This window comes from Methylobacterium sp. Leaf100, assembly GCF_001422845.1.
Taxonomy (GTDB): Bacteria; Pseudomonadota; Alphaproteobacteria; order Rhizobiales; family Beijerinckiaceae; genus Methylobacterium.
Genome location: NZ_LMMW01000045.1, coordinates 167825 through 222957 on the forward strand (window position 1 = coordinate 167825; position 55133 = coordinate 222957).

54 protein-coding genes and 2 pseudogenes (2 of these 56 running past the window's edge) are annotated in these 55133 nt (G+C 69.3%); 20 read left to right on the plus strand and 36 right to left on the minus strand.

Annotated features, from left to right (window positions below):
• Positions 1-293 carry the 5' portion of an outer membrane beta-barrel protein gene (locus tag ASF25_RS16820; protein ID WP_056173301.1) on the minus strand. It extends 586 nt beyond the left edge of the window, so only the first 293 of its 879 coding nucleotides appear in the window; the start codon lies at positions 291-293; the stop codon falls past the left edge of the window.
• Positions 294-515: 222 nt separating this feature from the next.
• Here ASF25_RS16820 and ASF25_RS16825 point away from each other — a divergent pair, with 222 nt between their 5' ends.
• Positions 516-842, plus strand: a complete 327-nt coding sequence (locus ASF25_RS16825; protein ID WP_056173299.1) for an MmcQ/YjbR family DNA-binding protein — start codon at positions 516-518, stop codon at positions 840-842.
• Positions 843-848: 6 nt separating this feature from the next.
• Here ASF25_RS16825 and glmM read toward each other — a convergent pair whose 3' ends face one another.
• From glmM to ASF25_RS16855, 6 genes are all read right to left on the minus strand, one after another.
• Complete coding sequence (gene glmM / locus ASF25_RS16830) at positions 849-2192, minus strand: phosphoglucosamine mutase (protein WP_056173296.1); 1344 nt, start codon at positions 2190-2192, stop codon at positions 849-851.
• 142 nt (positions 2193-2334) lie between these two features.
• Complete coding sequence (ftsH, locus tag ASF25_RS16835) at positions 2335-4257, minus strand: ATP-dependent zinc metalloprotease FtsH (RefSeq protein ID WP_056173293.1); 1923 nt, start codon at positions 4255-4257, stop codon at positions 2335-2337.
• A gap of 50 nt (positions 4258-4307) precedes the next feature.
• The gene (gene tilS, locus ASF25_RS16840; RefSeq protein WP_244473069.1) at positions 4308-5423 is read right to left on the minus strand and encodes a tRNA lysidine(34) synthetase TilS; all 1116 of its coding nucleotides are present in this window, start codon (positions 5421-5423) and stop codon (positions 4308-4310) included.
• Positions 5420-6397 (minus strand): tol-pal system protein YbgF, encoded by a 978-nt coding sequence (gene ybgF / locus ASF25_RS16845; protein ID WP_056306137.1) that lies wholly within the window; start codon positions 6395-6397, stop codon positions 5420-5422. Before ybgF ends, tilS begins: the two co-directional genes overlap by 4 nt.
• Positions 6398-6522: 125 nt before the next feature.
• Complete coding sequence (gene pal / locus ASF25_RS16850; RefSeq protein WP_056306015.1) at positions 6523-7047, minus strand: peptidoglycan-associated lipoprotein Pal; 525 nt, start codon at positions 7045-7047, stop codon at positions 6523-6525.
• 318 nt (positions 7048-7365) lie between these two features.
• Positions 7366-7809: an Hpt domain-containing protein gene (locus tag ASF25_RS16855; protein WP_244473070.1), complete on the minus strand. Its 444-nt coding sequence runs from the start codon at positions 7807-7809 to the stop codon at positions 7366-7368.
• Positions 7810-7901: 92 nt separating this feature from the next.
• On the opposite strand from ASF25_RS16855, the gene ASF25_RS16860 reads away from it, so the two are divergent.
• Positions 7902-8288, plus strand: coding sequence for a response regulator (locus tag ASF25_RS16860; RefSeq protein ID WP_056306017.1), 387 nt, complete (start codon positions 7902-7904; stop codon positions 8286-8288).
• Between the two features lie 15 nt (positions 8289-8303).
• On the opposite strand, the gene ASF25_RS16865 is transcribed toward ASF25_RS16860, so the two are convergent.
• On the minus strand, positions 8304-9200 hold the full coding sequence (locus ASF25_RS16865) for a WcbI family polysaccharide biosynthesis putative acetyltransferase (RefSeq protein ID WP_056306020.1): 897 nt from the start codon (positions 9198-9200) through the stop codon (positions 8304-8306).
• 190 nt (positions 9201-9390) lie between these two features.
• On the opposite strand from ASF25_RS16865, the gene ASF25_RS16870 reads away from it, so the two are divergent.
• Entirely contained in the window at positions 9391-10440 is a 1050-nt protein-coding gene (locus ASF25_RS16870; RefSeq protein WP_056306023.1) for a GSCFA domain-containing protein, read from the plus strand.
• 13 nt (positions 10441-10453) lie between these two features.
• Here the strand turns inward: ASF25_RS16870 and hemC are convergent, their stop codons facing one another.
• Positions 10454-11389 carry a hydroxymethylbilane synthase gene (gene hemC / locus ASF25_RS16875; RefSeq protein ID WP_082502853.1) on the minus strand — a complete coding sequence of 312 codons (936 nt, stop codon included), beginning with the start codon at positions 11387-11389 and terminating at the stop codon, positions 10454-10456.
• Between the two features lie 249 nt (positions 11390-11638).
• On the opposite strand from hemC, the gene ASF25_RS16880 reads away from it, so the two are divergent.
• Both ASF25_RS16880 and ASF25_RS16885 read left to right on the plus strand, forming a co-directional pair.
• The gene (locus ASF25_RS16880; protein ID WP_156369047.1) at positions 11639-11965 is read left to right on the plus strand and encodes a hypothetical protein; all 327 of its coding nucleotides are present in this window, start codon (positions 11639-11641) and stop codon (positions 11963-11965) included.
• A gap of 147 nt (positions 11966-12112) precedes the next feature.
• Positions 12113-12481, plus strand: coding sequence for a hypothetical protein (locus ASF25_RS16885; RefSeq protein ID WP_156369048.1), 369 nt, complete (start codon positions 12113-12115; stop codon positions 12479-12481).
• Between the two features lie 23 nt (positions 12482-12504).
• On the opposite strand, the gene ASF25_RS16890 is transcribed toward ASF25_RS16885, so the two are convergent.
• A complete protein-coding gene (locus ASF25_RS16890; RefSeq protein ID WP_056173271.1) occupies positions 12505-12804 on the minus strand; it encodes an antibiotic biosynthesis monooxygenase family protein in 300 nt (99 codons plus the stop codon).
• A 25-nt stretch (positions 12805-12829) separates the two neighbouring features.
• Positions 12830-13696: a Kdo hydroxylase family protein gene (locus ASF25_RS16895; protein ID WP_056306029.1), complete on the minus strand. Its 867-nt coding sequence runs from the start codon at positions 13694-13696 to the stop codon at positions 12830-12832.
• A gap of 239 nt (positions 13697-13935) precedes the next feature.
• Here ASF25_RS16895 and ASF25_RS16900 point away from each other — a divergent pair, with 239 nt between their 5' ends.
• Together ASF25_RS16900 and ASF25_RS16905 are read left to right on the plus strand one after the other, a co-directional pair.
• A complete protein-coding gene (locus ASF25_RS16900) occupies positions 13936-14382 on the plus strand; it encodes a hypothetical protein (protein WP_056173263.1) in 447 nt (148 codons plus the stop codon).
• A gap of 90 nt (positions 14383-14472) precedes the next feature.
• Positions 14473-14772 (plus strand): hypothetical protein, encoded by a 300-nt coding sequence (locus ASF25_RS16905; RefSeq protein WP_056173260.1) that lies wholly within the window; start codon positions 14473-14475, stop codon positions 14770-14772.
• A 69-nt stretch (positions 14773-14841) separates the two neighbouring features.
• On the opposite strand, the gene ASF25_RS16910 is transcribed toward ASF25_RS16905, so the two are convergent.
• Entirely contained in the window at positions 14842-15315 is a 474-nt protein-coding gene (locus tag ASF25_RS16910) for an Hsp20 family protein (protein WP_056261015.1), read from the minus strand.
• A gap of 242 nt (positions 15316-15557) precedes the next feature.
• Between ASF25_RS16910 and ASF25_RS16915 the strand changes: the two genes are divergently transcribed.
• Positions 15558-16541, plus strand: coding sequence for an alpha/beta hydrolase (locus ASF25_RS16915; protein WP_056306030.1), 984 nt, complete (start codon positions 15558-15560; stop codon positions 16539-16541).
• Positions 16542-16649: 108 nt separating this feature from the next.
• Here ASF25_RS16915 and hisN read toward each other — a convergent pair whose 3' ends face one another.
• The 3 genes from hisN to ASF25_RS16930 all read right to left on the minus strand — a co-directional run bounded on the left by hisN (position 16650) and on the right by ASF25_RS16930 (position 20357).
• Entirely contained in the window at positions 16650-17435 is a 786-nt protein-coding gene (gene hisN, locus ASF25_RS16920; RefSeq protein WP_056261018.1) for a histidinol-phosphatase, read from the minus strand.
• A gap of 103 nt (positions 17436-17538) precedes the next feature.
• Complete coding sequence (locus tag ASF25_RS16925) at positions 17539-19482, minus strand: AI-2E family transporter (RefSeq protein ID WP_056306032.1); 1944 nt, start codon at positions 19480-19482, stop codon at positions 17539-17541.
• Between the two features lie 116 nt (positions 19483-19598).
• Positions 19599-20357, minus strand: a complete 759-nt coding sequence (locus ASF25_RS16930) for a 5-oxoprolinase subunit PxpA (protein WP_056306034.1) — start codon at positions 20355-20357, stop codon at positions 19599-19601.
• Positions 20358-20606: 249 nt separating this feature from the next.
• Here ASF25_RS16930 and ASF25_RS23925 point away from each other — a divergent pair, with 249 nt between their 5' ends.
• Positions 20607-21686, plus strand: coding sequence for a methyl-accepting chemotaxis protein (locus ASF25_RS23925; RefSeq protein WP_082502855.1), 1080 nt, complete (start codon positions 20607-20609; stop codon positions 21684-21686).
• A 7-nt stretch (positions 21687-21693) separates the two neighbouring features.
• On the opposite strand, the gene ASF25_RS16940 is transcribed toward ASF25_RS23925, so the two are convergent.
• Together ASF25_RS16940 and ASF25_RS16945 are read right to left on the minus strand one after the other, a co-directional pair.
• Complete coding sequence (locus ASF25_RS16940; RefSeq protein WP_056173236.1) at positions 21694-22986, minus strand: nicotinate phosphoribosyltransferase; 1293 nt, start codon at positions 22984-22986, stop codon at positions 21694-21696.
• Between the two features lie 158 nt (positions 22987-23144).
• Positions 23145-23648, minus strand: coding sequence for a pyridoxamine 5'-phosphate oxidase family protein (locus ASF25_RS16945; protein WP_056173233.1), 504 nt, complete (start codon positions 23646-23648; stop codon positions 23145-23147).
• 339 nt (positions 23649-23987) lie between these two features.
• Between ASF25_RS16945 and ASF25_RS16950 the strand changes: the two genes are divergently transcribed.
• On the plus strand, positions 23988-25163 hold the full coding sequence (locus tag ASF25_RS16950) for an Mrp/NBP35 family ATP-binding protein (RefSeq protein ID WP_056306036.1): 1176 nt from the start codon (positions 23988-23990) through the stop codon (positions 25161-25163).
• Positions 25160-25819 (plus strand): molybdenum cofactor guanylyltransferase MobA, encoded by a 660-nt coding sequence (gene mobA, locus ASF25_RS16955; protein ID WP_056306039.1) that lies wholly within the window; start codon positions 25160-25162, stop codon positions 25817-25819. The genes ASF25_RS16950 and mobA overlap by 4 nt, the downstream gene beginning before the upstream one ends.
• Here the strand turns inward: mobA and ASF25_RS16960 are convergent.
• The 5 genes from ASF25_RS16960 to coaD form a co-directional block, all read right to left on the minus strand.
• Positions 25816-26697 carry an EamA family transporter gene (locus tag ASF25_RS16960; RefSeq protein WP_056306040.1) on the minus strand — a complete coding sequence of 294 codons (882 nt, stop codon included), beginning with the start codon at positions 26695-26697 and terminating at the stop codon, positions 25816-25818. The two genes, mobA and ASF25_RS16960, sit on opposite strands and share 4 nt — an antisense overlap.
• A 113-nt stretch (positions 26698-26810) precedes the next feature.
• A complete protein-coding gene (locus tag ASF25_RS16965) occupies positions 26811-27269 on the minus strand; it encodes a peptidylprolyl isomerase (RefSeq protein WP_056173222.1) in 459 nt (152 codons plus the stop codon).
• A gap of 4 nt (positions 27270-27273) precedes the next feature.
• The gene (locus ASF25_RS23765; protein ID WP_244473071.1) at positions 27274-27798 is read right to left on the minus strand and encodes a hypothetical protein; all 525 of its coding nucleotides are present in this window, start codon (positions 27796-27798) and stop codon (positions 27274-27276) included.
• 17 nt (positions 27799-27815) lie between these two features.
• Complete coding sequence (locus ASF25_RS16975; RefSeq protein WP_056174096.1) at positions 27816-28361, minus strand: peptidylprolyl isomerase; 546 nt, start codon at positions 28359-28361, stop codon at positions 27816-27818.
• Positions 28362-28405: 44 nt separating this feature from the next.
• Positions 28406-28906, minus strand: a complete 501-nt coding sequence (coaD, locus tag ASF25_RS16980; protein WP_056306042.1) for a pantetheine-phosphate adenylyltransferase — start codon at positions 28904-28906, stop codon at positions 28406-28408.
• 445 nt (positions 28907-29351) lie between these two features.
• Here coaD and ASF25_RS16985 point away from each other — a divergent pair, with 445 nt between their 5' ends.
• Positions 29352-30491 (plus strand): GGDEF domain-containing protein, encoded by a 1140-nt coding sequence (locus ASF25_RS16985; protein WP_056306044.1) that lies wholly within the window; start codon positions 29352-29354, stop codon positions 30489-30491.
• A 108-nt stretch (positions 30492-30599) separates the two neighbouring features.
• Here the strand turns inward: ASF25_RS16985 and gyrA are convergent, their stop codons facing one another.
• On the minus strand, positions 30600-33350 hold the full coding sequence (gyrA, locus tag ASF25_RS16990) for a DNA gyrase subunit A (RefSeq protein ID WP_056306047.1): 2751 nt from the start codon (positions 33348-33350) through the stop codon (positions 30600-30602).
• Between the two features lie 477 nt (positions 33351-33827).
• Between gyrA and ASF25_RS16995 the strand changes: the two genes are divergently transcribed.
• Positions 33828-34802, plus strand: a complete 975-nt coding sequence (locus tag ASF25_RS16995; protein ID WP_056306049.1) for a phosphatase PAP2 family protein — start codon at positions 33828-33830, stop codon at positions 34800-34802.
• Between the two features lie 114 nt (positions 34803-34916).
• On the opposite strand, the gene ssb is transcribed toward ASF25_RS16995, so the two are convergent.
• A complete protein-coding gene (gene ssb / locus ASF25_RS17000) occupies positions 34917-35495 on the minus strand; it encodes a single-stranded DNA-binding protein (protein WP_056261039.1) in 579 nt (192 codons plus the stop codon).
• Between the two features lie 214 nt (positions 35496-35709).
• Positions 35710-36750, minus strand: coding sequence for an NADP-dependent oxidoreductase (locus ASF25_RS17005; protein WP_056306051.1), 1041 nt, complete (start codon positions 36748-36750; stop codon positions 35710-35712).
• Between the two features lie 125 nt (positions 36751-36875).
• Here ASF25_RS17005 and ASF25_RS17010 point away from each other — a divergent pair, with 125 nt between their 5' ends.
• A complete protein-coding gene (locus tag ASF25_RS17010; RefSeq protein WP_056306053.1) occupies positions 36876-37271 on the plus strand; it encodes a DUF4174 domain-containing protein in 396 nt (131 codons plus the stop codon).
• A 59-nt stretch (positions 37272-37330) separates the two neighbouring features.
• Here ASF25_RS17010 and ASF25_RS17015 read toward each other — a convergent pair whose 3' ends face one another.
• Complete coding sequence (locus ASF25_RS17015; RefSeq protein WP_056306054.1) at positions 37331-37837, minus strand: hypothetical protein; 507 nt, start codon at positions 37835-37837, stop codon at positions 37331-37333.
• 209 nt (positions 37838-38046) lie between these two features.
• Between ASF25_RS17015 and ASF25_RS17020 the strand changes: the two genes are divergently transcribed.
• Positions 38047-38841, plus strand: coding sequence for a phosphodiester glycosidase family protein (locus tag ASF25_RS17020; protein WP_082483478.1), 795 nt, complete (start codon positions 38047-38049; stop codon positions 38839-38841).
• A 22-nt stretch (positions 38842-38863) separates the two neighbouring features.
• Entirely contained in the window at positions 38864-39760 is an 897-nt protein-coding gene (locus tag ASF25_RS17025) for an alpha/beta hydrolase fold domain-containing protein (RefSeq protein WP_056306056.1), read from the plus strand.
• 23 nt (positions 39761-39783) lie between these two features.
• Here the strand turns inward: ASF25_RS17025 and ASF25_RS17030 are convergent, their stop codons facing one another.
• From ASF25_RS17030 to ASF25_RS17060, 7 genes are all read right to left on the minus strand, one after another.
• The gene (locus tag ASF25_RS17030) at positions 39784-40311 is read right to left on the minus strand and encodes a hypothetical protein (protein ID WP_056173190.1); all 528 of its coding nucleotides are present in this window, start codon (positions 40309-40311) and stop codon (positions 39784-39786) included.
• A gap of 8 nt (positions 40312-40319) precedes the next feature.
• Positions 40320-40799 carry a hypothetical protein gene (locus ASF25_RS17035; RefSeq protein ID WP_056306058.1) on the minus strand — a complete coding sequence of 160 codons (480 nt, stop codon included), beginning with the start codon at positions 40797-40799 and terminating at the stop codon, positions 40320-40322.
• Between the two features lie 76 nt (positions 40800-40875).
• Positions 40876-42411 (minus strand): chromosome partitioning protein ParA, encoded by a 1536-nt coding sequence (locus ASF25_RS17040; protein WP_348271337.1) that lies wholly within the window; start codon positions 42409-42411, stop codon positions 40876-40878.
• A gap of 701 nt (positions 42412-43112) precedes the next feature.
• Positions 43113-43469 carry a hypothetical protein gene (locus ASF25_RS17045; RefSeq protein WP_056173181.1) on the minus strand — a complete coding sequence of 119 codons (357 nt, stop codon included), beginning with the start codon at positions 43467-43469 and terminating at the stop codon, positions 43113-43115.
• 2 nt (positions 43470-43471) lie between these two features.
• A complete protein-coding gene (locus tag ASF25_RS17050; protein ID WP_056173179.1) occupies positions 43472-44590 on the minus strand; it encodes an NADH:flavin oxidoreductase/NADH oxidase in 1119 nt (372 codons plus the stop codon).
• A 102-nt stretch (positions 44591-44692) separates the two neighbouring features.
• On the minus strand, positions 44693-46642 hold the full coding sequence (locus ASF25_RS17055) for a propionyl-CoA synthetase (protein WP_056306062.1): 1950 nt from the start codon (positions 46640-46642) through the stop codon (positions 44693-44695).
• 147 nt (positions 46643-46789) lie between these two features.
• Positions 46790-46972: a DUF465 domain-containing protein gene (locus tag ASF25_RS17060; RefSeq protein ID WP_056261054.1), complete on the minus strand. Its 183-nt coding sequence runs from the start codon at positions 46970-46972 to the stop codon at positions 46790-46792.
• Positions 46973-47198: 226 nt separating this feature from the next.
• Between ASF25_RS17060 and ASF25_RS17065 the strand changes: the two genes are divergently transcribed.
• Positions 47199-47417 carry a DUF465 domain-containing protein gene (locus ASF25_RS17065; RefSeq protein ID WP_056173172.1) on the plus strand — a complete coding sequence of 73 codons (219 nt, stop codon included), beginning with the start codon at positions 47199-47201 and terminating at the stop codon, positions 47415-47417.
• 68 nt (positions 47418-47485) lie between these two features.
• Here the strand turns inward: ASF25_RS17065 and ASF25_RS23770 are convergent.
• Positions 47486-47860 (minus strand): transposase (locus tag ASF25_RS23770; RefSeq protein WP_244473072.1); only part of this gene is annotated, 375 nt, incomplete at its 5' end.
• A 100-nt stretch (positions 47861-47960) separates the two neighbouring features.
• Positions 47961-49235 (minus strand): annotated as a pseudogene (locus ASF25_RS23110) (ISL3 family transposase); the annotation flags it as partial.
• A 501-nt stretch (positions 49236-49736) separates the two neighbouring features.
• Here ASF25_RS23110 and ASF25_RS17080 point away from each other — a divergent pair.
• Positions 49737-50926, plus strand: a pseudogene (locus ASF25_RS17080) (IS3 family transposase).
• A gap of 266 nt (positions 50927-51192) precedes the next feature.
• Entirely contained in the window at positions 51193-51942 is a 750-nt protein-coding gene (lexA, locus tag ASF25_RS17085; protein WP_056306149.1) for a transcriptional repressor LexA, read from the plus strand.
• Here the strand turns inward: lexA and ASF25_RS17090 are convergent.
• Positions 51936-54203 carry a ComEC/Rec2 family competence protein gene (locus tag ASF25_RS17090; protein WP_056306066.1) on the minus strand — a complete coding sequence of 756 codons (2268 nt, stop codon included), beginning with the start codon at positions 54201-54203 and terminating at the stop codon, positions 51936-51938. The genes lexA and ASF25_RS17090 overlap by 7 nt on opposite strands.
• 161 nt (positions 54204-54364) lie before the next feature.
• Between ASF25_RS17090 and gltX the strand changes: the two genes are divergently transcribed.
• A protein-coding gene (gene gltX / locus ASF25_RS17095; protein WP_056173167.1) for a glutamate--tRNA ligase crosses the window boundary here: on the plus strand, positions 54365-55133 show its 5' portion. The gene runs 656 nt beyond the window's last position; only the first 769 of its 1425 coding nucleotides appear in the window; its start codon is at positions 54365-54367; its stop codon lies beyond the right edge, outside the window.

Consider the following 55133-nt stretch of genomic DNA (forward strand, 5'->3'; position numbering starts at 1 on the left):
TGGTAGCCGACGCCGCCGCCGCCGAAGAACTGGTCGCCCATGCTCTTCTGGTGGATCTCGTAGTTCGGCGGCAGTGCCTTGCCCGGCACGGTGGTCACCACCTTCTCGTAGCTCGCGGCACCCACGCCGATATCGCCGCGCAGGTACCAGCCGCCGCCGATCTCGACGGGCGGGGGCAGCGGCTCGGGCGGCAGGGGGGGAAGCAGGTCGGCGGCGTATCCGAGGCTGGGCGCTCCCACGCTCGCAAGGAGCGTGAACGAGCGCACCAAGGCAGACAGCTTGGAGCGGCGCATGGAATTCAGTCCTTCACTCGACCGTTTGCCGGGAGCGACGAGGCGCCGGCTCGGATGACGAAGGCATGATTGGCGCAACGGGGTTAAATCAGGCTTAACGTTAAATCTTATCCTTGCCGGACTATGACGAGACAAGTGGAGACTCCGGGTCAAGTCAGGCGGGCAGGCCGGCGTCGATCCGGACCGGTGCATCCGAACCTGCACCTGTGTAGACACGCGGCGATGCGCCCCGAGGATGTCCGTGCCCTTGCCCTGTTGCTCCCCGGCGTGGTCGAGGCCGCGCATCAGGGGCATCCCGATTTTCGCATCGGCGGCCGGATCTTCGCGACCCTGTGGGTCGAGGAGGAGCGGGTCGTCCTGAAGCTCACGCCCGGCGACCAGGAACACCTGCTGGCCGAGGCGCCGGACCTGTTCGCGCCCGTGCCGGGGGCATGGGGGCGGCGCGGCTGGACCAACCTCGACCTGTGGGACGCCGACGAGGCGGTGCTGCGCGACGCCCTGCTGGCGGCGTGGCGCAACGTGGCGCCGGCGGCCCTCGACGGGGATTGAGGGCGATCAGGCCGCGGCTTTGGCCACGGCGTCCACGACGGTGTCGACCACCTCCGATACCAGGGCGCGGTCGTCGCCCTCGGCCATCACGCGGATCACCGGCTCCGTGCCCGAGGCGCGGATGACGAGGCGACCGTCGTTGCCGAGGCGCTCGCGGGCCTGCGCGATGGCGGTCACGACCGAATCCGCCCGCAACGGCTCGCCTGCGCGGTAGCGGACGTTGCGCAGGATCTGCGGCAGTGGATCGAAGCAGTGGCAGACCTCGCTGACCGGCCGGTCGGAGCGCTTGACCACGCTGAGGAGCTGCAGGGCGGCCACCAGACCGTCGCCGGTGGTGGCATAGTCGGACATGATGATGTGTCCGGATTGCTCGCCGCCGAGGTTGTAGCCGTGCTCGCGCATGTGCTCGAGGACGTAGCGGTCGCCCACCGCCGTGCGCGCCAGGGACAGGCCGATGCCGCCGAGGTAGCGCTCGAGGCCGAGGTTCGACATGATCGTCGCGACCAGCCCCGGCTGGGTCAGGCGGTCGTCCTCCTTCCACGAGCGGGCGACGACGGCCATGAGCTGGTCCCCATCCACCGACTGGCCCTTCTCGTCGACGATGAGAACCCGGTCGGCGTCGCCGTCCAGGGCGATGCCGATGTCGGCGCGGAGTTCCCGGACCTTGGCGGCCAGCGCCGCCGGCGCCGTCGAGCCGACATCCTGGTTGATGTTGAATCCGTCCGGCTCGACCCCGATGGCGATGACCTCGGCGCCGAGCTCCCACAGGGTCTCGGGCGCGACGCGGTAGGCCGCGCCGTTGGCGCAATCGACCACGATCCGCAGACCGTCGAGGGTGACGTTGCGGGGCAGCGAGCGCTTGGCGAACTCGATGTAGCGGGCATGCACGCTCTCGATGCGCTTTGCCCGGCCGAGATCGCGCGAGCCCGACAGCCGCTTGTGCATCTCGCCGTCGATGAGCGCCTCGATGGCGCGCTCCACGTCGTCGTTGAGCTTGAACCCGTCCGGACCGAACAGCTTGATGCCGTTGTCCTCGAACGGGTTGTGGGAAGCGGAGATCATCACGCCGAGGTCGGCCCGCATGGAGCGCGTCAGCATGGCGACCGCGGGCGTCGGCATCGGACCGAGCTGGAGCACATCCATGCCGACCGAAGTGAAACCGGCGATCAGGGCCGTCTCGATCATGTAGCCCGACAGGCGGGTATCCTTGCCGATCACCACCCGGTGACGATGGTCGCCGCGCTGGAACAGGAGCCCGGCGGCCTGGCCGACCTTGAGGGCGAGTTCGGGCGTGATCACGCCGTTGGCGCGCCCACGGATGCCGTCGGTGCCGAAATACTTGCGCGACATGGGTTCGCGATCCGTCTGCTGTCTGCTGCGGTGGGCCCGGAATCCGCCTCCGAGGCTATCCCGGCACGGTTAACGCGGCCCGGACATGCGTGAGCCCGCCGGGGGGCGGGCTCACGGGCTTATCCCAGGGGATTCGAGGCGTTCAGGCCTGGGGCTGCGGCTCCAGGCCGCCATCGGTCTCGCGCGGCCGGCCGCGACCGGCGGAGGGAACCGACGAGCCCCGGACGGTGCTTGAGGGACCATCGCCGGAATCGCGCACCGGCGGCTTGCCGGCGATGAGATTCTTGATCTCGTCGCCCGACAGGGTCTCGTATTCCAGCAGTCCCTGAGCGAGGGCTTCGAGGTCGTCCTTGTGCTCGCCGAGGATGCGGCGGGCCTCCTCCAGACCGGTCTCGACGAGGCGGCGGACCTCCGCGTCGATCTTCTGGGCGGTGGCTTCCGAGACCGTCTGCTGACGGCCCATGGACATGCCGAGGAACACTTCGTCGTTGTTCTCGCCGTACGCGACGGTGCCGAGTTCGGGGCTGAAGCCCCAGCGGGTCACCATCATGCGGGCGAGACGCGTCGCCTGCTCGATGTCGGACTGGGCGCCCGAGGTCACCTTGTCGGCGCCGAAGGTCATCTCCTCGGCGATGCGGCCGCCCATCATGATAGCGAGACGCGAGGTCATCTGCTCGAAGCTCATGGACAGCTTGTCGCGCTCGGGCAGCTGCATGACCATGCCGAGGGCCCGGCCGCGCGGGATGATCGTCGCCTTGTGGACGGGGTCGGTGGCCGGCACGTTGAAGGCGACGATGGCGTGGCCGCCCTCGTGGTAGGCGGTGAGACGCTTCTCATCCTCGGTCATGACCAGGGTGCGCCGCTCGGCGCCCATCATCACCTTGTCCTTGGCGTCCTCGAACTCGTGCATCGTGACGATGCGTTTTCCGCGACGCGCCGCCAGGAGCGCCGACTCGTTGACGAGGTTCATGAGGTCGGCGCCCGAGAAGCCCGGGGTTCCGCGCGCGATGACCTTGAGGTCGACGTCCGGTGCCAGCGGCACCTTGCGGACGTGGACGCGCAGGATGCGCTCGCGGCCGACGACATCGGGATTCGGCACCATGATCTGGCGATCGAAGCGGCCCGGACGCAGGAGGGCGGGGTCGAGGACGTCGGGCCGGTTGGTGGCCGCGATGATGATCACGCCCTCGTTGGCCTCGAAGCCGTCCATCTCCACGAGGAGCTGGTTCAGGGTCTGCTCGCGCTCGTCGTTGCCGCCCCCCAAGCCGGCGCCGCGATGACGGCCCACCGCGTCGATCTCGTCGATGAAGATGATGCAGGGTGCGTTCTTCTTCGCCTGCTCGAACATGTCGCGGACGCGGCTTGCGCCGACGCCGACGAACATCTCGACGAAGTCAGAGCCCGAGATGGTGAAGAACGGCACGTTGGCCTCGCCCGCGACCGCCCGGGCGATCAGGGTCTTACCCGTGCCGGGAGGGCCGACGAGGAGAACGCCGCGCGGGATGCGGCCGCCGAGGCGCTGGAACTTCTGCGGGTCGCGCAGGAATTCCACGATCTCCTGCAGGTCCTCCTTGGCTTCCTCGACGCCGGCGACATCGTCGAAGCTCACGCGGCCCGACGCCTCGGTGAGGAGCTTGGCCTTCGACTTGCCGAAGCCCATGGCCCGGCCCGCGCCAGACTGCATCTGGCGGCTGAGGAAGATCCAGGCGCCGATGAACACGAGGATCGGCAGCCAGCTCACGAGCAACTGGATGAACCACGGCGTGTTGTCCGACGGCGGCCGCGCGGTGATCTGCACGCCCTTGCTCTGGAGCTTCGAGACCAGGCCGGGGTCGTTCGGCGCGTAGGAGGTGAAGTTGCCGCCGCCGACGTAGGAGCCGCTGACGTCCTGCCCGGAGATCACCACCGTCTGAATCTTGCCGGCATCGGCATCGTTCAAGAGCTGGCTGTAGGCGATCTCGGCGCCGCCGCCGCGATGTCCCGGATTCTGGAACAGCGTCACGAGGGCGAGCACGAGCAGGAAGATGACGACCCACAAGGCGAAATTGCGGAAGTTCGGGTTCATCGATCAATCCCTGGGGGGCATCCGGGCCCGCGGCGCGAATGGGGCGGATATCAGTCCGGACACTCCGAGCCAATGTAGGCAGCCCCGCCCCCCTTGCCAAGTAAATCGCGTACTCCTGCGGCAAGGCGGTCCCCAGCCCCGTCGCCGCCGGTCCTGGCCGGTGCCGGCGCGAGGGTGAACCCTCTCCCCCGCGTCAGGGAAACCAGCAGGCCCGCCAGGGTCCGGCGCAGGGGCGCCCGATCCCGAAGCGCCGGGCGCAGGGCGTCGAGCACGAGGGATTCGATTCGCTCCAGGCGCGGCCGTCCCGCCCCGGCCTCCGCGAGGGCCAGGGCGACGACGCGGATGAGGACCGCATCCGGCAGGTTCGCCAGCCCCGATGCGTCGAGGCGGACCAGGGTGGGAGCATCGGCCGGACGGCGCGCGGTGACGTAGGCGGCGCGGGCGGCATCGGTGAGAGCCGCGTCGTCGCGGGCGCACCGCGCGGCAAGTCGCGTCAGGCGGGCGTCGCTCAACCCCTCCCGGGCGAGGTCCGGCAGGAGGCGGCGCAGCCGGGCGCGGGCGAAGCGGGGATCGGCGTTCGACGCATCCTGGATGGGGGTGAGGCCATGGGCCACGCAATACGCCACGAGGCCGGCCTTCGGCAGGTCGAGGAACGGTCGTCCGAGGCGGACCCGACCGACGAGGGGACGCACGGCCCGCATGCCGGCGAGACCTTCCGGGCCGCTCCCGGCCAGCAGGCGCATCAGCACGGTCTCGGCCTGGTCGTCGCGGGTGTGTCCGGTGAGCACCCAATCGAGACCGAGCCGTTGCGCGTGGGCGCCCAGCAAGGCGTAGCGCGCCCCGCGCGCCGCCGCCTGGAGGCCGTGGGCCGGCTTCGGGCCGGTCCAGGCGAGGATGCGGTGCGGCAGTCCGAAGTCCCGCGCCAGGGTGGCGACGCCCTCCGCCTCGACGGCCGAGGCGGACCGCAACCCGTGATCGACGGTGGCGACGTGGAGCGGGATCGTGGGACCGACCCGCTCGAGGGCCTGCTTGGCGGCCTGCATCAGGGCCGTCGAATCGGGACCGCCCGAAACGGCGAGCAGCACGCCGCCATGCGGGATCGCGGGCGCGACGTAGGGAGCGAGCGCCGCCTCGATGGCGGCAGGGTCGAAGTCCGGCGCGGTCACGCCGCGCAGCGGGCGCGCTTCTGCTCGCGGGCCACACCCTGCCGCACGGAGGGGGCGGCACCGGGGAACTTGCGCTCGAGTTCGGCCAGCGTCGCGCAGGCCTGCTCGCGGGCGCCGAGGGCGTTGAGCGAGGTCCCGAGCTTCAGCATCGCGTCCGGCGCCTGGGCCGAGCGGGCATAATCCGTCGACACCTTCAGGAACTGCTCGGCCGCCTCGCGATTGCGATTGCGCTGGAGGTAGCTCTCCCCGAGCCAGTAGGTCGCCGCCGGCACCAGCCCGTCACGCGGGTGGGATTGGATGAACTGGCGCAGGCCCATCTCGGCCTGCTCGTACTGCCGCTGCAGGATGTAGGCGTAGGCCGATTCGTAATCGGCGCGGGCGTCACCCGTGGCGGTGGCGGCGACGCCCGGGCGGGCCGGCGCCGCGATGGCGCCCGTGGTCGGTACACGCGACGGCGGCGTGAGATCGACGGGGCCGCCGAAGCCGGGCGGCGACGGGCCGGGCTCCTCGTCGTCGGCCTCCACCACCGTCGGCGGCACCGTGCGGGCGCGGGGCGCCTCGGCCAAAGGCGCCGCGGACATGGCGTTCGACGACATGGCGTTTGACGACATGGCGTTCGAGGGCGTCGTGGTGCCGAGCTGCATCGGTGCGCCCGGTCGGCCGGGGTTCTGGTCGGGATCGAAGGCGTCGCTGCGTTTGGCCGGCTTCTGCGGCGCCGGATTGCCGCTCGGGGATGCCGCACCGCGACCGCCCTTGGCCTCCTGCAGGCGGAACTCGACATCCTCCTGGAACTTGCGAAGCTGTTCCTTGAGCTGGCGGTTCTCGTGCTGGAGCGTCTCGATCTGTCCCGCCTGCTGGCGCGACTGGTTCTCCAGCCGGTTCAGGCGCACGACGAAATCGGACCCGTCCTGGGCCGCCGCGGGCGACAGGGCCGCGAGCGCGAGGCAGGTGACGAGGAGGAGGCGACGGAGCATGGCGATCGGCACCGGTGAACGTGTCCCGCGAAGGCCATCGACTGGCCTCCCGCCCCATAACAGGTGTGCCGCATTGCGGCAAAACGCGGGCGCCCTGTTTCCGAAAGCGCCCGCCTCTCGCGTGATCAGGAACCGGCGCCGCGGTCGAGCACGGTGACGGCCCGCCGGTTCTGCGACCAGCACGAGATGTCGTTGCACACGGCGACCGGCCGCTCCTTGCCGTACGATACCGTGCGGATGCGGCCCGAGGCGATGCCGCGCGCGGCGAGGTAGTCGTTCACCGCCTGGGCGCGGCGGGCGCCGAGGGAGAAGTTGTACTCGCGGGTGCCGCGCTCGTCGGCATGGCCTTCGACGAGGAAGGTGTAGCGCGGGTAGCGCTGGAGCCAGGCCGCCTGTTTGTCGAGGGTGGCCGTCGCCGTGGACGTCAGGTCCGTCGAATCGGATTCGAAGAACACCCGGTCGCCGATGTTGACCACGAAGTCCTGGGCGCTGCCGGGCGTGCCCGCCCCGGCCCCGTAGGCCCCACCCGCGCCGGCGCCGAAGCCGGAGGCGTCGGCGAGATCCTTGTCGTTGCTGCAGGCGGCGACGCTGAGCGCGGCGCAGAGCGCCGCCGCGAGGCTGAACACGCGGGAGCGCGCGATCGTGGTCATGGTCCTGTTCTCCTCGAACGGCGCCGACGCGCGGCGCGGCCCGATATCCGGGGCTGGTGCGGTGTCTTCAGCCCCGTTGTCTAAGCCGGGCAGGTTAAGCGAAGGTTCCGTCAACCTTGACGGAGCGTTTCCACCATCGATTCGCGGCAGATGACGTGCGAGCCCGCACGCCGATGCCGATGGGACTATCGTCATCCGACAATACGGCGGCGTCGGGACGGTTCGACCGAGCCCGATCTTTCGCGCATTCGTGTCGCTTCACCGCAACGGTCGGCCTCGCGGCCGTGCGATCGCCCGGTCCGGATCTGCCGCGTTCGGTCAGGCGGCGCAGGCCGCCAACGGGGTCTCGGGCCGCGCGCCGGCTTCCATCGCGCAGATGGCCGCGATCGCCCCTTCGGCCGCGGCGCGGGCCGCCTTCAGAGGAGCGGCCAGATCGGCTCCGAGGAGGCAGGCCTGCTCCATCTCCAGGCAGCACCGCGACAGGTCGAAGAACCCGAGCGAACCGCTGACCGAGAGCAGCGTGTGCGCATCGTGGCGCAGGGCCAGGCGGTCGGTATCGGGCCAGCCAAGCCGCTGCGAGATCTCGATCCTGAGATGGCCCAGGAGGTCCATCAGCCGCGCCTGGCCGAACACTCCTTCGAGCTCGGCCAGGGTCGCCGGATCGTAGACCGGCACCACGCCGACGACCCGCGACGCGATACCCGCTGCGAACGGAACATCGAGGGCCTGCGTGCTGTCGATCAAAGGCGCGGATGCGGGCACGGTCAAGCCACCGCTGGAGTTGAAAGAGGCTTAACCATTATCAGGATAGACGCGTCGTTGCAAAGAGTTGGGGCGAAGAGTTGGGACGGGTGATGGATTCCCACTGCCGGGTTCTGATCGTCGAGGATAACTACCTGCTGCTCGACATGCTCAGCCGTGTCTTCGATCAGGGTGGCCTGAGCGTCGTCGCGGTGTCGAGCGGCGAAGCGGCGCTGACATCCATCCGCGAGACCGGCCCGACCATCGACTGGCTGTTCACCGACATCAACCTGCCCGGCCTCGTCGACGGCTGGAGTGTGGCCGACGCGTTCCGGACGCTGCATCCCCGCCGTCCCGTGGTCTATGCCTCCAGCGGCACGTATCCGCGCAATCGCGCCGTCAGCGACAGCCTGTTCGTCGCCAAGCCGTTCCGGATGCAGCCCATCGCCGAACTCGCCCGGGGCATCGCCGCCGCATCGGGTCTGCGCGCCGCCGGATAGTCCGGGGCCGGGGATTCAGGTGAACAGAGCCCGCACCGCCGGGTCTGCCCGCCAGGCCGCGACGCGCGGACATACGAGGCGGTCCGCCGGATGCCGGGCGTAGGCGGAAAAGCTGCCGGCGACGAAGGCGGAGCGATCGAACAGAATCGGGGCCGCGCCCCATTTCCGCTCCCTGGGCTTGTAGTGCGTGGTTCCCGGGAGGCCGTAGCGCCGCGCGATCTCCGGATAGAGCGGCCAGACCACATCCGACACGAGGTCGTCGGCGAGATAGTCCTCCGCCGCGACGGACAGGGGCGCGAGACCCGCCTCGCGGGCGAGGCGGTGGGCGATGTCGGCGAGCACGAACAGCTTCGGATGGTTGAGGACGTGCATGAAGCAGCCCCGCCGCGACCAGCGCGCGAGTTCCGCGTCCAGGGGAAACGCGAGGTCGCGCGCGCTGCCGAGGAGGAAGGTGCTGGCGTGGTCCCAGGCGTCGTAGTAGCCGAGCCGCGCGTAGACGTCGTCGCGGAACAGGCGGACGGTCTCCGCCACGGTGCGCCCTTCGAGGTACGCGCAGAGGGCGATGGCCGAGTGATACGGCCCCATGGGCGAACGCACGAGGTGGGTCGCCGACAGCGCGCCGACATCGCCGACATGGACCATGTCCGGGTGGAAGGCCGGAAACAGGATCGTGGGGAAAAGGCGTAGGCGTGCATCCCCCTGTGCCAGGGCGTGAACGTTGCCGCCCGTGACGAAGCCCTCCGGGAAGAACTGCGAGAACACGTGGTCGAAGGGCGCGAGGTGGTCGCGCAGGCGCGTCAGGGTGGCGTGGTCCCGCCGCAGGGTCGCCAGGGGGACGAGGCTGACGCGGGCCTCGGGCAGGAGCAGGCTGAGGGCGCGTGCGATGCCGTCGGCCTGGCAATTGCCCAGCACGGCGATGCGGCGACCCGTTCGGACCGGCTCTCCCGAAGCGACGGCCCGGCGCCATGGTCCCGCCCAGGATGGCGACCAAGAGCAGACGCGAGATCTGAACGATGAGACGGATCGCGTCAGGGTCTCGACCCGTGCGACGGCCCGGTGCGGCCAGCCTGTGAGCGAACGGATGAGAGGTGCCGCCGTGGTGATGAACCCTTACGCCGATCTACCGGCCGAGCGATTCTGGCGCAAGGCCGTGGTCGGGGTGCCGCCCTTCGCCCTGGCGCCGGGGCCCAGCGGGGTGTTTCTCATCCCGCCGGGGGCCCGGGTCGCCACCGCGGGAAGCTGCTTCGCGCAGCACGTGGCGCGGGCGCTCACGGAGGCCGGCTTGGGCCGCTACCTCGCCGAGCCGGCGCCCCCCGGCCTGTCCGAGGCGGAGGCGGAGGCGCGCCAGTACGGCACCTATTGCGCCCGCACCGGCAACGTCTACACCGCGCGCCAACTGCTCCAGCTCTTCGACCGGGCCTACGGCACCTATCGCCCCGAACTGACCGCGTGGACCCGGCCGGACGGACGCCTCGTCGATCCGTTCCGCCCCGCCGTCGAGCCCGATGGCTTCGCGGACGAAGTGGCCCTCCTGGCGTCGCGCGAAACGCACCTCGCGGCCGTGCGAACCATGTTCGCGGACCTCGACGTGTTCGTGTTCACCCTCGGGCTGACGGAGGGCTGGGAGCATCGCGCCGACGGGGCGGCCCTGCCCGTGGCGCCGGGCGTGATCGGCGACGCCTTCGATCCGGCGCGCTACGCCTTCGTCAACGCCCGTGCGGGCGCCGTGCGGGACGACATGCTGGCGTTCCTCGACCGGCTGTTCGCGGTGAATCCGGGCGCCCGGGTGATCCTCACGGTCTCGCCGGTGCCGCTCATCGCGTCCTACGCCGACCGGCACGTGCTCGTGTCCAACGCCTACAGCAAGGCGGCCCTGCGAGTGGCGGCGGAGGAGGTGGTCGAGGCCGAGCCGCGCGCGGTGTACTTTCCCGCCTACGAGATCGTCACCAGCACGGCCAATGCCGGCCGGTACTACGCCGAGGATTTGCGCTCGGTGACGCCCGAGGCCGTCGCCCACGTCATGCGGGTGTTCCTCGGCGCCTTCACGGATGCGGCGCCCGTGGCCCGGGTGCCCCACCCGCTCGGCCTCGAATACGCCCGCGCGGCCGGCGTGATCTGCGACGAGGAAGCCATCGAACGCAGCCTCGCCTGAGGCCGTCCGGCCCCTACTGCAGGTGCTTGAAATAGGTGTCGCCGGCCGCGCGCTTCAGTTCGGCGCCGGCCTCGGCGCCGATACGGGCGGCATCGGCGACGGAGCCCGCGCGCTGGACCGCCCAGTGCGCGCTGCCGTCGGGCAGGAACAGCAGGCCGTCGAGGGACAGGCTGTCGCCGTCGATGCGGGCCAGCGCCGCGATGGGGGTGCGGCACGAGCCGTCGAGTTCGGCGAGCAGGCCGCGCTCGGCGGCGAGTTCGGCCGTCGCCCGTGCGCTGACGAGGGGGGCGAGGAGGGCCCGCACGTCGGAATCATCCGCGCGGCACTCGATGCCGAGCGCGCCCTGCGCCACCGCCGGCAGCATCTCCTCGACGGCGAGCACGGAGCGGGCCATGTCGGCCATGCCGAGGCGCTCCAGCCCGCACAGGGCCAGGAGGGTGGCGTCGCAAGTGCCCTCCTCCAGCTTGCGCATCCGGGTGTTGGCGTTGCCGCGCAGGGGGACGATGCGGAGATCCGGCCGCCGCATGAGCACCTGGGCGGCCCGGCGCAGGGACGAGGTGCCGACGCGGGCGCCGGACGGCAGGTCGGCGAAGCCGGATGCGCGCGGCGACAGGAACGCGTCGCGCGGGTCGTCGCGCTCGAGGATGCAGGCGATCACGAGCCCTTCGGGCAGCCAGGTCTCCACATCCTTCATGGAATGCACGGCGACGTCGACCACGTCGGCGAACAGCGCCTGTTCGAGTTCCTTGGTGAACAGCCCCTTGCCGCCGATCTCCGAGAGCGGCCGGTCCAGGATGCGATCGGCCACGGTGTTGACCACCACGATCTCGGTCTCGAGCCCCGGATTGGCGGCCACGATCTTGTCCCGCACCATCCCGGTCTGAGCGAGGGCCATCGGGCTGCCGCGCGTGCCGATGCGGAGGGGGCGCTGGGTCTTGGGCGAAGTCATCGGCGCGGATCGCTCCGGGTGGGTGTCCTGACACCGTGGTACGCAGTCCGCACGGCCCTGTCACCGGGCATCCGGGGGCCGCACGGCGCATGCGAAGCGGGTTTCGCACAAGCGGCCCCGGTTCCGCCTCGAACCCCGCTGAGGCGCGCGTGAGCAGGTCCACTCGCGACGAGTCGATCGGTTGCGTTATCGCAAACTTAGCGATTCATGACGCCTCCTGGTTGCAAAGCTTGGCGGGGATGCGGCCGGATGAGAGTGAGCAAGCTGGAGCGCTACTATCAGGCCGAGTTCGGCCCGCGCGACGATCCCGGCGCGCCGGAGCCGGCGCCCGTGCGATCCCGCACGCCCGAGCGGATGCGCGGTCGCCGCCGCGGGCCCGGCCCGGTCAAGCTCGTGCTGCTCCTCGGCGGGGTCGGCTTCCTCGGGGCGTCCCTGCTGATGCCCTGCGGCTCCGGCGCCGGGCCGGGTTTCCTGCCGCAGGGCCTCGTCGCCGCCGTCTGCGCCCGCCAGGCGGTCATGGGCCACATCCGCGGACTGGACGATCGTTTCCGCTCCATCGCCGGCGCCCTGCGCTAGGGCTGCGCCCGACCACATTGGGTCGGGACACATGGTTAGGTCTTTGTTTTGCTGCGTTTTTTTCTACCGAGCCGGTATCGGATCCGGCGGTAAGCGCTCCTGGGCCGTTCCGGCCGCTTGCCCGAATTCCATCGCGAGATCCCGGCCATGACACCCACGTCCGACGCCTCACGCCCACCCGGGCTCGCCGACCCGGCCCCGTTGCGACGCACCGACCGCGACGGAGCCGCGGCCTTCGCCGTGGAGCGCCGGCGCCTGCGGGAGGCGCACGCGACGGAGCCGAAACGGGGCGGGATCGGCTGGAAGTTCGGCCTCGCCGTTGATCTCGCCCTGCTGTCCCTGCCGATTCCGGCGGTGATCGTGGTGCCCCCGCTCCTCGAATGCCGGCACCGGTCGGTCCATGTCGGCTTCTTCGCGGGCGATTCGTTCGAGGCCTGCGCCAGGCGCCGGATCGCCGCCCGCTGGAACCACCTCGATGCGCGCATCAAGATGATCGTCCGCAACTCCGGGCAGTGAGGTCTCGCGTCAGCGGTCTCGCGTCAGAAGGCCTGAAGCGTCAGTTCCGTGTGCTCAACGCTCGGCGGCGCCTCGAAGAACGGCGAGACCATGGCGCGGTAATCCTGCCAGGCCTGGGAGCCGGTGAAATCCTTGGTGTGGTTCTCCAGGGTGTCCCACTCGATGAGGAGGCGATAGCGCTGCGGCTTCTCGATGGAGCGGCGCACGGCGAAGCTGCGGCAGCCCTTGGCGTCGCGAAAAATCTCGGCGGCCCGGGCGATGCCGGCCTCGAAGTCGGATTCCGTGCCGGGCTTGAGGTCGATCTGCGCGATTTCGAGGATCATGGCGGGTCCTTTGTTCGGGGAGGGGTCAGCGCAGGGGGCGGCCGAGGGTGCGGGCGAGGATGCGCTGCGGGCTGCGCTCGGGGTCGGCCTGGTCGGCGACCCGGAGGTAGGCGGTCTGTTCCAGCATGTAGCGGCCGCCCATTGCGCCGTGCATCACCAGGTCGGAGAACGTCACCCAGGTCTGGCCCGGCGCGAAGCGCACGTCGGCCTGCGGGGCATCGGCCTGATAGGCCATGTCCTGCTTCAAAGCGTCGTGCAGATGCAGCATCAGGTGGTCGTATTCCGAGCGCCGCGCCTTGGTGATCTTCAGAGCCGCGAGCAGCCGCGCCGAGAGCGGCGAATAACCCGGAAGCTTCGGCGCGAACTTCTGGGCCATCGAGGCGAAGTCTTCGCCCACCCGCCACAGGCGCGGCTGACCTTCGGGGTTGATGTTGCGGAAGATCCGAAGAATGCGCTTCTCGCCGATGGGGTTCGACGGGAACGCGTCGACGTGCAGGCGGGTGTCGTCGCGCCGCCAGCTCAGCTTGCGCTGGTCCACCTCGAACGGGCGGTAGGAGGTGCCGGCCAGGGCGATCTTGCCCGCATAGGTCGGGAGATACCGGGCGATGAGGGCGTCCGCGAAGTCGCGGTAGCGGATGAGAAGCTGGCGCAGTGCCTCCTGTTCCTCAGGGGTGCCGGCCGCGCCCCGCAGGCTCGCGGCCTCGCCCCGGATGTTCACGTTCTTCGCCTTGCCGTTGGCGAAGGGCCGTTCGACGAAGCGCTCCTCGAACGGGCTGAACGGAAAGTCGAGATCGGGGAACATCAGGACCGCCCCGCCCTCCAGGGCATCGACCAGGGATGGCGCACCGGGGGCCGAACCTTCTCGGGAGACGGAAACGATCGGGCTGATCATCGCGGGCGGCGTCCTGGGTTTCCGGCGGGTGGAGACGGGGTTTATCCGAAGGTGACGCCCGAGACCAACCCAGCCGTCGGGCGCGCGAATACCGGTGGATGACGGCTCTGGCCGGTTGTCAGGGTGCGGCGGGAGGCTCAACCATGCGGTTCCCGTTGCGCGCAACTTCACGGCGCGCGGCACGTTTGTATGGCGGTCCGAGATCCGAGCGCGGATCCGGCACCGGCAAGGAAGCCAGCATGGCGACGTTGAAGGAATTCGAGGAGTCGCTGCGCGAGCACGGGATGCTCATGGCGCTCGCCCTGCTGGAGCGCCTGCGCGAGCGTGACCGCGCCACCCGCACCATCAAGCCGGCGCGCCGCCTCACGGGGCAGAAGATGACGCCCGAACTCGCCCGCGCCATCCTCGACCTTCACGCCTCCACGGGCATGACCCAACAGGAGATCGCCTTCAAGGTCGGGGTCAACCAGGGCCGGGTCAACGAGGTGATCAAGCGCGGCAAGTGGCTCGATGACGATCCGAACGCCCCAGAGGCCATCGCCCGCGATAAGGCCAAGGCCCGCCTGCGGGCCGAGCCCGTGGCGAAACGTCCGCCAGTCAAGCGCAGCGTGAAGCCTGCCGCGCGGCCGGGGGCCCCGGCGCGGCGTCCGAGCCCCCAGGGCCAGCTCATCTTCGGGGATCTCTAGGACGGCGCGGTGTCCCGCCGCAGGATCACGGGGCACGGCGAAGCGTTTTCCCATGTGCCGTGGACGGGTCCACGGCTTGAGGGATCGATCATGACGCGCATACTTCTCGCGCTGATCTGCGTCGGCGCGGTCAGCCCGGCTTTCGCACAGCGGCCGTCCACTACCACCATGAGCTGCGCCCAGGCGAAAGGCATCGTCGGGCGGGAGGGCGGCATCGTCCTTGGCACCGGCGGCCCGACCTACGACCGCTTCGTCCGAGACCGCAGCTTCTGCGAGATCACCGAGATCACGATTCCGGCTTTCGTCCCTGCGGGCGACACGCCGCGCTGTTTCGTCGGCTATCGCTGCAAGGAGCCGGGCCGCGGCGACCGCTTCGACGACGAATCCTGACGGTTCGAAATGAAAGCGCCCCGGCCTTTCGGCCGGGGCGCCCCGCTGGTGTTGAGAGCGGAGCGGCGTTTACGCCGCCTGCTGTACCGAACCCTCGATGGTCGGGGTCGCGGACGCGCGACCCGTGGCGATCTGGATCTGGCGCGGCTTCTTCGCCTCCGGGATCTCGCGGACGAGATCGATGTGGAGGAGGCCGTTCTCCAGCACCGCACCCGTCACCTGGACGTAGTCGGCGAGCTGGAAGCGGCGCTCGAAGGCGCGCGCGGCGATGCCCTGGTGCAGGAACGTCACCGGCTTGTCGGGATCGGTCGCACGCTCGCCCTTCAGCGTCAGCGCGTTCTCCTTGACCTCGATGGCGAGATCGGAGTCCGTGAACCCTGCGACCGCCACCGTGATCCGGTAGGCGTTCTCGCCGGTGCGCTCGATGTTGTAGGGCGGATAGGTCGGGGCCGGATCGGCGGCGACGTACTGGTCGAGGGCCGAGAACAGGCGGTCGAAGCCGACGGTGGAGCGATAGAGGGGAGCAAGATCGAACTGGCGCATGACATATTCTCCATAAGAAGCAACATGCTTAGATCGGGTCCGCCCGAGGGCCGGACCTGTCGCACCGCCGTAACGGCCGGTGCCTCCGTGATATTGGCGGAGTCGTTTGTCTTCGCAAGAGCCTGAAACCCGCGCGTCGCGGTGTTTTTCGCAATTTTTTCGATGTGGTGACAGGCCGGAAGGGATGGCATGGCACAAGAGGCGCACCGGTGGGGTAAGGCCTGCCGCACGAGGATCGGCCGATGCTGACGCTGGGTTCCACACCCGACAATCCTGTCCCGCCCGGCGGCGCCCTGAAGGCGGTCCGCACCGAGGACGGCGTCGAGCTGCGGGTCGCGCATTGGCGCCCCACCACCCGTCTCGTGAAGGGCACCGTTTGCCTGCTGCAGGGCCGGGCCGAGTTCATCGAGAAATACTACGAGACGGTCGGTGATCTGCGCGGACGCGGCTTCGCCGTCGTGGCGTTCGACTGGCGCGGCCAGGGCGAATCGCAGCGCCAGGTCGCCGACGCGCACAAGGGCCACGTCGCCCGGTTCGACGATTATCGACGCGACCTCAAGGCCGTCGAGGAGGCGGTCCTGCGGCCCCTGATGCCGCATCCGCATATCGGTCTCGCGCATTCCATGGGCGGCGCCGTGGCCTTTACCGGGGCCTACGAGGGCTGGCTGCCGTTCAGCCGGATCGTCACCGTGGCGCCGATGCTCGCCCTGCGCATGGTGCGCTGGCCGGCCGGCGCCTCGGCGCTCGCGCGCATCCTCCACCGCCTCGGCCTCGGCCGGCGCTACATCCCGTTCGGAACGCCGACCTCTATCGCCACGAAGCCGTTCGCCCGCAACCGCCTCTCGAGCGACCCGGTGCGCTATGCCCGCAACGCCGCGGCGGCGCGGGCCGTCGGGGCCGGGGCCGTGGGCGATCCGACCATCGCGTGGCTCGCGGGCGCCTTCCGCACCATGCGGCGCCTGCGCGACCGTCGGGTGGCCGCATCCATCGCGATCCCGGCCCTCGTCGTCGGCGCGGGGGCGGACCCTGTCTGCGAGACGCGGGCGACGGAGCGGTTCGCCCGGTTGGTGCGCGGGGCGCACATCCTGGTCCTGCCCGGCGCCCGCCACGAGATCCTGTCGGAAACCGACGCGATCCGGGACGATTTCTGGGCGGCGTTCGACGCGTTCGTGCCCGGCACCGTCGTCGAGCCGACCAGGACCGCCGGGGCCTACACCGATGCCTGAGACTGTTTCCGGATGATCCATTCGGAGACAGTCTCAGGCAGCCCGCGCGGCGCCTGAGCGAAGCTCAAATCCGCATCGCGAAGCGATCAGCCGGATTTGATATGAGCCCTACGGGTTGAGGAGACGAAGGGCCTCGGCGTGCAGTGCCCGGTCGCCGGCGGCGACGATGCGGCCGCCGGCGGCGGCCGGGCCGCCGTCCCAGGCGGTGATGACGCCGCCCGCTCCCTCGACGATGGGGATGAGGGCGACGATGTCGTAGGGCTTGAGCCCGGCTTCCACCACGAGATCGACCTGGCCCGCCGCCAGCATGCAATAGGCGTAGCAATCCGTGCCGTAGCGCGACATCCGCACGGCCGCCTCGATGGCTGTGAAGCCGTCGCGCTCGGGGCCGTCGGCGAACAGGCGCGGATCGGTGGTGGCCAGCAGCGCGTGCTTCAGGACCGTGCCGCGCCGGGCGCGCAGGATCCGCTCGCCCCGGGACGAGCGCATCCGCGCCGTGGCGCCGTCGCCGGAGAAGCGTTCCCCGAGGAACGGCTGGTGCATCAGGCCGCGGACCGGCACGCCGTGCCGGGTGAGGCCGATGAGGGTGCCCCAGGTCGGCAGGCCGGCGATGAACGCACGGGTGCCGTCGATGGGGTCGAGCACCCAGACGCATTCGGCGTCGAGGTTCTCCGAACCGAACTCCTCCCCCAGGATGCCGTGGGTCGGGAAGCTGCGGCGGATCAGGCCACGCAGGATCACCTCCGCCGCGCGGTCGGCCTCCGTCACGGGGTCGAAGGTCCCGCCATGGCCCTTGTCGTCCATGCCGAAGGCGGCGCGGAAGAACGGCAGGATCGCCTGCCCGGACTCGGTGGCGAGATCGTCCATGAACCGCGCGAGATCGACGACGCTCATCGAAACTTCCTGTCCGGGACCCTGACGGCAGCGAAGCGGACGCGACGCCTCGCCGTCAAGTACCGACGGACACGCGACCCGCGATCGGACGGGCGCCCGGCGCCTAGACGGGCACGGGCGCACCGACGGGATGTGCGGCCGGACGCTCCGCCGCCACGGGGTCCGGGGTGGCCGGATCGGCGGCGGCCACGATGGCGTCGATGGCGCCGCGCAGGGAGGTGACGTGCATGTCCGCCGGGATCGCCCGGCGCTGGGCCGCCTCGTCGAGACCGTTCTCGTCCGCCTGCCACAGGCCGACGACCAGGCGGGCCCGGGGCAGCTTGCGCCGCAGGCGTTCGGCCAGCCGCCGGAGGTGGGTCGGCTCGCCGCTGATCGCCGTCGAGACGATGCAGGCGAGGCGCGCCGGGCCTGGATCGAAGGTGTCGATCCGCGCCCGCGCCAGCTCGGCGAACGGCACCGTGCGGGCGCCGATCCCGCGCGTCTGCAGGAGCTGGGCCAGGATCGCGCAGGCGGATTCGTCGACGAAGCTGCGCCCCGACACGCACAGGACGGTTCCGGGTTCGGCCCAGGCCGCGGTGATGCCGGTCCGCGCCTCCTCGGCGTCAGGAGGCTCGGCCCCCTCGTCCTCGCGCTCCGCGAGATCCTCCACGAGGCCGGCCAGACTCTGGCGGATGTCGGCTTTCTGCTCGGTGGTGAGCACGCCGCGCGCCGCGTCGCGGGCGGCGAGTTCGAGGCCCCGGATCACCACCTCGTCGTAATAGGCCGCGAGCGAGCAGGACTTGAGGATGAGTTCGGCGTGCTCCTGCACCTCGTCGGCATCGCCCGCGAGGATGCGCTGGTAGAAGTTCTCCACCGGCGTCAGGGCGGGCCGGTCGCCGAACAGCACGTCGAGGAATTCGAGCTTGTCGACGTGGCGCCCCAGCACCACGAGGCAGACGGTCAGCGGCGTCGACAGCAGCAGGCCGACGGGCCCCCACAGCCATGTCCAGAACAGGGCCGAGACGAGGACGGCGAACGGCGACATGCCGGTGGAGTGGCCGTACAGCATCGGCTCGATGAAGTGGCCGACGAGGGGCTCGAGGATCGCGAACAGGATCAGCGTCTCGACCACCATGGTCCAGCCCGGATCGACGGCCGCGGCCAGGGCCAGGGGAAACACCGCCGACAGCACGGCGCCGATATAGGGCACGAACCGCATCAGGGCCGAGAAGATGCCCCACAGCACCGGGCTCGGCACGCCGATGACGTAGAGGCCGACGCCGACCACGAGGCCGAACGAGGCGTTGAGGGCGAGCTGCACGAGGAAGTAGCGGCTGAGCCGCTTGGCGGCGTCGTCCATGGCGACGGTGGTGCGGTGCAGGTCGCTCGATCCGGCGAGGCGGATCATGCGGTCGCGCAGGTCCTCGCGTTGCATCAGCAGGAACAGCAGCACCACGAAGACGATGCCGATGGTGGCGAGGGGATGCAGGATCGGCGACAGCAGGGTGCCCGCCATGGTCAGCGCGTCGGGCGCGCGGTCCTTCACCTCGACGAGGATCGCCTTCTCGGGCGGCGGGGCGGCCGGGGCCGCGTCGGGCTTCGGTTCGGGTTTCGGCTCCGGCTTCGGGCCGTCCTGGTGCATGGTCCGGCCGATGCCGGCGACATACTCGGCCATGCGGCCGGCCGGGGTGTCCTTGAGGCCCTCGACCTTGCGCTCGATGGTGGTGCGGTAGCGCGGGACATCGCCGGCGATGTCGGCGAGCTGGACCCCGATGAGGGCGCCGAGGGCACCCACGACGCTCAGAGTCATCAGCACCGAGGCGGCCACCGACAGGAAGCGCCCGAGGTGCCAGCGCCGCAGCAGGTTCACCAGGGGGCCGAGGACGAAGGACAGCAGGATCGCGATGGCGATGGGAATCAGCACGTCGCGGCCGAGATAGAGGCCGGTGACGATGAGCGCGGCGACGATGAGGGGCGAGCTCATGGTCGGGGCCGGCGTCTCGGCGGCGGCGATCCGGGTCGGGCGCGGCGGAATCAGCGGGGGTTTCGTGGTGGGTCTCGTCGCCATGCCGGTTCCGTCTCGACGCTACGCCGGCCGCCCTCGGATCGGGCGCCGCGTCGGGGGAACGGTGCGGCGCCGCAAAACGATCCCTCCGCGGCACCCTCCGGATCGCGGCTCCGTGATCAGGTGACGAACGGCGCCAGGGTGAAGCCGGCCTCCTCCAGGGACCGGCGTACGGCGCCGGCGGTCGCCACCGCATGCGGATCATCGCCGTGGACGCAGACCGTGTCGATGGCGACGGGGATTCGGCGGCCGGACAGGGTGAGGAGCGCGCCCTCCTCCACCATGCGGCGGGTTCGCTCGGCCACCTCGACCGCGTCGGTGATGACGGCGCCGGCCTGGCTGCGGGGCGCGAGCTGCCCGTCCTCCGCATAGGCGCGGTCGGCGTAGATCTCGCGCACGACGGCCAAGCCCGCCGCCTCGGCCGCCCGTTCGGCTTCGAGGCCCGGCATCACCATCACGACGAGGCCGGGATCGACGCCGCGCACCGCCCGGACGATGGCTCGCGCGACGCCGGCTTCGGCGTTGGACAGGTTGGCGAGCGCCCCGTGCGCCTTCACGTGGGTGACGCGGTGGCCGGCGAGCGCGGCGCAGGCCTGCAGCGCACCGATCTGGTAGGCGACATCCGCTTCGATCTCGCCGGGCGTGGCGCGGATCACCCGCCGTCCGAAGCCGCGCAGGTCGTCGAAGCCCGGATGGGCGCCGAGCGCCACCCCGCGCGCCTTCGCGGCCCGGGCGGTGGCGACCATGATGGACGGATCGCCGGCGTGGAAGCCGCAGGCGACATTGGCCGAGGTGACGATGTCGAGGAGCGCGGCATCGTCGCCCAGGGTGTAGGCGCCGTAACCCTCGCCGAGATCCGCGTTGAGATCGATCCGCATGCAGGTCTCCGTTCGAGGGCTGCCCTGGAATGCTCGGGGCGACGCGGGGTTGCGGATGCCCGAACCCTCATTCGCATCGGCGCTCGCGAGACTCTGTCTTCGGGATTCTTCACGGAAGTATCGTCCCGTTCTATAAGACCTTCGGACGCCGAGAATACAAATACAAGTCGCCGCGAGCGGCGGATTTAACACGATCTTAGGCGTTTTCCCGCAACCTGACGCTGCGTGTCGAAGACCAGCGAGAGATGGATGTCGGGTTTGAGCCTCCTGCACGGAGCCGTGGCGTCCCCCTCCGGGACCGGGCTGCGCGGCGTCGCGGCGGAGATCGCGGAACTCAAGCGCATCTCGTCGGAGAAGAGCCGCCGCATCCAGGGCATCACCGGCCAGGTCAAGATCCTGGCCCTCAACGCCCTCATCGAGGCGGCGCGGGCGGGCGAGATGGGACGCGGGTTCGCCGTGGTCGCCCAGGAAGTCCGGGCCATCGGCGGCGAGGTCGAGGGCATCGCCCGGGCCCTCGAGGCCGAGCTGTCCGACCGGATCGCCGGGCTGCAGGCCCAGGTCGAGGATCTGTCGACCCGCACCCGCGACGACCGCCTCATTGATCTCGCCCTGAACGCCGTAGAACTCATCGACCGCAACCTCTACGAGCGCACCTGCGACGTGCGCTGGTGGGCCACCGATGCGGCCATGGTGGCGTGCGCCACTGCCCCGACGCCCGACAGGGTGGCGCACGCGACGGCGCGCCTCGGTGTGATCCTCGACGCCTACACGGTCTACCTCGACCTGTGGCTGTGCTCGCCGGAGGGCATCGTCCTTGCCCATGGCCGCCCGGAGCGGTTCCACGACGTGGTCGGCCGGGACGTCTCGGCCGAGCCGTGGTTCCGCGAGGCCGCCGGCCTGCGCGAATGTGACTCCTACGTCGCCGCCGATGTCGCGCGGCAGCCGCGTCTCGGCAACGCCCAGGTGGCGACCTACTGCGCCGGCATTCGGGCGGGCGGCGTGAGCGATGGGCGGCCCGTCGGCGTGCTGGCCATCCATTTCGACTGGGAGACGCAGGCGCGCGCCATCGTCGAGGGCGTGCGGGTGGCGCCGGAGGATCGGGGCCGGACCCGGGTGCTCCTCGTCGATGCCCGGTGCCGGGTGCTGGCGGCCTCCGACGGGCGCGGCGTCCTCGAAGAAGTCCTGCCCCTCCAGAAGGCGGCCCGTGCGAGCGGCGCGGACCGTGATCCGCGCTCGGGCGCCGTCACGGCGTTTCACCGGACGCCCGGCTACGAGACCTATGCTGGCCTCGGCTGGTACGGCGTCATCGTCCAGGGGGCGGAGCCGTGACCCCGGCTCATACGAGAACCGGCATCGCCGGCCCGTCCGCGACCGCGAACACTCGGCGATAGCGCGCGATCTGGTCCGCCGGCCCGATGGCCTTCGATGGGTTGTCGGAGATCTTCACCGTGGGCCGCCCATCCGCCGTGATGACCTTGCAGACGATGGAGATCGGATCGAGGCGCCCATCCGGCACGAGGCCGCGGAAGTCGTTGGTCAGCAGGGTGCCCCAGCCGTAGCCGATGCGCATCCGCCCGTGGAAATGCGCGTGGATGGCCTCGATGGTCTCGACGTCGAGGCCGTCGGAGAAGATCGCCAGCTTCTCGCGGGGGTCGCAGCCCCGCGACCGCCACCACGCGATGGCCTCCTCTCCGCCCGCGATGGGCTCCTTCGAATCGATGCGGATGCCCGTCCAGGCGTTCATCCATTCGGGGGCGTGCGCGAGGAAGCCGCTGGTGCCGTAGGTGTCCGGCAACATGACCAGGAGATTGCCGGCGTAATCCTGCTGCCAGTCCGCCAGCACGTCGTAGGGGGCCCGCGCCAGGGCCTCGTCGCCGTCGGCCAGCGCCGAATACACCATGGGCAGTTCGTGGGCGTTGGTGCCCACGGCCTCGACCTCGCGGCGAAGCGCGATGAGGCAGTTCGAGGTTCCGAGGAACCGGTCGCCGAGGCCGGCCCGCATGGCCTCGACGCACCAGTCCTGCCACAGGAAGCCGTGGCGGCGGCGCGTGCCGAAATCGGCGATGGACAGGTCCGGCAGGGCGCGGAGGCGCTCGATCTTCTCCCACACCCGGGTCATCGCCCGGGCGTAGAGCACCTGGAGTTCGAGCTTGCCCATGTGGCGTACGACGCCCCGGCTCCGCAGCTCGTTGAGGATGGAGAGGGCCGGTACCTCCCACATCGACGTTTCGATCCACGGGCCGTGGAAGGTAAGCACGTACTGCCCGTCGCGGGCCTCGAGTTCATATTCGGGCAGCCGGAACGTTTCGAGCCAGTCCATGAAGTCGGGGGCGAACATCTGGCGCTGGCCGTAGAAGGTGTTGCCGCGCAGCCAGGTCGATTCCCCCCGGCTCAGCGTGAGGGTGCGGGCGTGATCGAGCTGCTCGCGCAGTTCCCCGGCATCGACGAAGTCGGCGAGCCGCACGCTCTTCGACCGGTTCTGGATGCCGAAGGTGACCCGGGCGTCGCGACGGCGGCGGAAGATCGATTGCGCCATCAGCAGCTTGTAGAAATCGGTGTCGAGCAGCGACCGGACGATGGGATCGATCTGGAAGTTGTGGTTGTACACCCGCGTCGCGAGGTCGATCATGGTCGGGCACCGTCCGGCGCGGGACCGAGACGCCCGCTCAGCCGCGAAAGGCGCATAGGCCTCGCCTCCGAGTCAATCGGCCGACCGGATGCCGGAACGCGAAAGGGCGGCCCACCCTCCGGTAAGCCGCCCCTTCCAAAACGCGACGTGTGAGACGATCAGGCCAAATCGACCTTCTTGGTCTCGGTCTTGGGCGACTCGCCGGTCAACGCGGCCTTCACATAGCCGTAGATGTGCAGGGCGGTGGCGTTGGGGCTGTCCCAGTACTCGCCCTTCTCCGGGTGAACGCGGATCAGCGCGACCTCGGGATCGTCCTTGCCGTTGGGGAACCAGGTCTTCAGGCTCTCGGTCCACTTGTCGTCGATGACCTTCTGGTCGGTCACGATCTCGGCCTTGCCCGCCACGGACACGTAGGTCTGGCTCGACGGGTCGGAATAGGCGAGGTTGATCTGGTTGTCCTTGCTGATCTCGGCGGTCTTGGGCGAGTGCAGCTTGGAGAAGAACCACAGGTCGCCGTTCTCGTCCGCCTCCTGGCACCACATCGGGCGGCTGTAGAGCTTCCCGTCGGGGTCCGCGGTGGTCATCATCGCGACCTTGATGTCCTTGATGAGGGCGAAGAGCTTCTTGGCGCCCTCGTGATCGCGGTGGTTGCCCTGGTGCATGGGGTTGAAATCTCCGACTCGGTCTCGACGCATCCGGACGCCGCACCTCGAAGGGCGCCGGCGATCGGTTCGTGGGCACAACGGGCGAGCTTCGCTTTTGTTTCGGCCCTTCACCGTTTCGCCAAGCCTCGTTTCCGGCGGTCGTCCGCGTCCCGATTCGAGCCCGCGATTCACGGATTCGCGATAAAGGGCCGCGCGGCCCGGGGTTGCGCTCGCCGCGTCCCCATGCTGTCCCCTTGCGGGCATCCGCGCGCGAAACCCCAGTCCGGGGCGGAGGGCGCCGCCCGTTTCTGCGTCCGGCCCGGGCCCGCCCGCCCGTAGCGCCAAGGAGCCCGAGTGTTGGCGATCACCCGCGACGATGTCCTGAAGATCCTGTCGGCCGTCACCATCGATGCCGGGGGCACCACCCTGCCCGCGTCCGGGCGCCTGTCGCAGGTGGTCGTCGATCCGACGGGCCGGGTGATGTTTTCGATCCTCATCGATCCGAGCGAGGCCGAGCGCTTCGAACCGATCCGCCGCCAAGCCGAGGGCGCGATCCTGGCAACGCCGGGCGTCTCGGGCGTGTTCGCCAGCCTGACCTCGGAGCGCGGCCCCAATCACTCGGCGCAAGGCCCGCATCCGGCGCAAGGCCCGCACCCGGCGCAAGGTCAGGCCGCGCCGCAGCCGCCCGCCCCCGGTCGGCCCCCCGCCCCGCAGCCGCCCCGCACCGGGCCGGCCCTGCCGGGGGTCCGCCACATCGTCGCCGTGGCCTCGGGCAAGGGCGGCGTCGGCAAGTCCACCACCGCCTGCAACCTCGCCCTCGCGCTCTCCGCCCAGGGCCTCAAGGTCGGGCTGCTCGATGCCGACATCTACGGCCCATCGGTGCCGAAGCTGTTCGGCCTGTCGGGCAAGCCCAAGGTGATCGAGGAGCGTCTGCTCGCTCCCATGGAGGGCTACGGCATCAAGGTGATGTCCATCGGCTTCCTCATCGAGGCCGAGACGGCGATGATCTGGCGCGGACCCATGGTCCAGTCGGCCATCACCCAGATGCTGCGCGAGGTCGCCTGGGGCGATCTCGACATCCTCGTGGTCGACATGCCGCCCGGCACCGGCGACGCTCAGCTGACCATGGCGCAGGCGACGCCGCTGTCCGGCGCCGTCATCGTCTCGACCCCGCAGGATCTCGCCCTCATCGATGCCCGGCGCGGCGTCACCATGTTCCGCAAGGTCGCCGTGCCGATCCTCGGCGTCATCGAAAACATGGCGACCTTCGTCTGCCCGAATTGCGGCCACGCCTCGCACATCTTCGGCCATGGCGGCGCCCGCGACGAGGCCGCCCGCCTCGACGTGCCGTTCCTCGGCGAGGTGCCCCTGGACATGACGATCCGCGAGAGCTCGGATGCCGGCCGGCCCGTGGTGGCCGTCGATCCCGACGGGCCGCACGCCAAGGTCTATCGCGCCATCGCCGCCAAGCTTTGGGCGAACCTCAACGGCGCCTCGGCCCCCCGCGCGGCCCCCCGCATCGTCATCGAATGAGGCCCGATCCCGGCGCCGTGCTGGGCGTCGTCCTGGCCGGCGGCCTGTCCCGGCGCATGGGCGGGGGCGACAAGGCCCTGCGCACCCTTTGCGGCCGAACCCTCCTCGACCGGGTGGTGGAGCGGTTCGCGCCCCAATGCGCGGCCGGGCTGATCCTCAACGCCAACGGCGATCCCGCCCGGTTTTTGGAGTTCTCCGGTCCGGTCGTGCCCGACGGCGTGCCGGGCAACCCCGGCCCCCTGGCGGGAATCCTCGCCGCCCTCGATCACGCCGCCCGCCTGCATCCGGGGGTGGGTCACGTGGCGAGCGTCACCGGCGACGCGCCGTTCCTGCCGGTCGATCTCGTCGCCCGCCTGTCGGCGGCCTTGGGCGACGCGTCCATCACTAGCGCCCCGATCGCCGGTTCCCCCATCGCGATGGCGGCCTCGAACGGGCGGGAGCATTTCACCGTGGCGCTCTGGCCCGTCGCCCTGCGGGCGGCGCTTCACGACGCCCTCGTGGTCCGGGCGGAACGCCGGGTCGGCGCCTTTCTGCGCGCCCACGGCGCCGTCCCGGTGGACTGGCCGGCCGAGCCCCTCGATCCGTTCTGGAACATCAACACGCCGGAGGATCTGGCGGCGGCGGAGGCGCGCTTGTCGGATCGGCCGTCGATCTAGGGCCGCCGCCAGCGCGGATACAGCACGCCGATGGCAAGCCCCGTCATGACGAGGGCGGCGGCGCCGATCTTCCAGGCCGGCAGGGGCTCGCCGAGCCAGAGGGCGGAGGCGCCCATGCCGAAGATCGGGACCAGCAGGGCCATGGGGGTGATCAGGGCGGCGGGGTGCCGCGCCAGGAGCCAGCCCCACACGGCGTAGCCGAACAGGGCGTTGCCGACGGATTGCCACAGCACGGCGGCCCAGGTGGCGGCATCGGCCCGCACAAGGCCATCCCGGATGGCGTCCCAGCCTTCGAGGACGAGGGAGAGGGCAAGCAGCGGCGGCGCCGAGAACAGGCCGCCCCAGATCACGTAGGGCAGCATGTTGCGCACCCCGCTCGCCCGCGCCACCATGTTGCCGCCGGCCCAGCTCAGGCCCGCGAGGATCACGAGGCCGAGGCCCAGCGGCGTGGTGGTAGCGTCGGTGTGGCCGGCGATGACCCCGATGCCGGCGACGGCGAGGGCCAGGGCGGCCCATTGGTAGCCGCGCACCCGCTCGCCGGTCAGCCAGATGGACAGGCCGATGGTGAAGAACACCTGCACCTGCACCACCAGGGAGGCGAGACCCGGCGCGATCTCGCTCTGCAGGGCGATGAACAGCAGGCCGAATTGCCCGGCGCCGATGAGCAGGCCGTAGGCGGCGAGATTCTTCAAGGACGCCGTGGGCCGGGCCACGAGGAACACGCCCGGCAGGGCGGCGAGCACGAAGCGCAGGCCGGCGAACAGCAGGGGCGGCAGGTGATCGAGCCCGATGCGGATGACCACGAAGTTCGTGCCCCACACCGCCACGACGGCGAGGGCCAGCAGCAGGTCGCGCGGGGGAAGCGTGGCGGCGTGCATGATCGACTCGCTTCCGACGCGCCGGAATACCCGGACGGCGCGCGACTCCGAAACGCGAAGGAGGGCCCGCACGCCTGGCGCGCGGACCCTCCCCGATGCGGAACCCGTCGGGTTCAGGCGGCCGAGACGGTCGCCTTGACGATCTTGTCGGGGGAGCGCGGCGGCTCGCCCTTGTTGAGGGTGTCGACGATGTCCATGCCCTCCGTCACCTTGCCCCAGACGGTGTACTGCTTGTCGAGGAAGCGGGCGTCGCCGAAGCAGATGAAGAATTGCGAATTGGCCGAGTGCGGGAAGTTGGTGCGGGCCATGGAGCAGGTGCCGCGCACGTGCGGCTCGGCGTTGAACTCGGCATTGAGGTCCGGGAGGTCCGAGCCGCCCGAGCCCGTGCCCGTGGGATCGCCGGTCTGGGCCATGAAGCCGTCGATGACGCGGTGGAACGGCACGCCGTCGTAGAAGCCCTGGGCCGCGAGGGTCTTGAGGCGCTCGACGTGGTTGGGGGCGAGGTCGGGGCGGAGCCCGATGACGACGCGGCCCTTGGTGGTCTCGAGGGTGAGGGTCTCGGTGTCTGCCATGGGTCTAGATTCCTTGTCCTCTGGGTCCGTGATGGATGAAGCGGAGCGCGATGGGGCGCCCCGCGATGGCCGCCCCGAGGGCGGCCGTGACCCGCGCGGGCGTGCAGCGCCGGATCGCCGAAACGGCGGCCTCCGCCAGCAGGGCACGCGCCCGCCCGTCGCCAGCTTCCGTCGCGAAGGTGACGCGCGGGGTTCCGATGACCGATCCGTCCCGGCGAAGGGCGAACCGGGCGGTGATCTCCGTGCGCTCGAAGCGGGCGAGGCCTTCCGGCACGATCCAGCAGGCGGCGAGCGCGGGATAGAGATCCTTGAGGGTGTCGAGGCGCTTGCCGTCGGGGGCCTGCGCCATTCCGTTTTCGGTCGTGCCCGTCTCGGTCGTGCCGTTCCGGGACGGGACTTGCACGGTGCCCCGCAGGGTCTCGGGCAGGGTGAGCGGGCCCGTCGAGGGCGCCGATTCCGCCCCGACAGTGCCGAGCGGCAGCGCGAACGCGAGGCTACAGAACCCCCAGGCCCGGCCGACGCCCGCCATGCCCCGCGCCCCCCGGATTACTTCGCGCCCTGGGCCAACTGCATCTTCACGATCTTGTCGGGATCCTGCACGGCGCCGCCGGCGGCACCGGGGGCCGCCTTCTTGATCTTGTCGACGGCGTCCATGCCGGACGAGACGAGACCCACGACGGTGTACTGGCCGTTGAGGAACGGCGCATCGCCGAGGCAGATGAAGAACTGCGAATTGGCCGAATTCGGCTCGGACGAACGCGCCATGCCGAGGGTGCCGCGGCGGAACGGGGTCTGCGAGAACTCGGCCGGGATGTTGGGCAGGCTCGAACCGCCGGTGCCGTTGCCCTTCGGGTCGCCGGTCTGGGCCATGAAGCCGTCCATGACGCGGTGGAACTTGAGGCCGTTGTAGAAGCCCTGCTTGATCAGGGTCTTGATCTGCGCGACGTGTTTCGGCGCCAGATCCGGGCGCAGCTCGATGGTGACGCGACCGTCCTTGGTGTCGAGGAACACGGTGTTCTCGTCCGCCGCCAGCGCCGCGGGCGCCGTGCCGAGGAGGGCGGCGACGGCCAGGAGGGCGATCCGGCGATTGATTCCGAAGTTCATGAGCGGGTGTTCTCTCTTCAGGCGAAACAGGATCAGGATCCGGCGAAACGTCGTGCCAGGCGCTCGGCCACCAGGGCCGGTACGAAGGGCGAGACGTCGCCGCCCATGGCGGCGATCTGGCGGACCAGGGTCGCGGTGATGGGGCGGACGCCGGTGGAGGCCGGCAGAAACACCGTCTGGACTTCCGGCGCCATCGCGCCGTTCATGCCGGCGAGCTGCATCTCGTAGTCGAGGTCGGTGCCGTCGCGCAGGCCCCGGATGAACAGGGTGGCGCCGTGGCGCCGGGCGGCGGTGACGGCGAGGTCGTCGAAGGCGACGATATCCAGGCGCGCATTCTCCGCCTCCGCCAGCGGCGTGCAGGTGTCGCGCAGGAGGTCGGCCCGCTCTTCGGCGGTGAACATCGGGGCCTTGCCCGGATGCACCCCGATGGCGATGACGAGGTGCTGCACGAGCCGGCACGCCTGACGAATCACGTCGAGGTGTCCGTTGGTGACCGGGTCGAAGGAGCCGGCGTAGAGCGCGGTGCGGATCATCGCGGCCCGGGGTAGAGCATTTTTCGCCCGAACGGAACCGGGGCCCGGTCGATCGGTGGGCGAGGCCGTCCAAGCGGGTGCGGTTCAACCGGATCGGCCGTGACCAAGACCTCGTCGGATGTTCGCGAACCGCCGATGGATGTCGGATGGCTATCGGGTGCGACCCGGTCGCGGATCAGCCTATTGCCCCATGCCGGTGCGCCGGTCTCGCATGCGAACGGCATGACCAGGCCGCCGCATTCGTCCTCGCGGACGTTCCAACGCGCGGAATCGACTGCCGAGGGTGCGAATCCGCACGATCGTCTATACCTCGTGGTGTGAATGTTAACCCAACGCATGCGAGCGGTCGAAGCGCGGCCAGCACCCGGAGAGCCGCAGGAGAGTCGTGGACGGCGGACCCCGGTTTCGCCGCCCGCGGGCCGTCCCACCGCCGCCGAGTCGCTCCATGCGCAACGATCCCCTGCTGTTCAGCCTGCCCCGTTGGCGCGTCACGCGGTGGCTGACCGATGCGGGGCGCGACGTTCCGGACGAGATCCGCGCCGCCCTCATCGCGAGCCTGTTCGGCACGCTTCCGATCTTCGCCGGGGGCGTCCTGAACACCCTGACGGTGTCGATGCTGGTCGCCGTCCGGATCCCGCAGCCGCAGTTCGTGGTCTGGTGCGTTCTCGAATGCGTCATCTGCCTCGTGCGGCTCGTCGTGTTGGTTCAGGCCCGGCGGGCGGCGGCCAGGGGGGGCGAAACCCCCACGGACCTCTACATCCTCTTCGGCCTCGCCTGGGCGGCGAGCGTCGGCTACGGCACCCTGATCAGCCTCACCAGCGGGGATTGGGTGGTGGCGACCCTCGCGTGCCTCTCGGCCGCCGCCATGGTCGGCGGCATCTCGTTCCGCAACTTCGGCGCGCCCCGCCTCGCCGGCGCGATGATCGTGCTGACCCTCGGCTCGTGCTGCCTCGGCGCGCCGTTCACCGGCGAGCCGGTCCTGCTGATCACCTTCCTGCAGATTCCGTTCTATCTCGCCAGCATGAGTGCGGCCGGCTTCCGGCTCAACAAGATGCTGGTCGCCACCATGCGGGCCGAACGCGAGAACGCGTTCCGGGCGCAGCACGACAGCCTGACGGGGTTGGCGAACCGGTTTGGCCTCGCGGACGCCATGGCGGGGCGGCAGGATCGCCCGACGGCCCTGTTCTACCTCGACCTCGACGGGTTCAAGGCCGTCAACGACACCTACGGCCACGGCATGGGCGACCAGCTCCTGCAAGCCGTCGCCGATCGCCTGCGACAGGCGGTGGGACCGCACGACGTCATCGCGCGGCTCGGCGGCGACGAGTTCGTGGTCCTCGCCGATGCGCTCGCCCCGGAGGCGCTGATCACGTTCGGCGAGCGGCTCGCGGCGCGCATCTCGGTACCGTACGGCCTCGGGCGCGACCGCACGGCGACCATCGGAGTCAGCATCGGCATCGCCGCGTCGCCCCAGGACGGCACCGGTCTCGCGAGCCTGGTCTCCGCCGCCGACGCGGCGCTCTACGAGGCGAAGGCGCGGGGCAAGGCCCGCTGCACCCTCGCCTCCCCGCGCAGGGCGGCCTGAGCCCACACCGACGTCCGCCTTCCTGCCCCCGAGGCCGCATCCCCGCCATCCCGACGGGTCCCGAACCCGTCGCGGGCCCCCGTCGCCGTGACGACGGGGGCCGGGCGATCACAGTGCGGCTTCGCCCGTGATCTCGCCGGGGGCGTCGCCCGCCTCGTCCTCGCCCTCGATGTGCTCCACCGAGACCACGCGCTCGGTCTTCTCGGTGTTGAACACCGTGACGCCCTGCGAGGCGCGCCCGACGATGCGGATGTCGTCCACGGGCACGCGGATGAGCTGGCCCGCATCGGTGACCAGCATGATCTGGTCCGAGGGCTGCACCGGGAAGGAGGCCACCAGGGTGCCGTTGCGGGCGTTGACCCGCATGGCCGTGATGCCTTTGCCGCCGCGTCCGGAGGTACGGTACTCGAACGACGAGCTACGCTTGCCGAAGCCGCGCTCGGACAGTGTCAGCACGAACTGCTCGTGGGCGCCCATCTCGTTGTAGCGCTCGAGGGAGATCGCACTCGCCTCCTGGACGCCTTCTTCTGCCTCCGTGCTCGCCTCTTCGCCTTCCGTGCCGTCGCCGATGACGGCCCGGCGCATCTTGAGGTAGCCGGCTCGCTCCTCGGGGCTGGCCTCGAAGGAGTTGAGGATCGTCATGGAGATGACGCGATCGTCTTTGGCGAGGCTGATGCCGCGCACGCCGGTGGAATCGCGCCCCTTGAACACGCGGACATCCTCCACGGGGAAGCGGATGCACTGCCCGTCCTTGGAGGTAAGGAGCACGTTCTGGTCGGCCCGGCAGATCTCCACGTGGACGATGTGGTCGCCCTCATCGAGCTTCATGGCGATCTTGCCGGCGCGGTTCACCTGCACGAAGTCCGAGAGCTTGTTGCGCCGCACCCCGCCGCTGGCGGTGGCGAACATCACGTCGAGGGTCTCCCACGACGCCTCGTCCTCGGGCAGCGGCATGATGGTGGTGATGCGCTCGGTACCCGCATCCATCGCGAGGATGTTGACGAGGGCCTTGCCGCGGGCGTTCGGCGCCGCCATGGGCAGGCGCCAGACCTTTTCCTTGTACACCTGACCCATGTTCGAGAAGAACAGGATCGGCGTGTGGGTGTTGGCGACGAACAGGCGGGTGACGAAATCTTCGTCGCGGGTCGCCATCCCTGAGCGTCCCTTGCCGCCCCGACGCTGGGCCCGGTAGGTCGAGAGCGGCACGCGCTTGACGTAGCCCGCATGGGACACGGTCACCACCATGTCCTCGCGCTGGATCAGGTCCTCGTCCTCGACGTTGGAATCCCAGTCGAGGATCACCGTCCGGCGCGGCGTGGCGAAGGATTCGCGGACTTCCGCCAGCTCGTCCTTGACGATGCACATGATGCGCGGGCGCGAGCGCAGGATGTCGAGGTAGTCGGCGATCTCGTCGGCGAGCTTCTGCAACTCGTCGCCGATCTCGTCGCGGCCGAGCGCCGTGAGGCGCTGCAGGCGCAGGTCGAGGATGGCGCGGGCCTGCACGTCGGACAGGCGGTAGCTGTCGTCGTCGTTGATGCGATGGCGCGGGTCGTCCACCAGCGCGATGAGGGGCGCGATGTCCTTGGCCGGCCAGTCGCGGCCCATGAGGGCCTCGCGGGCGGAGTTCGGATCGGGCGAGGTCCGGATGAGGCGGATCACCTCGTCGATGTTGGCGACCGCGATGGCGAGGCCGCACAACACATGTGCGCGCTCGCGGGCCTTGTTGAGCAGGAACTTGGTCCGCCGGGACACAACCTCTTCGCGAAAGTCCACGAAGGCCTGAAGCAGGTCCTTGAGGTTCATCAGCTCGGGGCGGCCGCCGTTGAGGGCGACCATGTTGCAGCCGAACGACGATTGCAGGGGCGTGAACCGGTAGAGCTGGTTCAGCACCACGTCCGCCATGGCATCGCGCTTGATCTCGACGACGATGCGCATGCCGTCGCGGTCGGATTCGTCGCGCAGATCCGAGATGCCCTCGACGCGCTTCTCCTTCACCAGCTCGGCGATCTTCTCCATCAAGGTCGCCTTGTTCACCTGATACGGAATCTCGGTGAAGATCAGCGCCTCGCGCTCCTTGCGCAGCTCCTCGACGTGGGACTTGGCCCGCATGATGATGGAGCCGCGCCCCGTGGCGTAGGCCTGGCGCGTGCCGGCCCGGCCGAGGATCGAGCCGCCGGTGGGAAAGTCGGGGCCGGGGACGATCTCGGTCAGTCCCTCGATGGACAGGCCCGGATCGTCGATGAGGGCGACGCAGGCGTCGATGAGTTCCCCGAGGTTGTGCGGCGGGATGTTGGTGGCCATGCCTACCGCGATGCCGCCGGCGCCGTTGGCGAGCAGGTTCGGGAAGCGGGCGGGAAGAACCGTCGGCTCTTCACGCGACTCGTCGTAGTTCGGCTGGAAATCGACGGTGTTCTTGTCGATATCGGCCAGGAGCGCGTTGGCGGGCTTGGCGAGACGCGATTCGGTGTAGCGCATGGCCGCCGGCGGATCGCCGTCGACGGAGCCGAAATTGCCCTGCCCGTCGATGAGCATGAGCCGCATCGAGAAGTCCTGCGCCATGCGCACCAAGGCGTCGTAGATCGATTGGTCGCCGTGCGGGTGATAGAGACCGATGACGTCGCCGACGATGCGGGCCGACTTGACGTACTTGCGCTCGGGCAAGTGCCCGCTCTCGTAGGCCGAGTACAGGATGCGCCGGTGCACGGGCTTGAGCCCGTCGCGGGCATCGGGCAGCGCCCGGCTCACGATCACGCTCATGGCGTAATCGAGATAGGACCGGCGCATCTCGTCGACGATGGATACGGGCTTGATGTCGGAGGCGGGGGGCGCTCCGGCGCCGGGAATGTCGTTCTCTGCCAAGGTCTTCGTTCTCTGCCTGCGGGGCGCCCGGAACTCGGGGCGTCGGGTAGCGACGGCCCCTCACGGGGGAAATTTCGACGCGGGGATCGCGCTGGTTCGCATGGGCGAACGGAGCGACGTCGCCCCCTCCCGTTCCGTATAGACGATCTGCGTGCCCGTCGCCACAGACCGGCGCATCCCGCACCGGGAAAGGCGTGGATCAGCAACGGTTTGTCCCTTCCGATCCTGCAACGGATCCGGCACGCGGCAAAGGTACGTGTTTGCCCCGACTCTACGGACCGGCAAGCTCGCGCGTTGCTGGCCATCCGGCATTTGAGCTCCAGGCCACGTCGCGAATCCGTCACGGCGAGAGACGAACATCACCGCGCCTGCCGCATGCAAGCCGGCCGGGCGGCGGAGCCTTTCCGTGCAGCCGCTGCTTCACACAATGGAAAATTGTTTGCGGCATAAGGCGTTCGGCAAGCAGGAACGGCACGGATGGACGAGAGCAAACGACGAATCGTGGCCATGCGGGTTGTTTGGGCGCTCATCGCCACGCTGTCGTGCCTGCAAATCACCGCCTTCGCCGTCCTCGGTCTCATCGTTCCCTGGCGAGATATCCTGCTCATCGCTGTCGGAAGCGGTATTCTCCTCGCCGCTTCCTTCGTCTACGTACGTCTTCGGCCCGACGAACGGCTCGCCCGGCTGCTGCGAGCGGCCGTCGAGCTGTTCCTGCTGACTTACCTATGCGGTGGACTGTCCTATGCGGGGGCGAGCCTCGGGCGGCCTCTCTGGGATGAGACCTTGCTGGCCTGGGACCATGCCCTCGGATTCGATTGGGCGGCATGGCTCGCATTCGTCGATGGCCGGCCCGTCCTCGCCCAAACCCTCGCCGCGGCTTACGCGACGTTGCTGCCGCAAACGGTCTTGGTCATGTTGGCACTCGTCACGGCCCGTCGCTACCGCGCCCTCGATACCTTCATCGTCGCCTACGGACTCGCTGCCTTCGCGACGATTGTCGTCGCGGCAATCATGCCGGCCGTAAGCCCCCTCGCACTCCTGAATCTCGATCCCGCCGCCTACCCGAACACCGATCTGGTTACCCCGACGGAAGTCGCGCGCCAAGTCGTGGCCCTGCGTACGGGGCACCTCAACCTCGTCGCGCTATCGGGCGCTCAGGGGCTCGTGGCCTTCCCGAGCTTCCATACAGCTGGCGCGTTGCTGCTGGCGGCCGCTTGGCGGCACGTCCCGTTTCTCCGTTGGCCCGGTCTCGCCCTCAACGCTGTCATGCTGCTCTCCGTCCTGAGCGTCGGGACACACTATCTGGTCGATCTGCTCGGCGGGCTCGTGGTGGCCGTGGGTTCCTGGTTCTCTGTCCGTGCCATCCTGGCTGTGACGACTACCAGGGTAGGCGGACCGAACAGGGTCGTCATCAGACCTGATTCCCCAACCGAGGAGCCGTTGTTTTCATAAAGATTTCCTGGGAGCGATCGCGACGGGTGGACGACGTGGTCGTCCCATCTCCGGAATGGCGTTGAATCGAAAGGGCGCGGCCCCGTCCGGCGCCGCGCCCTCTTCGTAAAAGACCTAGAACGGGATGTCGTCGTCGAGGTCGTAGTTCGGCTTGGAGCCGCCACCGCCGCTCGACGGAGCCGGGCGGCGGTCGCCGCCGCCGGAGGGACGAGCGCCGCCGGAGGCGCGGCCACCGCCGCCACCGCCGCCGTAATCTCCGCCGCCACCGCCGTAATCGCCGCCGCGGCTGATCTGGCCGCCGCCCTCCTCGTCGGCGCCCATCTCGCCGCCGGCGCCGCCGGAGCGGCCGTCCAGCAGGGTGAGTTCACCGCGGAAGCGCTGCAGCACCACCTCGGTGGTGTACTTCTCGACGCCGGACTGGTCGGCCCACTTGCGGGTCTGGAGCTGGCCCTCGATGTAGACCTTGGAGCCCTTGCGCAGGTACTGCTCGGCGACGCGGGCGAGGTTCTCGTTGTAGATCACCACCGCGTGCCACTCGGTCTTTTCCTTGCGCTCGCCCGACATCTTGTCCTTCCAGGACTCCGATGTGGCGATGCGCAGGTTGACCACGGGATCGCCGGAAGCGAGGCGTCGCGTCTCGGGATCGCGCCCGAGATTGCCCACCAGAATCACCTTGTTCACGCTGCCGGCCATGCCGCTCTCTCCTCTCGATCGATCTCACCGCGCGCCGAAGCGCTGCCCGGCCCGGTGACGGGCCGAACCGCACTCGACGCCGCCTGTCATGGGCCGTCCCGAAGGCCCCGGCAATCATCGCGGGCGGGTTGTCCCCGTGACTCACGGGGGTTCCGCCGCGTCACTGATGTTCTACATTCGTTCTCAAGCGTCGGCAAGATTCGGAGGGGCCGACTCAGGCAATTCGCACCAGCAGCTTACCGAAGTTGCGGCCCTTCAGAAGTCCCGCGAAGGCGGTCGGGGCGTTCTCCAGGCCATCGACGATGTCCTCCCGGTGAACGATGCTCCCCTCGCGGAGCCAGCCGCCGACCTCGCGCAGGAACTCGGCCTCCTGATCGGCGAAGTCCCAGACGATGAAGCCCTGGAGGTGCAGCCGCTTCGACAGCACCGCCCGCATGAGGAGCGGGATGCGGTCGGGGCCGGGCGGCAGGTCCGTGGCGCTGTAGCCCGAGACGAGGCCGCAGACGGGAATGCGCGCGAAGGTGTTGAGCAAGGGCAGCACCGCGTCGAACACCGCGCCGCCGACATTCTCGAAATACACGTCGATGCCGTCCGGGCATGCCGCCGCGAGGGCGTCGGGAAAGTCATCGGCGCGGTGGTCGAGCGCCGCGTCGAAGCCGAGAACGTCGCGCAGGTAGGCGCATTTCTCGGGACCTCCGGCGATGCCGACGGCGCGCGCGCCCCTGCGCTTGGCGATCTGTCCGACGAGGGAGCCGACGGGCCCCGTGGCGGCGGCCACCACAACGGTCTCGCCGGGCTTCGGGGCGCCGATGTTGAGGAGGCCCGTATAGGCGGTCATGCCCGGCATGCCGAGAACGCCGAGCGCGGTGCTCACGGGCGCCGCGGCGGGGTCGAGCTTGCGCAGGCCCCTGCCGTCCGAGGTGGTGAAATCCTGCCAGCCGCCGAAGCCCACCACGGTCTCGCCGACGGAAAAATCGGGATGGTGCGAGGCGACCACCTCCGCCACCGTGGCGCCCACCATGGTGTCGCCGATGGCCACCGGCTCGGCGTAGGATTTGGCCGCGCTCATGCGCCCGCGCATGTACGGATCGAGGGACAGGATGCGGTTGGCAAGCAGCACCTCGCCGTCGCGCGGCGTCGGCACCCGGCCCTCCTCCAGGCGGAAATGGCTCTCGTTCGGCTCGCCGTGCGGACGGGCGGCCAGGACGATGCGGCGGTTGACGGTGCCGGCGGTCGGGTTCGTCGCTTGGGTCATGGGCAATCTCCGATCGTGAACGCTGTCCCGAGGTTCGGCAGATGGGGCCCCGGGCGGGGAAGGCAAATCGGGTCCTCGCGCGTTGACGGACGTGCAGGTACGGACGTGCAGACGAGGAACGCGCGATGGTTCGGGGGCTGTTGCTGATGGGAATGGTGCTGATGGGCGGCGGGGCGAGGGCGGCCGAGAATCCCCTTGCGGCTCATTACTGGAAGGCCCGCGTGGTGGTGATGTCGGCCCCCGGGCCGGACGATCCGCACCTGATGCGCCAGCGCGCGCTCCTGGCGGCGGTGCCGGACGGGGTGCGCGACCGCGATCTCGTGGTTCTGGAGGCGGTCGGCACCACCGCCGAAGCGCGGGGCCTGCGCGCGCGCCTCGGCCTTCCCGATGCCTCGTTCCGGGTGGTGCTCGTCGGCAAGGACGGGGGGACGAAGCTCGACAGCGCGACGCCGCTGCCCGCCGAGACCCTGTTCGCCACCATCGACGCCATGCCGATGCGGCGGGACGAGATGGGGCGCTGAAACGAAGAAGGGGACTGCCCGCAGGCAGCCCCCCCTGAGTCGCGACCGGGTCTCTGTGGTCAGTAGCAGCGTTCGACCAGCACCCGGCGGTAGCCGTAGGGTGTCCAGCGCACGCGCGGGACCGTGTAGCAGCCGCCGCCGTAGCCGACGTCATAAGCACCGTAGCCCACCGGGGCGTATCCGCCACCGTAGCCGTAGCCGTAACCCGGGCCGTAGCCGCCGTAGAGACCGCCCGCCGCGAGGCCGAGGCCCACACCGAGGCCAAGGCCCCCGAGCCCGTAGCCGTAGCCGCGTCCGAACCCGCGACCGCCGTAGAAGCCGCCGCGATGCCCGTAGAACCCGCCGCGATAACCGCCGAAGCCACCGCGGTAGCCGCCGAAACCGACGCCGCGATACCCACCGAACCCGCCCCGGAAGCCACCGCCTCCGAAACCGCCGCGGAAGCCACCGCCGCCGAAACCGCCACCGTGGAACCCGCCGCCGTGGAAGCCGCGCGCCTCCGCCGTCGCCGGGATCATCGCGAGGGCGCCGATCATCGCCGCCGAGGCCAGAACAACTCGTTTCATCTCACACTCTCCGAGAGATACCGTTGCGTCCCCCAACGGCACAGGAACGCGGAACGCCCTGCAACGGTTCAGCGAGCGATCCGTTTTGCCGCAATCGTGAAGGCGCACGCCCCGCCTGGCCAATCGGCGCGCCGGGCGACTTGAAAACCGTGCCGCTTTCGGGCGAGGAAGCGCGTCCCGGCTCTCCTCCCGGCCGCAAGGGTTTCGCGATGCACGGTCTCGCCCTTCAGGATGCCGCCGTCCGGACGCGGCGATGGCTCGCCCCGGCACTCGCCGCATTCCTGGCCTGCACGGCTCCGGTCTCCGCCGCCCCTGCCCCCGCTTCGACCCCCGCCGCCGCACCGTGCAGGCCGGTCCAGGCCGAGGGCGAGACCTACACGGTCTGCACCGTCGATCTGCGCCGCGAGAAGGTTCGGCTGTTCTGGCGCGGCGCCGACGGCCAGCCCTACTCGTCGCTCTCGACCCTCGGCGACAGACAGGGCCCGTCCCTGCGCTTCGCCATGAATGCCGGCATGTACGACAAGGATCAGGCCCCGGTCGGCCTCTACGTCGAGGAGGGGCGCGAGCTGAAGGGCGTGTCCACCGCCAATGGCCCGGGCAACTTCCACCTCAAGCCCAACGGCATCTTCTACGTGAAGGGTGACCGCGCCGGCGTCCTCGACACCACCCGCTATCTGCGCGTCAACCCGAAGCCCGATTTCGCCACGCAATCGGGGCCGATGCTGGTGGTGGACGGCCACATCCACCCCAAGATCTCCAGCGACGGGCCGAGTCAGAAGATCCGCAACGGCGTCGGCGTGCGGGACGACGGCCGCACTGCCGTGTTCGCCATCTCCGAGCGCCCCGTGAGCTTCGGCGCCTTCGCGCGCCTGTTCAAGGATGCGCTCGGCTGCCGCAACGCCCTGTTTCTCGACGGCAGCGTGTCGAGCCTCTACGCGCCGTCCATGAACCGCTCCGACCTCAGTCGGCCCCTCGGGCCGATGGTCGGTGCCGTGACGCGGTAGGCGGGCGGAGACGCGATCCGTCGTGCCGAGCCTCGCCGCCCACGCCCTCGCGCTGCTCATCCGTCTCACGGGCGGTCGGCGCAAGTTCGCCCGTGCCGACGTGACGCCGCGGGAATTCCTCGGTCCCGATCCGAAGCCCGCCCTCCCCCCGCGCACCCTGCGCCGCCGCCTCGACGTCGGGCAGACGCTGCAGGACGGCCACGCCGTCTACACCGTCATGCCGCGCGGGCGGGCGCCGTCCTGCACGGTGATCTACTTCCACGGCGGCGCCTACGCTGCGCCGATCACCCGAATTCATTGGTGGTTCGTCGCCCGCCTCGCCGAGCGCCTCGGAGTGCGGGTGGTGGTACCGCTCTATCCCCTCGCGCCCGCCCACACCTGCGCCGAGACGATCCCGTTCGCCCTCGCACTCTACCGCAACCTGGTCGCCGGTGACCCTATGGGCCGGGTGATCGTCATGGGGGATTCGGCCGGCGGCGGCCTGGCCCTGGCGCTAGCCCAGCAGGCGGTGGCGGCGGGCCTGCCCGCGCCGGGCGGCCTCGTCCTCATCTCACCATGGCTCGACGTCACCCTGAGCGATCCGGAGCAGGCCGCGATCGAACCCCGCGACGTGATGCTGATGCGCCCCGGCGCCCGCGCGGCCGGCCGCTGGTACGCCGGCGCCCTGCCCGTCACCGACCCCCGCGTCAGCCCGCTCTTCGGCTCCTTTGCGGGCGTGCCGCCGATCCTGATGTTCTGCGGCGGTCACGACATCCTCGTCACCGATGCCCGCCGCCTCGCCGCACGCACGGGCTGCGAGGTGATCTATCACGAGGAGCCCGGGTTGATGCACGTGTACCCGATCCTCAGCGTTCTGCCGGAGGCGCGGGCGGCGCAGGATTGGATCGCCGGCTTCGTCGAGCGGGTGCTGTGGGATTGAGCGCCGGCCGGGTCCAGTCGGCCTCAGGCTTCTCTCTCGGCCACGGCGAGCCGCACCTGGAGGAACGCGCTGATCTTCTTCAGGTAGGAGGCGAGCCCCTGCTCCCGAAGTTCGGCGTCGACGGCCCGGGCTTCGGCGTCGACGGCCCGGGTCTCGGCCTCCCGCGCCGCCACCTGGGCTTCCCGCCGCCCGAGTTCGGCTTCCCGCAGGCGCAGGTTCGCCCGCGCCAGGGCCTGCTCGGCGTCCCGCATCTGCCGCTCGACGGCCGCCTTGTCCTCGCGCACCTTGCGCAATTCGGTCTCGACCTGTGCCCGTTCGAGGTTCGTCAGCCGGATCAGATCGTGGGCCTGGGCCGTGATGTAGTCCGCCCGCTCACGCAGGGCCTGCATGGATTCGACGGCCTGCTCGACCAGGCGCAGGGTTCTGGCCCCGTCGCACTCGGCCTCTTGCGCGGGCTCGTAGAGGACCAGCGCATGGGACACACGTCGGCCGCCGACGGGGAACGGCTGGGAATGCGGTGCGGGTTCGATCAGCCGCGAGGAGGACGCCATGGCACGGGCTACGCGACGGACGAGCGTTGAACGTCGGGCTGCGCGGATTCCGACGACGCCCGGGTGAATCCGCTGACCACCGCCTCGTGAAGCCGGTTCAGCCACTCCTCGGCCTCTTTCGCCCGACCTTCGGCGAGCTCGGCGCGCGCCTCCGTGGCGGCGATCTTCTGCTCGAGGAAGCGCTCGCGCTCGATGGCCTGCGTCACGGTGCGCTGCAGTTCGAGTTCCAGCTCCGTCGCACGCTCCTCGCTGATGCGGATCGCCGTGGTCGCCTCGTGGATGAGGTCGAGGGTCGACGACCAGTTGCGCTTGTCCGGCTTCGCCACCTCGTCCATCGGTACTGCCTCGTGGGTCGGATGCGACGGGATGAAGTTCTGCGGGACCACGTCCTGAACCAGGACGGGAATGCTCTCCGCCCGTCCCCGCATGAGCCAGGCGGCGGCAGCGGCGGACGAGGTCTCTCGGTCGCGCAGGGCGTTCTCGGTCATCGTCCGCTTTCCACCGAATGTCGTGTCGTTGTCCGCCGCACGGTGACGGCACCGATCGTTCCGATTCGCAGGGGGGTCAGGTCGACTTCTCGACCGGCATGAACGGCCGGACGTTGTTCGCTTCCTGCGGTGCCGCCGGCGCCGTCTCGGCCCGTGATCCCGTTTCGTCCGCCCCATACGAACGCGTCGCGCGCTTCAGCATGTCGTGCTGTTTCTGAAGGGAGACGCGGCTTTCGCGAGCGATGTCGAGGGCCCCCTGCGCCATCTTGCGCTCGGAGCGCTCGTGCTGGAGTTCCTCGACGAGGCGGTGATTGACGGTCTCGAAATCCGCACGCTCGGCTTCCTGGCGATGCACGAGCTGCTCGATGCGCTCCATGAGGCTGGCGACCCGACCGGTCGCCTGATCGAGGGCCGCGTCCTTCGCCGCGATAGCCTTGGCGAACATCTCGCACCGGTGATCGAGTTCGGAGCGCAGGCGCTGCATCTCCAGGAAGCGCTCGGTCTGTCGCGCGAGGTCGGCCTGCGTACTCTCCAGGCGGCGCTCCAGGGTCAGCCGCTCGATGGACGATTCCTTGAGACCCCGCTCCGCCACCCGGCCGGCCTCGTCACGGTCGCGCAATTGATTGCGGACCTGCTGAAGCATCTGGTCCGTGGTTCCGAGGCGGCTCGTGGCGGCTTCGAGCCGCATCGCCAGGGTGGTGCGCTCGGTCCGGTGGGCGGCGATCTCGGTCTCGTACTGGACATCGGCCTTCTGCGCCGCCGCGACGGCATTCGACAGCTGCTGTTCGAGGTTTCGAAGCCCCATCCGGGACAGTTCGAGCTGCGTTTCGGAGTCCTGGGCGCGAACCGCGAGCTCCTCGATGCGAACGACTTGGTTCTCGCTCAGGGCCTGCAGGCGCTGATTGTCCTGCTCCAGCAGGCTGCGCGTCTCGCGGATATCCTGAAGTTCGCTCTCGGAACGGGCCAGTGCCTGATCGAGAGCCTTCGCCTCGCTCCGCAGGGCCTTGCTTTCACCCTGGAGCGCCCGGGTCTGCTCGGTTTCTGCATGGAGTTGCCGCTCGAGATTCTCGGCGACGAGCGTCTTGTCGCGCAAGCCGACGCGCAATTCCTCGCCCGTCGTATCCCGGTCCCGCAGGCTGGCCTCGAGGTGCTGCAACTGGATGGTGGCCGCGGAGAAGTTGTTGGTGACATCGACGAGCCGTTCCGCCCTGTCGGCCAACTCGCGCCGCATCCCGGAGGTGTTCGCCTGTTCGAGGGCGAGAAGCGCTTCGATCTCGGAGATTCGAATCTTCGCCTTGGGCAGTTCATCCGTGATCTCGATGATCGGCTCGAGGATCGAGGCGAAATCGTCCTTCAGGGACCGGAGATCTTCGAGGCGGTCCGACATCTCGGAAATCCGGAACCGAATGATTTCCGATTTCTGTCCGACGGAGTCGATGGAAAAATCTTTATCGTTCTTCATCAGAAAAGGGATGGGCTGAGCCGATCGCTGCGAAGTCTCGTGCGAGGCGTCCTCGACATCCTCTATCTCGGAATCGCTGGCGCTACGAAAATCGATGCTTCTGCCATCGTTCTTCAAAGCTTTGGATTTTCCAAAGAGCGACCAGTTCATTTTCGATGGTCCGTCGTCATGTCTGTGTGCAGATGCATACAACTCGAAGGTGCCGTCAACGTGATATCGGCGTTCGAATTAACGAAATTTTTAGGTGTGTCCTCAGAGCCGACAGCTCACTTCGCGTGTGTCCCTCATCACGGAACATCACGAAAAATTGTTGGCGATACTTCCGACCGGCGATGAACTGTTTCGACTCAGCGCGCCACGGATCTGTCGAGGGGGGAGCTCGCGAGGTGAAAGCTCGGCGTCGGGTGCGTGGCCGGAGCGGGGCGCCCACGACGAAGGCATAGTGCCACCCTCACATGGCTGGCTGCAGGGCGCGGGAGGACTGGTCTGCCACGCGCGAACGCCTTTCGTTCCGAACGTATGACGAACGCTTCCCAGGAATTCGGTTTGGTCGCGGCAACGGACGCCCGTTGCCTGCGCGTTTCAAAATCGCTTGCCGTCGTTCCAATCCTCGATCCTGACGGCGGACCACCCAAATTCGGTCGGTCGCTTGCGGACTGCGCCCCCGAGGACGTACCAGAGGAGACGCGGGCCTCGGCTCGAACGCCCCGCCTGTGCGCCGGCGCGCGGTTTTCTGCCTACGACGAGGACGGTCTCTTCACGCGACCGACGAGCGCGGCCCGGTCCCTGACCGGTGCCATCGCGTTTCTCCTGCGCGGCCGTCTTGCAAAACCGATCCGCCGAAACCCGGCTCACGCCCGCTTGGCGCGCTTGCCGAACGCCACCGCCAACCGCGTCCGCGCCCGTTCGGGAATCTCGGTCTGCGACTCGATTCGCACCATCGGCATCTCCGCACCGATGAGGCTTTTCGGGTCGAAGGTGAACTGCAGGGAGCGCAGGCCGATCTCCAAGGCTTCGACGCCGTCCGCCTGGGTCAGGTCCTCGCCGAAGATCTCGATGAGGGGACCGTCGGGGTCGCCCTTCTCGATCTGGATGATGAAGTAGCCCGCCGGCTCCTCCTCGTCGTCGGCGCCGGAGATGAGGCAGATGCCGTTCTCCTCGTCGTAGCGGACGCGCTGGACCGAGAAGGTGGTGATGTCGTCGTCCATGCTCAGCGTTGTCCGTGACGGGTCTCGTGGAACAGGTCTTTGTACTGGCGCGGCTGGGAGCGCCAATATTGCTTGGGCGCCCGCACCTTCGCGCCGAGTTCGGCCGCCGCGTGCCAGGGCCAGCGCGGGTTGTAGAGCAACGCGCGGGCGAGCGAGACGGCGTCGGCCTGGCCCGCGGCGAGGATCGATTCGGCGTGGGCCGCTTCGGTGATCAGGCCGACCGCGATGGTGGTCAGCCCGGTCTCGGCCTTGATCCGCTCGGCGAACGGCACCTGATAGCCGGCCGACAGGGGGATCTTCTGCTCCGTCGAGAGGCCGCCCGTGGAGACGTGTATGGCGGCCGCACCCCGGCGCTTGAGGGCGTGGGTGAGTTCCACGGTCTCCTCCACGGTCCAGCCGCCCTCGACCCAGTCGGTGGCCGAGACGCGCATCCACACGGGTTTGCCCGCCGGCACGGCGTCGCGCACGGCCTCGAAGCATTCCAGTGGAAACCGCATCCGGTTGGCCAGATCGCCGCCGTACTGGTCGGTCCGCCGGTTCGATAGGGGCGAGAGGAACTGGTGCAGCAGGTAGCCGTGCGCCCCGTGCAGCTCGAACCCGTCGATCCCGAGCCTGAGCGCGCGCCGCGCGGTGGCGACGAAGCCGTCGCGGATGCGCTTCAGCCCCTCCGCATCGAGGGCGTGTGGCGGCACCTCGTCGGCGCCGTGGGCCACCGCCGAGGGTGCTTCCGTACGCCAGCCGTCGGGGGCGTCCGGTGCGATCTGGGCGCCGCCGTCCCAGGGGGCGTGGCTCGAGGCCTTGCGGCCGGCGTGGTTGATCTGGATCGCCAGGGGGATCGGCGCGGAGGCCCGGATGGAATCGAGGACGCGTCCCAGCGCCAGTTCCGTCGCATCGGAGTAGAGGCCGAGGTCGGTCGGCGAGATCCTCGCCTCGGGGGAGATTGCCGTCGCCTCCAGGGTCAGGAGCCCGGCGCCGGACTGCGCCATCTGCCCCAGATGCATGAGGTGCCAGTCGCCCGCCTGACCGGCATGGGCCGAGTACTGGCACATGGGCGCCACGATGATGCGGTTCTCGATTTCTAGGTCATCGAGGCGCAGGGGCTCGAACAGGCGGACGGTCATGCGTGGCTCTCCCGGGCGGTCCCGTGCTTTTGGCCGAACCCCGCGGCGCCCGCTAGGGTTCCGCGCCCGGGAGGGGCCCGTATCCCCCGGGGCATCTGCCCGTCAGGGTGTCTGCCCGTCGGACACCAAGCCACGCTCCCGAAGGCTCGCGTCGATCTCGTCGAGGGTGCCGGCGTCGTCGATGGTCGGCGGCAGGGTCCAGGGTTCGCCGTCGGCGATGCGCTTCATGGTGCCGCGCAGGATTTTTCCGGAGCGCGTCTTGGGGAGGCGCGCGACCGTCAACGCCAGCTTGAAGGCGGCGACGGGGCCTATGCGCTCGCGCACCAGGGCGACGAGCTCCGTCTCGATGACACCGGGGTCGCGGTCGACGCCGGATTTCAGCACCACGAAGCCGCAGGGCTGCTCGCCCTTCAGGGCGTCGCGGATGCCGATGACGGCGCATTCGGCCACATCGGGGTGCGCGGCCAGCACCGCCTCCATCCCGCCCGTGGACAGGCGGTGGCCGGCGACGTTGATGATGTCGTCCGTGCGCCCCAGCACCGTGACGTAGCCGTCGGCATCGACCACGCCCGCGTCCGAGGTGTCGTACCAGCCCGGATAGGTGGTGAGGTAGCTCGTGCGGAAGCGGTCGTCCGCTCCCCACAGGGTCGGCAGGCAGCCGGGCGGCAGGGGGAGCTTCAGCGCGATGGTGCCCATGGTGCCCTCCGGCACCGGACGTCCCGCCTCGTCAAGCACGGCGAGGTCGTAGCCCGGCATCGGCACGCAGGCGCTGCCGTGCTTGACCGGCAGCAGGCCGACACCCAGCGGATTGCCCGCGATGGCCCAGCCCGTCTCCGTCTGCCACCAATGGTCGATGACGGGGCGATCGAGCGCCCGCTCGGCCCAGGCGACGGAATCCGGGTCGGCCCGCTCGCCGGCGAGGAACAGGCTGCGGAAGCGGGAGAGGTCGTAGTCCCGCACGCGCTCGGCCCGCGGATCGTCCTTCTTGATCGCCCGGAGGGCCGTGGGCGCCGTGAACAGGCAGGCGGCGCCGTATTCCGACACCACCCGCCACAGGGCGCCGGCATCGGGGGTGCCGACGGGCTTGCCCTCGTACAGGATCGTGGTGCAGCCGTGCAGCAGCGGGCCGTAGACGATGTAGGAATGCCCCACCACCCAGCCGATGTCGGAGGCGCAGAAATAGGTCTCGCCGGGCGCCACGTCGTAGAGGTTGGGCATGGTCCAGGCCAGCGCCGTGCAGTAGCCGCCGGTGTCCCGCACCACGCCCTTCGGCTTGCCCGTCGTGCCCGAGGTGTAGAGGATGTAGAGCGGGTCCGTGGCCGCCACCGGCGTGCAGGCCGCCCGGAGACCCGCCGCCCTGGCGGTCGCGACGGCCTCGACCCAGTCCCGGTCGCGCCCCGGCACCAGGGTCGCCTCCGCTTGCGGGCGCTGCAGGATCAGGCAGGCATGCGGCGTGTGCGACGACGCCGCGATGGCGGCATCGAGCAGCGGCTTGTAGGCGACGACGCGGTTCGGCTCGATCCCGCACGAGGCCGCGAGCACCACCTTGGGCGTGGCGTCGGTGATGCGGATGGCGAGTTCGTTGGCGGCGAATCCCCCGAACACCACGGAATGGACGGCCCCGAGGCGGGCGCAGGCGAGCATACCGAACAGCGCTTCGGGCACCATCGGCATGTAGATCACCACACGGTCGCCGGGGCCCACCCCGCACGCGGCCAGGAGCCCGGCGAGGGTCGCCACCTCGTCGAGCAGGTCCGCGTACGTAATGGTGCGGCGGGTGCCGGTGACGGGCGAATCGTACCGGATCGCCGCCTGCGTGCCGCGACCGGCCGCGACGTGGCGGTCCACGGCGTTGTGGCAGGCGTTGAGGCGTCCGTCGGGGAACCAGCGGCCGCAGGCCCCGGCCGATGCGTCGAAGGCACGGGTCGGCGGGCTCGCCCAGTCGAGGGCCTGCGCCGCAGCGAGCCAGAACGCCTCGGGGTCGGCGAGGGAGGCGGCGTGGATCTCGGAATAGGCGGCGTTGCCGGGCCGGGCGTTGGCGGGGGCGTCCATCGAATCCTCCGGTCGTCGGACCGGTCGTGGTCGACGGCTTGAGCCGGACCTTATGCGGGACGGCGGGCTTCCCGCAAACGAGAACCGCCGCCCTGGAGACCAGGGGCGGCGGCGAACGCTCAGAGAAAAATTTGGGCCTGTACGGGCTCAATGCAGCGAATCGGTGTCGCTTCGAAGCCGGTTCATCTCGTCCTTGAGAAGGAGTTTCTTTCTCTTGAGTTCTGCGATGCGCAGGTCGTTCGCCGAGGGACTGTGCTTGGCGTCGTGGATCTCCCGCTCGAGGGCTTCGTGCTTCCGGGCGAGCTGGGTGAGGTGCGTCTGCAGTGACATGAGTGTCTTCTCCTGTCTCGTTTCGACGAATCGGAGACTGACATATGTGAAGCCGGCTGTCGAAGGCTATTGGCGGCCAGGCTTGCGGGTTTTTCCGGACCGGCCTCGGGCGTGGTTAACCGGCTCCTGTGAGACCTTGCCTGTGCAGGCCGCGCCGGGGGTTCTTGCCGTCGGCGGAGCGGTGCCGCATGGTCGGCGCACGGGAATCCCGGGGCTACAGGGTGCGATGGCGAGTGCGTTGAACGACGACGAACCGACGGCGTTCGCCGACGAGCTGGAGCGGCTCAAGCAGGAGCACCGCGACCTCGACGGCGCCATCGACGCCCTCGAACTGAGCGTCGCCGGCGACCAGCTCCAGATCCAGCGCCTCAAGAAGCGCAAGCTCTCCTTGCGCGACCGGATCTCCTACATCGAAGACCAGATCACGCCGGACATCATCGCCTGACCCAGGCCGGCCGGTTTCGCCGAACTGGCCTGCCCCCTGAAAAGAGGCTCTTCGCCGGGTTTGGTGGATCAGGCTGCGAGGAGGAACCGTTGGCGGAGGAGATCGAGGTTGGCGCGGCCGTACATGGCGCGCTTCAAGAGCTTGAGACGCGTGATCTGCCCTTCGGCCTGCCCACTGCTCCAAGGCAGCGTCAGCGCGGACCGAACAGCATCTCTATCCTGACCGAGGCTAGCAGCGAAGCTTTCGACGATCCGGACACCGCAGGTTTRCGCTTCGCCCAGCCATTGATCGAACGCCGTGACATCTGATTTTCCTGACGGCTGCYGGCCACAGCGGCTCCGGAMGATTCGGCAGAACCGGCGGCCGAGATCGACCACCTTGGCCGCCTCGGTATCCTGCAGGACGCGCGAGACGACCGCGGCCGCCTCAGGGCCGAGGTCTTCNGATTCGGCAGAACCGGCGGCCGAGATCGACCACCTTGGCCGCCTCGGTATCCTGCAGGACGCGCGAGACGACCGCGGCCGCCTCAGGGCCGAGGTCTTCGGGCTCCCGCAGGAGATACCAGGACAGCTGCTTGGATGAGGCCAGGGGTGATGCGGTGGAGGTCACAACACGGGTGTCGGTCGGTGCTGGCGACGACCGGATAGTCGTTCCAGCCGGGCCTGCGCGCCGCTCGGACAACYAGCGATGCACCTGCTTCGAGGTGCCGGCAAAGCCGATACCCTGAAGTTCGCGCCAAAGCTGCGCAGCGTTCTCGCAGCCCTCATCGAGGCGGCCATGCAGATGCCCGAGATAAGGATCGAGCATGCTCGGCTTCGGCTCGCGCATGCCGTTCCGGGGAAAGCTCGCGGCGAAGGCGTACTTGCGCACCGTGGCGCGGGCCAAGCCCGTCTCGCGATTGATGCGCCGAAGCGAGTGTCCTTCCGCATGGCGGCGACGCAAAGCTCGCGGCGAAGGCGTACTTGCGCACCGTGGCGCGGGCCAAGCCCGTCTCGCGATTGATGCGCCGAAGCGAGTGTCCTTCCGCATGGCGGCGACGGACGTCATCGTAGGCCGCTTTCCATCGGCTACGGGCCGCGGCCCGCGCCAGCATCTCGGACGGTGCGCGTGGGTAGGCCGTGATGCGCCGGATCGATGGCGATGACGGGGCCACGGCCGGTAACAGCTTCAGACGCGGATGGACGCGGGCGAGCCAGCGCTCGACCATCTGTCGGGTATTGAGCAGGAGGTGCCAGCGGTCTGCGACCTGAACGGCATCGGGCGCACCCATGGTGGTCCCACGCGCATATTCGGTCGAGCGGTCCCGTGCCACGACCTGGAGCCACGACCTGGATCTGTGGTTCGCGCCGGAGCCAGGCCGCCAGCGTCGAGGCCGAACGATCCGGCAGCAGGCCGATGGGACGGCGGCGTTCAAGGTCGACCAGGATGGTGCCATAGGTTCGGCCCTTGCGCAGGGCCCAGTCGTCGACCCCGACGATGACCGGCTTGGATCGGGTCGGCAGCGGCCATTTGCGGATGCCGCGCAGCAGCGTCGTGGCACTGGTGGGCATCGCCAGGTGCGGCAGCAGCCGGGCGGCGGGTGTGGCACCGAGCGCCAACGCGGTCCGAACCTGGGCCTCGGCCAGCCGGCAGGTTCTCTGAGCGTAGCGGTCGAGGAGACGAGGCAGGCGTTCGGCGAAGGTCCCACGCGCGCAAGCAGGATGGTGGCAGTAGAACCGGCGGATCGTCAGGGTCAGACGCACCTCCTGACCGCTCGTCGGCAGGTCGGCGGGACGCCGGTGATAGCGACTATGCACCGACCGGCTGACCGTACGACAGNCTCGACGAAACGCGCGTGCGTGCAGGGTCGTGGCAGTAAAAACGTCGGATCGTCAGGGTCAGACGCACCTCCTGACCGCTCGTCGGCAGGTCGGCGGGACGCCGGTGATAGCGACTATGCACCGACCGGCTGACCGTACGACAGCGTGGGCARCGGGCATGATCGCACTTCGCTTGAGCGGAAATGCGAAGGGCAGTGCTCTCCTCACGCGTGACGTGGAGAAGACGACAACCGGGGATGTGACAGAGAAGGGTCATGCCCTGATCTGAGAATCCCCGCCCGGTTCAGCCAGCAGCTACCTTCCGGCATCCCCCCACCAACCCAATCCACCAAACTTGGCAAAGAGCCNAGGGTCATGCCCTGATCTGAGAATCCCCGCCCGGTTCAGCCAGCAGCTACCTTCCGGCATCCCCCCACCAACCCAATCCACCAAACTTGGCAAAGAGCCGAAAAGTGGTCCTCCCTGAGGTATGGCTCTGAGCCATGAGGAGGATGTCATCATGGGACGGAAGAGGCATACGGCTGAAGAGCTTGTCGCCAAGCTGCGCCAAGTGGATGTTCTGGTCTCGCAAGGTCGCAAGGTCGCCGAAGCAATCCGGTCCATCGAGGTCACCGAGGTCACGTATTACCGGTGGCGGTCCGAGTACGGTGGCCTGAAGGGCAATCAGGTGAAGCGGCTGAATTCTCTGGAGACCGAGAATCAGCGCCTCCGCCGGGCGATCTCCGATCCGACCCTGGAGAAGCTCATCCTGAAGGAGGCAGCTGCGGGACCCGAAGGGCAGCGCCAGCAAAACTTCTGAGCCCGGCTCGCCGCCGGGCTTGTGTCGACTCCGTCGTTGCCAAGCACGGTGTGTCCGAACGCTTCGCCTGCCGAGTTTTGGGGCAGCATCGTTCGACACAGCGCAAATCCGCCGTCGTAGTCGAGGACGAGGCCGCTCTGACGGTCGCCATCGTTGCGCTGGCTCTCCAGTACGGGCGCTACGGCTATCGCCGGATCACGGCCTTGCTCCGGCGTGACGGCTGGACGGTGAACGTGAAGCGGGTCGAGCGGATCTGGCGCAGCGAAGGGCTCGAGGTTCCCGCGCGTCAGCCGAAACGGGCACGCCTTTGGCTCAACGACGGCTCGTGCCTGCGCCTGCGGCTAGAGCGGCCTGACCACGTCTGGTCGTATGACTTTGTCGAGCACCGTACGCATAACGGTCGCAAGTACCGGATGCTGAACGTGATCGATGAGTTCACTCGCGAGTGCCTCGCGATCCGCGTATCCCGCAAGCTGAAGGCCCTCGACGTGATCGACGTACTCTCGGACCTGTTCAGTCTGCGCGGCGTGCCAGGCCATATCCGCTCGGCCAACGGGCCGGAGTTCATTGCCAAAACGGTCCAGGACTGGATCGCGGCGGTTGGCTCGCAGACCGCCTACATCGAGCCGGGCAGTCCGTGGGAGAACGGCTATTGCGAGAGCTTCAACGCGAAGCTGCGGGACGAACTCCTCAAAGGCGAGGTGTTCTACACCCTCAAGGAAGCCAGCGTCGTGATCGAGCAATGGCGAAGGCACGACAACAGCATCCGGCCGCATTCGTCGCTCGGATACCAGCCACCTGCGCCCGAGGTCGTCATCTGGCCAACGGAACCGAGCGGATCAGTGCCGTCCGCTCGCCTTGCCATCGTCACCCGACCGACGATGCACTAACTTCGAACTTGGGCCACCGCACGGGGGCAGGCCAAAGCAGGGACCAGCGGGGGGGCACCCAAACCCTGCTAAATAATTAATGATAAACAATATTATCGGTTCGCCGCCAATTGGCGATGACAGGCTCATCGCCAATTTCGCCCGGCCACTCCATCATGTATCTTTCCTGAGAACCCTTGCAGAACACTTCCGGAACGCATAACCTGTTCGCGATTTGTTTCTGTGGCTTAGTGCCGCTTTGTACTGTTCGAGGACGGGTGCCGTTCATGTTGACTCGTAAGCAGCTGGATCTGCTCCAGTTCATTCAACAGAAGATGAACGAGGGGGGCGTACCGCCGTCGTTCGATGAGATGAAGGATGCCCTCGACCTGAAGTCGAAGTCGGGCATCCATCGGCTGATCACGGCGCTGGAAGAGCGTGGTTTCCTCAGGCGCCTCCCCAATCGCGCCCGCGCCATCGAAGTGATCAGGATGCCCGAGAGTCTCGGAGGGCAGTCGGGCGCGGGCGCTGCGGCACCGACGGAGTCGCGTCGTTTCACGCCGAGCGTCGTCGAGGGGGGCAAGGGCAAGGGCACCGTCGAGCGCATGCCGGTTGGACGCCTGCCGACGACGCGAGCGACGGATGGCGACGGTCGTGCCATCACCATTCCGGTCATGGGCCGGATCGCGGCCGGTACGCCGATCTCGGCGATCCAGGAGCAGAGCCACTCGGTCACCCTGTCCCCGGACTTTCTCTCGGGTGGCGAGCATTACGCCCTGGAGGTGCGCGGCGATTCCATGGTCGATGCCGGGATCCTCGACGGTGATCTGGTGGTGATCCGCAAGCAGGACACCGCCAACACCGGCGACATCATCGTCGCTCTCATCGACGACGAGGAAGCGACCCTCAAGCGCCTGCGCCGGCGTGGATCGTCCATCGCTCTAGAAGCGGCGAACCCCGCCTACGAGACACGGGTGCTCGGGCCCGATCGGGTTCAGATCCAGGGACGCCTCGTCAGTCTGGTCCGTCGCTACTGAAGAGTCTCGCCCGAGCCTTCGGAGGGAGGTTCGGGTTCGTCTGTATCTGGCGCTGTCGGCGCGGTCGGGACAGCCGGCGTCGGGGTCCGCGTCGGTACCGTTTCCCGCACCGGGCGCCAGGGTACACTCTCGCCGGCGCGTCGTGCCGTGGTGATGATCGGATCGGCCTTTGGCGGGAAGCGGATCGTCACGGCACCGTGAGCAGCCAGGAATGGACGGTCGAGCACGAGTTTGGCGGCGCAGGCCGGCGGTGCATCGCGACGGGTGATTAGAACGTCGGCACGGATGCAATCCTCGTGGAGAGCGCGTTTGTCGGTGACGAGTGCAAGCACTCTTCCGTCCGGCAAATGCGCCGTGCAGCCGAGCCGATCGCACCGAGCGGTCGAGAGGGCGGTGACGGTGCCGGCCCGGCGTCCATCGCCATCGGCCTTCAGCCATTGCTCCAGGACGAAGGCTGGCGGTTTCCCCAGGGTTGCGAGGCGTCCGTCCTGGGCGCGAATGGCGATTCCAGCTCCCTCGCGGTCGATATAGAGATCCGGCCGCGTCGCGCTCGCGGCCAGGGCGACGCCGACGGCCATCGGTAGGAGGCCGAGCCAGCGCAGCCGCGACACCGGTAGGGTGAGCGTGACGAGGCCAAGGGCCATCGCCGCGAGGGCGCCGGGTCCGAAGGCCGGGATCACGTAGGTGGCGCGATCGAACCCGGCGATCCAGGTGGAGATCGTCAGCATCCCCCGCACGGCGAGACCCATGAGCCACCAGACCGGCTGATCGAGGGCGAAGGGGTAGGCCAAGATGCCGAGGACCGCCGCCGGCATCACGGCGAGCGAGACCAGGGGGAGGGTCAGGGCATTTCCGACGAGGCCGAAGGGCTGGACCGTCTGGAAGTGGTAGGTCGCGAACGGTGCCGTCGCGAACTGTGCGACCAGGGTCGTCGCAAGTGTGCCGATGATCGCGGTGGCGATCCAGATTGCAACGCGTCCGAGGGGACCGGCGCTTTGCCCGCGCAAGCTCACGGCGCCGATGAGCGGAGCGCAGGCGATGAGGCCCGCCACCGCCCCGAAAGACATTTGAAAACTCGGGCCGAGGAGCCCATCCGGCTCACGCGCCAGGGCGATAAGGGCCGCCAGCGCCAGATTGCGCATGCTCAGGGCCGGTCGGTCCACCAGGATCGCACCGAGCATCACCAGGGTCATGATCAGCGCCCGTTCGGCGGCGATATCCCAGCCGGAGAACACGCAATAGGCCGTCACACCCGCCATGGCGCAGGCGGCGGCGATCTTCTTGATCGGCCAGCGCAGGGCCAGCGCCGGCGCCAGCGCGAGAAGCGCGCGCACGAGCCAAAACACCACCCCGGCCGCCAGCACCATGTGAAGACCTGAGATCGACACGACGTGATAAATTCCCGCCGCGCGCAGGACATCATTGGTCTCCGCGTTGATGAGGCCGCGTTTGCCCGTCACCAGGGCGGCCGCGACGGCGCCGGCCTGCCCGCCGTTGGCGTCGGTGATGCGGCGCGTCAGGGCGTTGCGGGCGTCGTCGACTGCAGCGGCGAGCCGCAAGGACCGTGGCAAATCCTCCGGGGGCGGCCGCACTTGGATCGTGCCGACGAGGGAGCCCACCGCCCCGATCCCGCGAAAATAGGCATCGCGGGCAAAATCGTAGCCGCCCGGCCGCGCCGCTTCGGGAGGCGGAAGCAGGCGCGCCGTCGCGGCGATGCGATCACCGGGTTTCAGCGGCGGTGCCTTCTTGAACGACACCCGCACCCGACGGGGCCGCTGCTCTGCCGCGAGGGTGCCGAAGCTCTCGACCCGAACGATGAGGCGTGCGCCCTCCTCCCTCTCGTCGAGGGCTTCGATGAGCCCGACGAGGGGCGCGATGGTGGTTCTGGCCAGCACCGGGCTCGCCACCTGCACGAGGCGGAACGTGGCGGCCGCAAAACCAAGGAATGCGGCGACGAGCCCGACGAGACCGGCCAGGACCACGGGTCTGGCCGCGAAGACGGGTGTCAGAGCGATGAAAATCGCCGCAACGGCGAGCGGTGCCGCCAGGGATGGCGGCCCGGAGGTCGCAGTGAAGCAAAGCAGCACCCCGAGGCCGAACGCCACCGCGAGCCAGGGAAAGAGTCGGCGCTGTTCGACCTCCCGGCAGAATCCGGCGGCGACACCCTCCTGAAGCGTGCCGAGCCACAGGGACGGCGCGGGAACGCGGGCGGCGGCGCGCACCCACATCCGTCCGGCGGTCCGTGCGCCTCCCTGCCCCATCCCACGACACCTCCGGGCGTGACCCGCGTGCGACCCTTCACCATTCCTAGGGGTGGGGGTGACGATTTCTTAACGCCTGCCTTCGCGCATGCTACATGCCCATCCCCGGGCCGGTCGATCCGCCGTCCGCCTGCTTCCCTACAGAGTCTAAGCCAAGATCGATGTCGTCCACCGTCGTCACGCGCTTCGCGCCCTCCCCAACGGGCTATCTTCACATCGGCGGCGCGCGCACCGCCCTGTTCAACTGGCTCTATGCCCGTCGCTTCGGCGGCCGGATGCTGCTGCGCATCGAGGATACGGATCGCGAACGCTCGACCCAGGGGGCGATCGACGCGATCCTCGACGGGATGCGCTGGCTCGGCCTCGATTGGGACGGCGATGTCATCTACCAGTACGCCCGGGCCGACCGGCACCGGGAGGCGGCGGAGACTTTGCTCGCGTCGGGGCACGCCTATCGTTGCTACGCGACGCCGGACGAACTCACGGCCATGCGCGAGGCGGCGCGGGCCGAGGGCCGGCCCCTTCGCTACGATGGCCGCTGGCGCGACCGCGACCCGTCCGAGGCGCCCGCCGGGGCGAAGCCGGTGATCCGCCTGCGCGCGCCGCTCGAAGGCGAGACCGTGGTCGAGGACGGCGTGCAGGGACGCGTCGTCTGGCAGAACCGAGACCTCGACGACCTCGTGCTCCTGCGCTCCGACGGCAACCCGACCTACATGCTCGCCGTGGTGGTGGACGACCACGACATGGGCGTCACCCAGGTTATCCGCGGCGACGACCATCTGACCAATGCGGCGCGCCAGCGCCAGATTTCGGATGCCCTCGGCTGGGACGCACCGGCCATGGCGCACATCCCGCTCATCCATGGGGCCGACGGGGCCAAGCTGTCGAAGCGCCACGGGGCGCTGGGCGTCGACGCCTATCGCGATCTCG

What these genes read in the sequence shown, in the direction of transcription:
- hisN (WP_056261018.1), bottom strand. Translation starts at nt 17,435, where the DNA reads ATGAGCGTCGTCGATCTCGCGCGGTTCATGGACGATCTCGCCACCGAG.
- ASF25_RS17060 (WP_056261054.1), bottom strand. Translation starts at nt 46,972, where the DNA reads ATGTCACTGCAGACGCACCTCACCCAGCTCGCCCGGAAGCACGAAGCC.
- ASF25_RS17065 (WP_056173172.1), top strand. Translation starts at nt 47,199, where the DNA reads ATGGCGAGTGCGTTGAACGACGACGAACCGACGGCGTTCGCCGACGAG.
- ASF25_RS17035 (WP_056306058.1), bottom strand. Translation starts at nt 40,799, where the DNA reads ATGACCGAGAACGCCCTGCGCGACCGAGAGACCTCGTCCGCCGCTGCC.
- ASF25_RS16960 (WP_056306040.1), bottom strand. Translation starts at nt 26,697, where the DNA reads ATGCACGCCGCCACGCTTCCCCCGCGCGACCTGCTGCTGGCCCTCGCC.
- coaD (WP_056306042.1), bottom strand. Translation starts at nt 28,906, where the DNA reads ATGATCCGCACCGCGCTCTACGCCGGCTCCTTCGACCCGGTCACCAAC.
- ASF25_RS16910 (WP_056261015.1), bottom strand. Translation starts at nt 15,315, where the DNA reads ATGCGCCAGTTCGATCTTGCTCCCCTCTATCGCTCCACCGTCGGCTTC.
- ASF25_RS16930 (WP_056306034.1), bottom strand. Translation starts at nt 20,357, where the DNA reads ATGCGGATCGATCTCAACGCGGATCTCGGCGAGGGTTACGGCGCCTAC.
- ASF25_RS17045 (WP_056173181.1), bottom strand. Translation starts at nt 43,469, where the DNA reads ATGGACGACGACATCACCACCTTCTCGGTCCAGCGCGTCCGCTACGAC.
- hemC (WP_082502853.1), bottom strand. Translation starts at nt 11,389, where the DNA reads ATGACTTCGCCCAAGACCCAGCGCCCCCTCCGCATCGGCACGCGCGGC.
- ASF25_RS16995 (WP_056306049.1), top strand. Translation starts at nt 33,828, where the DNA reads ATGGACGAGAGCAAACGACGAATCGTGGCCATGCGGGTTGTTTGGGCG.
- ASF25_RS16905 (WP_056173260.1), top strand. Translation starts at nt 14,473, where the DNA reads ATGACGCGCATACTTCTCGCGCTGATCTGCGTCGGCGCGGTCAGCCCG.
- ASF25_RS16945 (WP_056173233.1), bottom strand. Translation starts at nt 23,648, where the DNA reads ATGCACCAGGGCAACCACCGCGATCACGAGGGCGCCAAGAAGCTCTTC.
- ftsH (WP_056173293.1), bottom strand. Translation starts at nt 4,257, where the DNA reads ATGAACCCGAACTTCCGCAATTTCGCCTTGTGGGTCGTCATCTTCCTG.
- ASF25_RS16885 (WP_156369048.1), top strand. Translation starts at nt 12,113, where the DNA reads ATGACACCCACGTCCGACGCCTCACGCCCACCCGGGCTCGCCGACCCG.
- ybgF (WP_056306137.1), bottom strand. Translation starts at nt 6,397, where the DNA reads ATGCTCCGTCGCCTCCTCCTCGTCACCTGCCTCGCGCTCGCGGCCCTG.
- ASF25_RS16915 (WP_056306030.1), top strand. Translation starts at nt 15,558, where the DNA reads ATGCTGACGCTGGGTTCCACACCCGACAATCCTGTCCCGCCCGGCGGC.
- ASF25_RS17015 (WP_056306054.1), bottom strand. Translation starts at nt 37,837, where the DNA reads ATGAAACGAGTTGTTCTGGCCTCGGCGGCGATGATCGGCGCCCTCGCG.
- ASF25_RS17005 (WP_056306051.1), bottom strand. Translation starts at nt 36,750, where the DNA reads ATGACCCAAGCGACGAACCCGACCGCCGGCACCGTCAACCGCCGCATC.
- ASF25_RS23925 (WP_082502855.1), top strand. Translation starts at nt 20,607, where the DNA reads ATGTCGGGTTTGAGCCTCCTGCACGGAGCCGTGGCGTCCCCCTCCGGG.
- ASF25_RS16890 (WP_056173271.1), bottom strand. Translation starts at nt 12,804, where the DNA reads ATGATCCTCGAAATCGCGCAGATCGACCTCAAGCCCGGCACGGAATCC.
- ssb (WP_056261039.1), bottom strand. Translation starts at nt 35,495, where the DNA reads ATGGCCGGCAGCGTGAACAAGGTGATTCTGGTGGGCAATCTCGGGCGC.
- pal (WP_056306015.1), bottom strand. Translation starts at nt 7,047, where the DNA reads ATGACCACGATCGCGCGCTCCCGCGTGTTCAGCCTCGCGGCGGCGCTC.
- ASF25_RS17040 (WP_348271337.1), bottom strand. Translation starts at nt 42,411, where the DNA reads ATGAACTGGTCGCTCTTTGGAAAATCCAAAGCTTTGAAGAACGATGGC.
- ASF25_RS16940 (WP_056173236.1), bottom strand. Translation starts at nt 22,986, where the DNA reads ATGATCGACCTCGCGACGCGGGTGTACAACCACAACTTCCAGATCGAT.
- ASF25_RS23765 (WP_244473071.1), bottom strand. Translation starts at nt 27,798, where the DNA reads ATGGCGGGCGTCGGCCGGGCCTGGGGGTTCTGTAGCCTCGCGTTCGCG.
- ASF25_RS17010 (WP_056306053.1), top strand. Translation starts at nt 36,876, where the DNA reads ATGGTTCGGGGGCTGTTGCTGATGGGAATGGTGCTGATGGGCGGCGGG.
- ASF25_RS17090 (WP_056306066.1), bottom strand. Translation starts at nt 54,203, where the DNA reads ATGGGGCAGGGAGGCGCACGGACCGCCGGACGGATGTGGGTGCGCGCC.
- lexA (WP_056306149.1), top strand. Translation starts at nt 51,193, where the DNA reads ATGTTGACTCGTAAGCAGCTGGATCTGCTCCAGTTCATTCAACAGAAG.
- ASF25_RS17050 (WP_056173179.1), bottom strand. Translation starts at nt 44,590, where the DNA reads ATGACCGTCCGCCTGTTCGAGCCCCTGCGCCTCGATGACCTAGAAATC.
- ASF25_RS17030 (WP_056173190.1), bottom strand. Translation starts at nt 40,311, where the DNA reads ATGGCGTCCTCCTCGCGGCTGATCGAACCCGCACCGCATTCCCAGCCG.
- ASF25_RS16870 (WP_056306023.1), top strand. Translation starts at nt 9,391, where the DNA reads ATGAACCCTTACGCCGATCTACCGGCCGAGCGATTCTGGCGCAAGGCC.
- ASF25_RS17055 (WP_056306062.1), bottom strand. Translation starts at nt 46,642, where the DNA reads ATGGACGCCCCCGCCAACGCCCGGCCCGGCAACGCCGCCTATTCCGAG.
- ASF25_RS17020 (WP_082483478.1), top strand. Translation starts at nt 38,047, where the DNA reads ATGCACGGTCTCGCCCTTCAGGATGCCGCCGTCCGGACGCGGCGATGG.
- glmM (WP_056173296.1), bottom strand. Translation starts at nt 2,192, where the DNA reads ATGTCGCGCAAGTATTTCGGCACCGACGGCATCCGTGGGCGCGCCAAC.
- ASF25_RS16985 (WP_056306044.1), top strand. Translation starts at nt 29,352, where the DNA reads ATGCGCAACGATCCCCTGCTGTTCAGCCTGCCCCGTTGGCGCGTCACG.
- ASF25_RS16925 (WP_056306032.1), bottom strand. Translation starts at nt 19,482, where the DNA reads ATGGCGACGAGACCCACCACGAAACCCCCGCTGATTCCGCCGCGCCCG.
- ASF25_RS16900 (WP_056173263.1), top strand. Translation starts at nt 13,936, where the DNA reads ATGGCGACGTTGAAGGAATTCGAGGAGTCGCTGCGCGAGCACGGGATG.
- ASF25_RS16860 (WP_056306017.1), top strand. Translation starts at nt 7,902, where the DNA reads ATGGATTCCCACTGCCGGGTTCTGATCGTCGAGGATAACTACCTGCTG.
- ASF25_RS16880 (WP_156369047.1), top strand. Translation starts at nt 11,639, where the DNA reads ATGAGAGTGAGCAAGCTGGAGCGCTACTATCAGGCCGAGTTCGGCCCG.
- ASF25_RS16825 (WP_056173299.1), top strand. Translation starts at nt 516, where the DNA reads ATGCGCCCCGAGGATGTCCGTGCCCTTGCCCTGTTGCTCCCCGGCGTG.
- mobA (WP_056306039.1), top strand. Translation starts at nt 25,160, where the DNA reads ATGAGGCCCGATCCCGGCGCCGTGCTGGGCGTCGTCCTGGCCGGCGGC.
- ASF25_RS16965 (WP_056173222.1), bottom strand. Translation starts at nt 27,269, where the DNA reads ATGGCAGACACCGAGACCCTCACCCTCGAGACCACCAAGGGCCGCGTC.
- ASF25_RS16895 (WP_056306029.1), bottom strand. Translation starts at nt 13,696, where the DNA reads ATGATCAGCCCGATCGTTTCCGTCTCCCGAGAAGGTTCGGCCCCCGGT.